We start from the raw sequence: 55,080 nt of genomic DNA, 5'->3' as shown, positions 1-55,080 counted from the left end.
GCCCAGAAATTGGGCGCGGTGGAGGACACCAACGCCGGCGTCACCATCGCGCCGAGCAGGCCGAGGCCGGCCAGGGCCTGGCCGTGGGCAAGAGCTGCGGCGATCGTCGCCACGCCGACGATGCCGAGCAGCACGAAGGCCGTGCCGGCGCCGATGAAGCCATAAAGCCCGTGCGCGGCATAGATGGTGCCAAACAGGGTGAAGGCGCCCGCCGCCGTCAGGATTGCCGGGATGTAGGCGCTGCCGCCGTTCTGGATCGGCACGCGGAAACCGGTGCGGCGGATGAACTCGCCACCGCCGACCAACACCAGCCCAAGCAGGGCCGCCATGCTCAGGCGCGCACCAGGACCGAAGAAACCGGATTCGATGGAAACTTTGATCAGGAACACCGCGCCGAATGCGAGCGCCAGGCCGCCGACCCACACCGCCCAGCGGGTGCCGAGCGTGGTCTCGATATCGGGCGCCTCGCGCGCTCCTGCTTGTGCCGACCCGGCTGCCGCAGCAGCCCAAGGCCCGGACGCGGCCGCATCCGCCTCGGCATTCGCAGCCACGGGCAACTCTTCGACGGGCGCCACCACTTCCGTCACGACTACTGGCGCCGCCTCGGCTGCCGCAACAGGTTCCGCAGTGGCTGGCTGCTCGGCCACTTCAGCGGCCAACGCCTCTTGCAAGGCCGCCTCGCTCACCGTCGCTGCCTTGACTTCTGCCGCCTTGGCGGCCGGGGCGGGCACGGCGCCCGACAGCACCAGGCTGCGCAGCGCGCCGAGTTCACGCTCGAGCAGGCCGAGCCGCGACTGCTGCTTCGAGATGATGATGAACAGCGCGACGATGGCGATCACGCCCAGAAGGCTCTCAAGCATGGCCGTTCCCCCTCAGATTGGCCGGCTCACCGCGCCGCCAGATTGGCGACGGGAAAGATCGAACATGTTTCGGTACCGAAGGCCAGCAGCTTGCCGTTGCTGTCCTTCAGCGTCGCCTCGGACACGGCGAGCGTGCGTCCCTTGTGGATCACCCCGCCCTCGCATACGACCTCGCCGGTATCGGGCGTGATCGGGCGCGTCAGGTTCACCTTGAACTCGACCGTCGTATAGGCCTCGCCCCTGGCGAGCGTGCTGTGCACGGCACAACCGAGCGCCGAATCGAGAATGGTCGCAGCCCAGCCGCCATGCACGGTACCGAGCGGGTTGAGATGGCGCCCATTGGGCACGCCGCGGAAGACCACCCGCCCCTCATCCACTTCGGTGACGGTAAAATTCATCACCCCGGCGATCGGCGGCGCCGGATAAAGGCCGTCGACAACCCGCTGGAGCAGCTCCCTTCCGGAAAAAAGATGCACGTCCTCGTGCGGGATGGTGCCCAGGCCAAGCGGCGAGACATGGCCAGGGAACAGTTCGACGTCGCTCATGCGGCGGTTTCTCCATGGGAGATGGCGCGGGCGCCATAGAATTTCCTGAGCGCCATCAGCAGGCCGCTGCGGGCATCGGGCACCTCGATGCCGCGCGGCTCGTAGACGTGGCGGGCAAAGAAGAAGCTCGACAGCCGGAACGCATCCTCGATGGCTGCGAGGTCGGCTCCTTGCCGCGCCCCGCGCCGCAGGAAAGGCGGCAGCGGGAACAGCTTGTCGCGCCATGGCTCGCCGGCGGCACGCGAGACGGCGCGGCCCGACTTCGGCGAAACATAGGTCAAGTCCTCGACGGCGCCGGTCGCGGCACATTCGGAGAGGTCGAGGCCGAAGCCGAGTTCGTCGAGCACCAGCAGTTCGAAGCGGACCACCAGTTCGCCAACGGCTTCGGCGTCGTTGAGATGCGCGATCAGGATCGCCAGCGTCTCGTAAAGTCCGGCATGCGGGTCGCGTTCGGGCAGGAGCCTGAGATGCGCGGCCAGCGTCTGCAAGGCGTAGACGGCGACGGCGCTGTCGATCAGCCTGGCAGCATTGAGCTCGATCGGCTCGGCCTGGAAGGTGCCTAGATGCTCGTCGAGCCGCGCCCGCCAGATCAGGTCGACACGGTTGCCGGCCTGCAGCACCGGCTGCTGCTTGCGCGAGCGGCCGCCGCGCACCAGCCCGAGATGGCGGCCATGCGTACGCGTCATCACCTCGAGCACGGCCGAGGTTTCGCCATGCTTGCGGGTGCCGAGGATGATTCCTTCGTCGCGCCATTCCATGGCCGGACCATCAGCCGGTTGGGCGGCGAAATCAAGAACATTGGCTAAGGCCTCCGGACGAGCCGGAGCGCCCTCATTTGTCCTTCAGCGGCGGGATCGCCGCCAGCAGCAGCAACGCAACCAGCACCAGTGCGGCGGCAACGATGGCAAGCGGCAGCAGCCCCCCCGTGATGAAGGGCGCGACGACAGCGGTGCCCGCCGCCGTGGTGCCGAGGATGGCGACCACCACAAGGGCTGCGCCACGGGCATCGTCGCCCTGCGAGGCCACCACGGCGCGATGGAAACCGGGTGGGCCACGGAAGCCAAGGCCGAAGTTGAACGGCACGAACAGCGCAGTGATCACCAGCGTGTTGGCGCCACCCAGCAGCCCATAGCCCAGCATCGCCACGCCGCCGAGTGCGGCCAGCCCGGTGCCGAACCAGATCATGCGTTCGGCACCGAAACGCCCGGCCAGCCGGCCGGTCCAGTTGGCAGCGATGATGAAGGTGACGATGCCCGTCACCTGCATGATGATGAAGTCCTTGAGCCCGGCGCCGAGGGCCGCGACGAACACCGTCGGCGCTGCAAAGACGATGACCAGCAGCGCGCCCAGCGTGAAGGCGTGGCTCACCGCATAGCGCAGGAAGGTGGCGTCGCGCAGCAGGTGGGCGTAGCCGCCCGCGCCCTTGCCCGTCGTCAGCGCCGGCAGATGCCTGCCAAGGCCGGCAACGGCGGCGGCGAGCACCAGCGCCAGCACGGCGATGACGTAGAATGACGCGGTCCAGCCGGCGAGCGACAGCAGCCACACGCCGGCCACGGGGGCGAGCGCCGGGGTCAGCGCCTCGATCGAGCCGAGCAGGCCGAGCTTGCTGACCGCGCGGTGGTCGCCGAACAGCGCCCGGATCATGCCAGGCGCGAACACCGCAGCCGCCGAACCCGCCGCGCCCTGCAGAAAGCGCAGGCCGATCAGCATGTCGAGCGACGTACTCATGCCGGCCGCAGCCGAGACCAGGCCATAGGCGACGAGCGAGGCCACCAGCAGGCGGCGCTGGTCGAAATGCGCACCCAGCGTGCCGAAGGCCAGCAGCCCGACCGCCGCGCCGGTGACGAAAGCCGCCAGCACGAACTGCGCCTGCGCATAGGTGCCGCCCAGCACCTCCGGCAGGCTCGGCACGGCCGGTAGCACGAGATCTGTGCCGGCGATGCCGAGCACCGTGCTGGTCACGATGAGTGCGAAAGCGATGCCTGCATGGCCGCCATGCTTGCCGGTGGTCATTGTCCTGCCAGTCCGTTGATGAGGGCTTTTTTTCGGGACGGCGTCAGTGCCTCATGATGGGCCACGGGTCAAGCAAAGCCGTTTGGTCCAAGGCGGCCGCCGCCGTCGGGCAGCGGCCGCATCGCGTCAGGCGAAACGTGGAGGCAGCACGCGCGTGCCGGCCCAGTCGAGCGCCAGCATCGCCAGCAGCGAGATGCCGACGAGCGGAAAGACGATGCCGCCGATGGCGAGGATGGCGATCAGCCCGCGGAACACCTTTGTGTCTTCGGGCAGAGGCGGCACGCCGAGCGACCCTGCCGGACGCCGCTTCCACCACATCACCCCCGCCGATACGGCAAGCAGCACGATGCCGAGGCAGGCGGCCAGCAGCACCATTTGGTTCACCAGGCCGAACTCCTGCCCCATATGCACAGAGATGCCCCATTCCATCCACTTGCCGCCCGGGCCGTAGTCGGCAAAACCCATGTCGATCAGCGGCTCGCCGCTGTACTGGTCGAGATGGATCACCCGCTGCCGGGCCGCGTCGTCGGGATAGACCGAACCGGTGTAGACGCCCTCCGGCTTGGCCGGGATCGCGACTGCATAGCCGCGATGCAGGCCGAGCCTGTCGAAGGTCTCGACCGCCTTATTGAGTCCGATCGGCGTGCCGGCGGCGACCGAGGATTCCGGCAGCCTGGCCTGCTCCAGCGACCACGACGTCTTGGAGACATGGTCGAGATGATCGCCCGACATCGGCACGTCGACGCGCACGCCCGAGGGATAGCCGAAGTTGCTGCCATTGGCCCATTCATTGACCTTCTCGCCCCAGACGCCCGACCAGGGCATGCCGGTGACTGCCAGGAAGACGATGAAAAAACCGACGAGCAGGCCGGTCACCGCGTGCAGGTCGCGCCAGAACATGCGGTTCCTGGGCTTGCCGCGCACGGTGAAGACACCGCCCTTCTTGCCGCGCGGCCACCACAGATAGATGCCGGTGCCGACCAAAAGGATCGACCAGCCGCCGGCAAGCTCGATCAGCAGCCGTGCTGTGTCGCCGAAATATTTCAGGCTGTGCAGGGTGCGGATGGTCCACATGATGGTGCCGCGGTCGGGCAAGGCGCCCAGCACCGCGCCGCTGTAGGGGTTCACATAGACGGCCAGCTTGCCGAAGTCGGCCGTCGCAACCGTGATCTCGGCCGGGCTCTCCGGCGTCGACGGGTCGAGGTACTTCACCGCCGTGCCGGGATAAGTGGCCAAGGCCGCATCCACCATGGCTTCCGGCGCAACGTTGCCCTGCTCGATGGCAACGCGCTTGATCTCGGGATAGACGAAACCGTCGATCTCGTCCTTGAACAGGTAGAGCGCGCCTGTCACGGCGAGCGTGACCATGAAGGGCAGCACCATCAGCCCGGCATAGAAGTGCCAGCGCCAGACGGCGCGATACAGATTGGACGCAGAGCGCGCGACGGCGTTCTCCCGTCCGGGGGTCGTTTCGGACATTGTTGTCTCCATAAGCGTGGAAGCGCGAGCCGCACGGGCCCGCAGGTTTCGACGTCAGATGGAGACGTGCGGAGGCGCCCTCGCCTCGGCGATCAGGCCACGCAGGCCCCGGGGTGCCGGCTGCCGCTTTTCGGCGACGACTGTGCCACTCGCCTCGGGCCGCTCAAGGATGAAGGCCAGTTGCTCGCCCGGCAGGCCGGGCGTTGCGGTCGCTGACAGCTGGCACAGCGTGCCGCAGGGACACTCCGCGGGGCTGCGGGCGGGCTGTGTGTCGCCGCCTGCCGGGTCCATGCCCTCCATTGTGCAGATAACGCCGAGCGGATTGGCGGCGGAGGCGGCCATGGCGCCTGTCGCGGCACCTGAAAGCAGCGCCTGAAACAGCAGCATGAAGGCGACCATGCCGGCGATGGCGCCAGCCGACAGCCTGTCCCGCAAGATGAGCCGCATCCCCTTCATGCTAGCGGAATGACACGATTCCGCGGCAACGTCACTGCGGCACGGACGTCAGGCTGCCTCAGCCGTGGCGCGGCCATTGCGGGTGCAGCGTGTCGATGACGAAGCCATGGGCGTGGCGATGGCCGAGGCGGTGCCCGCCTTCGGCCCAGTGCGGGTCGTCGTCGGCAAGTCCGTCGTGATGGTGGTCGACGACATCGGGATCGGACGACGGCCACAGGCGCAAGGCCACGGCAACCGCCGCGGCCGCGATGCCGGCCATGATGACGAAGGTCGCCGGCAGGCCGACCTTCACGCCAAGCCAGCCGGCCAGCGGATAGGTGATCAGCCAGCAGGCATGCGACAACGCGAACTGCGCGGCAAACAGCGCCGGCCTGTCCTCGGCGCGCGAAGAGCGGCGGAGCAGCCTGCCTGCCGGTGTCTGCGCCATCGAATAGCCGAGGCCGAGTATGAACCACAGCGGCAAAAGCGAAGCAAAGCCCTGCACCAGCGTGCCGGAAACGAGGCCGAGCGCCAGCAGGGAAATGCCCGCCAGCATGATCGAGCGGTCCTGCACCCGGTCGAGGATTCTCGGCAGCATCAGCGCCGCCGTCATCGAGCCTGCGCCGTAGGCGGCGAGCGCCAAGGCCGTCGCCTTCTGCGACAGGCCGTACTCGCCCTGCACGATGACGACGGTGTTGACGATCACCATGGCGCCGGAGGCTGCGACCGCCATGCTGACCGCGAGCAGGCCCTGCAGCCTGGGCGTGGCGAGATAGATGCGCACGCCGCGCGTCGTCCGCTCATAGATGCCGCGCGGCGCCGACAGCTTCGCGCTCGGCAGCGTCACCGAGACCACCAGTGCTGCCGACGCCAGGAAGCCGACGACGGTGCCGGCGAACAGTTCGTGGAAGCTGACCACCGTCAGCAAGGCGGCCGCCAGGATGGGGCTGACAAGGCTCTCGAGATCATAGGCCAGCCGGGTCAGCGACAGCGCGCGGGTATAGTCCTTCTCGTCGGGCAAAACGTCGGGGATCGTCGCCTGGAATGCCGGGGTGAAGCCGGCCGAGGCCGACTGCAGCACGAAGATCAGGACATAGACCTGCCAGACCTCGGTGACGAAGGGCAGAAGCAGCACCACCGCCGCGCGCACGAGATCGAGGCAGACGAGCATCGAACGACGCGGCAGGCGTTCGGCAAAGGCTGCCGCGACGGGTGCCACGGCGACGAAGGCGATCATCTTGATCGCCAGGGCCGTGCCGAGCACCACGCCGGCATCGGGCCCCGCCAGTTCGTAGGCCAGGAGCCCGAGCGCAACGGTGGCAAGGCCGGTGCCCAGCAGCGCGATCAGCTGCGCCGCGAAAAGGTGGCGATAGGTTCGGTTGGAAAGGATCTGCAGCATCGTCGCCCTGGCGGTGTTCGGCGGCCCGAGGGCCAGTCAGTCCTTCGGCATCCGACGTGGCCGCAGAACGGCCGCGGCGCGGCCTAGAGGTACTTGGTGATTTCCTTGAATTCGTCGATCGACTGGCGCTGCTGGCGCGGCAAGGTTCCGACCGCGTCTTCGAGGCAATGGTCGAGATGATCCTGGATCAGCGTGCGCTTGGCCTGTCCGACCGCCTTCTCGACGGCATGAAGCTGCTGGGCGATGTCGAGGCAGGGGCGGCCCGCATCGATCATGGCGATGATGCCGCGCAGATGGCCCTCGGCCCGCTTCAACCGCTTGACCGTGTCGGGATGGGAGGCGTGGTGGTGAGCATGTTCCGTCATGTCCAATTGCTATCCCCCCGGAGGGGATACGGTCAAGGCCAGATATCACCATGAATCAAGCTTCGCGACCGGACCGAGCGCCCAGGCACTGGCTCGGAGCAAAGCTCCGATCGGAAATGTCTGTGCTCAGCGATAACCCGTCGTATCCGCCGGCTTGCCCGCATCCTGCACCTCGACGACATAGGGCCATGCATTGGGCCTGGAGCCGTCGAGGTCGGTGAAGCCATAGACCTGCGCCAGTCCGCCGCTCGACAGCGACTGGCCGTTCCAGCGCGCAACGTCGGGGTCGGCGGCGAGAGCCGCCACCGCCCTGCCGACGAAGCGCGGCGTTTCGGAGATGGCGAAATGCGGAACATTTTCGAGCGCGTCGCGCCAGTTAGCTTCGGTCACGCCGAAATGCTCCAGCATCATTTCCGAGCGCAGCCAGCCCGGCGTGATCGCTACCGAGGTCGCGCCATGCGGAGCGAGATCCTTGGCATGGGCCCAGGCCATGCGCAGCACCGCCGCCTTGCACAGGTCGTAAAACGGCGACAGGCGGTAGTTCACGGCATTGTATTCGGCCGTGCCGTCGGTCACCTCGACCAGCAGCCCGCCCGACTTCTCGATCATCAGCGGCAGCGCGTGATGGGCGGTGATCAGATGCGTATCGATGGATAGCCTCAGCATACGGAGGCCGTTGTCGAGATTGTGGTCCCACACCGGCTTGTTCCACTCGAACAGCTTCTCGCCGCCCCAGATGTCGTTGACCAGGATGTCGAGCCGGCCCTGTTCCTTGCGGATTCGGGCGACGAGATCGCGCACCTCGTCCGACACCAGATGGTCGACGCGCACCGCGATGCCTCTGCCGCCCAGCGCATCGATGGCCTCCGCGGTTTCCTCGATCGTCTCGGGCCGCTGGTATTCGGATTGCCGGTCGCGGGTCGTGCGCCCGGTCACGTAGACGGTGGCGCCGGCCGCGCCCAGTTCCATGGCAATGCCCCTGCCCGCGCCGCGGCTGCCGCCGGCGACGAGCGCCACTTTCCCTTGCAGTGTCATCGATCTCTCCCGAAATTGTGTCGGTCGAAGGCTGGAAATCACCTTTAGGGCGATATATAAATGAATATTCGTTTATAAATTAACGGTCAATATGCCCCGCCCCAAGACCCTTTCCGACCATGACGTGCTCGTCGCCGCTTCCCGGCTGCTGCATGACAACGGCCCCGATGCGCTGACCTTCGAAAGCCTCGGCCGTGCCTGCGGCCTGTCGCCGGCGACGCTGGTGCAGCGCTTCAAGTCCAAGGCCAGGCTGAAGCAGGCAACGCTGCTGCATGCCTGGGACGGGCTCGACGCCAGGACGGCAGCGCTGGCCGCCTCGACGCCAAGGACGCCCGAAGGGGCGATCGAGCTGCTTGTCGGCCTGTCGGATTATGGCGGCATCGAAACCTATGCCGAAGGTCTCTTGGTGCTGCGCGAGGATCTGCGCGATCCCGTACTCCGGGCCCGCGGTGCTACCTGGAAAGTGGCGCTGTCAGCCGCCCTCGACGAGCGCTTCACTGATGTTGCCACAGCACCCCGCGGCATCGGCCTGCTGATGGCCTCGCAATGGCAAGGCTCGCTGTTGTGGTGGGGTTTCGACCCGCAGGGCAAGGTCCAGGACTTCGTCGCCGCCGGCCTGCGCGGCTTCGTTTCCGCCGTGCTGGCCGAGCCGGCAAAAGCCGGCTGATCCAGTCCGTTGCTACTTGTCGCCGGGCTTCTTCTTGCCGCTCAAAAGCGCATAGACCGCCATCGAATGGCCGTGGCCGAGGGCGAACTCGTCGCGCAGCCATTCGATGATCTGCCCGGCCTTGACGCCTGGCTTCAGCTTGCCGCCGTCGGAAAATCCCTTGCCGTCGGCGAGCGCTGCCAGTTCCTCCGGCCCCTTGCCGGTCTTGGTCTTGATGGTGTCGAGATAGGCCTGGAAAGACATGTCGTTCTCCTCGTTGACGATTGAATTGATCAGGCGCACTTGCGGTTGGCCAGCACACCGCCGGCGATGATCGCGGTAAGCCCCACGACCGACAGCATGGTCAGCACGTCGTTGAACAGCAGGGCTGCCAGCACCACGCCGAAGCCCGTGCCCCAATAGCCGAGTTGGCTGAAGAACACCGGCCCGCCGATCTCCTGCAGGCGGAAGTTGAGCAGGTAGGAGCTGGCCGACGTCGCCACCATGCAGCCGATCCAGAACAGGATGTCGCGGTCGAGGAAGATCCAGCTCGACGGCGCCTCGAAGAACGGCGCCACCAGCGCCACCATCAGGCTGGAGCTCAGCAGGATGCCGCAGGAGAAGGCGAGCGCCGACGAGCCCTTGGGCCAGTAGGCCGTGCGGATAATGTTGCCGGCGGCGGCGCAGGCCGGAATGATGATGCCGAGCAGCACCCAGACGGTCTGCGAGAAGTCGATCTCGGCGATCTGCTGCTGCACAAGCGCGGCCATGCCGGCAAGACCGATCAGGATGCCGGCGAAGCGCCTGAGATACATGCGCTCGATGCCGAGCCCGGCGGCGAAGCTCATCGTCAGCAGCGGCGACAGCGAATAGACGGTCGAGGTGTAGGCCGGCCCGACGCGGTCCACGATATAGTAGCCGAGCACGGTCGGGATGGTGAAGCTGATGATGCCGAGCACCAGGTAGAGCACGAGATGGCGCCGCTCGCGCGGGATGCCCTGCCCCGACGCGGCCAGCAGCGGCAGCAGGATCATGCCGGCGCCGACATTGGCGACCAGCGCCAGCTGGAACGGCTGCATGCCGGCATTCAGCGCCGCCTTGGAGATCATGATGCGGGTGGCGAAGACGAGGCCGCACAGCGCTAGCAGCAGCAGAGGCGAGCGCGCGGCATAGGCCACCGGGGTGCGGAGAACTTCCTGTTGCGTCATGGTCGACCTCGAGATATCTTAGTACTAAGATAAATGACGGAACTATCTTAGTGTCAAGACATCTCGACGAAAATATCGGGGAACCGGCCAGCGACGGCCTGCAGGACGGCATCGACGCGCGCCGGGCACAGTGGGCGCGGGAACTGCCCCATCTCGACACCCGCGGCATGGCGATCCTGGGTCGCGCCCGCTGGATCACGCTCGCCGCCCGCCCCGAGATCGAGGCGATCTTCGCCTCCCATGGGCTCGACAGCGGCGAGGCCGACGTGCTGTTCACGCTGCTGCGCTCGGGCCCGCCCTACCGGCTGCGCCCGACCGAGCTCTACAAGTCGATGATGATCTCGTCGGGCGGCGTCACCAACCGCATCGCCAAGCTGGTCAAGGCTGGCCTGGTCAGGCAGGTGGCCTCCGACGGCGACGGCCGCAGCCTGCCGGTGGAGTTGACGGAGGAAGGCATTTCCCGCGCCCGCGAGGCCTTCGAGGCCGACATGGCGGTGGAAACGCTGATGCTGGAAAGCTTGAGCTGGGATGAACAGGCCCAACTCGCCCGGCTGCTGCGCAAGCTGGCGCTGTCGCTCGGCAGTGCGCCGGCGCTGGAGTGAACCTGGCCAAGCACCTGCCCCGGCTGGCGCTACCGGTCACCGAGATCGGCACGCCACAGTGCGCCCGGAATCACCGACCGCATCACGGGAAACGAGAATGAACCGCGACGATCTTGCCACAATGCTGAGCCAGCAACCGACCGCGAAGGCGCTCGATAAGCCCTGGGGTCTTGTAGCTGCCGGCCGGCCGCTTTCGGTCAAAACGCCCCTGCGGGCGGCCAGCAACACCAAGACGTTCGTCGCGGCCTGTTATTCGCCAGCCTCCGGCATCGCCGTCGCCGACTTCGCCACCAATCGCGAGGCCCGCGGCGCACTGGTGTCGATCGTCGAGCAGGTGCTGGCCGAAGCATGATGACAGCTTCCGAAATCGAAGACCTCGCCCGCTTGTTTGCACCGCACGAGACGCTGCTCGCCGGCCTGCTGGCGCGCTGGGACGGCGCCATGGCCGAGGGCGACGGCTCGCATGACCGCTCGCACCTGATGCGGGTGTGGGCCCTCGTCTGCCGGATCGCGGCGACGGAACCGGGCGCGGACATGGAGGTGCTTGCGGTGGCGACGCTGTTCCACGACTGCGTTGCCGTGGAGAAGAACTCGCCGCAGCGCGCCATGGCCTCGCGCCTGTCGGCCGATGTGGCGCGCGGGCTCTTGCGCCAGGCCGGCTGGCGTGCGGAGCGTAGCGAGGCGGTCGCCCATGCCATCGAGGCGCACAGCTTCTCGGCCAACATCGAGCCGCGCAGCCCCGAAGCGGCCATCCTGCGCGATGCCGACCGGCTCGACGCGCTGGGCGCGCTCGGCATTGCCCGGGTGTTCTACGTCGCCGGACGGCTGGGATTGCCGCTCTACGACGCGAATGACCCGTTCTCGCAACGCCGCCCGCTCGACGACAGGCGCTTCGCGCTCGACCATTTCGAGACCAAGCTGTTCCAACTGTCGTCAGGCCTGCTCACCGCCGCCGGCCGCAAGATCGGCCGCCAGCGCACGGACCTGATGAGGGAGTTCGTCGCGGACCTCGGCCGGGAAATTGCGGGCGCCTAGGCCCGCTCTTCCCAGACCCTGGCCAGTTCGACGATGGTCTTCACCGCCTTTTCCATGTCCTGGCGGCTGACCCATTCGAGCGGCGAGTGGAAGGCATGGCCGCCGGCGAAGATGTTGGGGCATGGCAGGCCCATGAACGACAGGCGCGAACCGTCAGTGCCGCCACGGATGCTGCCGCGCACCGGTTCCATGCCGGCGCGGCGAATGGCCTCGACGGCGTTCTCGACGATCTCGGGGTGGCGGTCGAGCACCACCTTCATGTTGCGGTACTGCTCCTTGACGGTGAAGCTGTAGGTCGAGCCGGGATAGGCCGAGACAACGTCGCTGACGATCTGTTCGAGCATGGCCTCCTTTTCGGCCAGCCCTTCGTCGCGAAAATCGCGGACGATCAGGCTGATCGTCGCCTTTTCCATCGAGCCGCTGACGCTGGTCGGGTGGACGAAGCCCTGCCGGCCTTCGGTCGTCTCGGGCGCCATGTCCCTTGGCAGCCGGTCGATGATGGCACCGGCGATCTTGATGGCGTTCTCCATGCGACCCTTGGCAAGACCGGGATGCATGGCGACGCCCGAGATCGATATCTCGACGCCGTCGGCGGAGAACGTCTCGTCCTCTATGGTGCCAGCCGTCTCGCCATCCATGGTGTAGGCGAAGGCTGCGCCGAGCTTGGCGAAGTCGACCTTGTCGACGCCGCGGCCGATCTCCTCGTCGGTGGTGAACAGGATCTTGACCGTGCCGTGCCTGATGTCGGGATTGTCGACCAGAACCTTGGCCGCCGCCACGATCTCGGCGACGCCGGCCTTGTCGTCGGCGCCCAGCAAGGTCGTGCCGTCGGTGGTGACGATGTCGTTGCCGATCTGGTTGTTCAGTTCGAGATGCTCGCTCACCCGGATGACGCGGGAGGGATCGCCCGGCAGCACGATGTCGCCGCCGGCATAGTTCCGGATCACCTGCGGCTTGACATTGGTGCCGGTGAAATCAGGGGCGGTGTCCATGTGCGAGCAGAAGCAGATCACCGGCACCTGCTTGTCGCTGTTCGACGGGATCGTGGCGTAGACGTAGCCATGCTCGTCGAGATGCGCATCGCCAAGGCCGATCGCCTGCAGTTCCTCGACCAGCAGGCGGCCGAGGTTCTTCTGCTTTTCGGTCGACGGCTGGGAGGTCGAGCTTCCGTCGGCTTGGGTGTCGATGACGACGTAGCGCAGGAAACGGTTGAGAACGGTATCGGTCATGGCAAGGTCCAGTGCAATCGGTCGGGCCTGTATAACCGCCCGCGCCGCCGGGGTGAATGCGTTTCTCCGTGCCAGCCCTTGTGCCAGCAGCCCGACGCATGCCGCTTCCGGTTCCGAGGGGCGACGAGTTCCTCGGTGTGAAACCATCCCAAAGCCAGCCGACGAATTCGGACGGCCGATGAAACCTTCGCCAACGTTGCGCGTGCAGGTTGTCGTGCCTTCCCAAACAGCGAGCCATCCCCTATCCGCAGCTTGACCCACACTGGATAGAATGGACCGAACGTGATCAGACCGGCCAGACTGACGGATGCCTCCAGCCTCGCCGCGCTCGGCCTGGAAGTCTGGCTGAACACCTACATTCGCAACGGCGTCAGTGCGTTCTTCGCCGACTACGCCCTGGATCATTTCACCGCCGCCCGCTTCGAAGGGATCCTGACGCAGGCTGGCCAGACCATCCTGGTCTCGCAAAACACCGTCGGCATCGACGGATTCGTCCACGTCTCGTTGGGTTCGCCGGCGCCTGTAGCGGGATGCTCCGACCTCGAAATCTCGACGCTCTACGTCCAACCCCGCCACCAGGGCTCCGGCGCCGGCGCAAGACTGCTCGCGGAAGCCCTGCGATATTGCGCTGCTGCCAGCCGGCCGGATGTCTGGCTCACGGTCAATGCGGAAAACACCCGCGCCACGGACTTCTACCTGAGAAAGGGCTTTGAGAAGGTCGGGGAAACGCGTTTCCAGATCGCCGACCAGTCCTACCCGAACCATGTTCTCCGATACGGGTTTCGTCCAGCCGACAGCATCTCCAGCCAAACCATTGATGGCTAGATCATGCGTCCGGCCACGTCGCCATCGACGCCGGGGCTCCCGCGACAAGCAGCTTTCCTCGTCCCGAACTGCTAAGCAAATGGTGTCGTCAGAATCAATCGAACACGAGGCCCTTTGCCTCGCAACGAGATCATGCCAAGCACTCCGGAAGACCACACAGCCCTCCCCGGCCGCCTCGCCGCAGGCCAGAAATCGTTCAGCGGCCTCGACCTGCTCGGCACTTCGCTTGCGCGCCTCGATCTCAGCGGCTGCGAATTCGTCGACTGCAACATGCCGGAATGCAACTTCGCGGCGACAAATCTGGCGGACAGCCGATGGATCAACTGCCGCATGTCGCGGGCGAAGCTTACGTCCATCGATGCGGTCGACGCACAATTCGAGGGCTGTGACCTGTCGAACACCGACTGGACGCGCTCGCGGCTCAACACCACCGCTTTCCGTCGCTGCAAGCTGACCGGCGCGACCTTCGCCGACTGCTCGATGAACGGCATCGACTTTCAGGAGTGCCGGCTTGTCAGCGTGTTCCTGTCAGGCGTTTCGTTTCGCCGCAAGACGCTTGAAAGCCTCGATTTCAGCGACGCCGACCTCAGGAACTGCGACTTCCGCGAAGCCGTTTTCGATGGCTGCAGCCTGCGCGGTGCTGCCCTGCGTCTGTGCCGCTTCGAAAGCGCCGACCTGCGCGGCTGCGACCTCGGGCCGCTCAAGCTCAACGATGCGGCATTCCTGAAAGGTGCCGCCATCTCGAAAAGCCAGGCGACGGATCTCTTGCGCAACCTCGGGCTTCAAGTGCTGTGAGGCATGGCCGCCGACGCGGACATGCGGCCTCGGCTCATGCTGACAGGCCCGAAGACTTTGGGCGACCAGGAGACTGGTTGCAGCTTAGTGCGGGAAATCCAGTCCCATTTCGCGGTAGCGCTCGGGATCGTCGCCCCAGTTCTCGCGCACCTTGACGAACAGGAACAGGTGCACCTTCTGCTCGAGTATGCCGGCGATCTCCATGCGCGACGCCTGGCCGATGGCGCGGATCGTCTCGCCCTTGTGGCCGAGCACGATCTTCTTCTGGCTGTCGCGCTCGACAAAGATCACCTGTTCGATGCGGACCGAGCCGTTCGGCAGCTCTTCCCACTTTTCGGTCTCCACGTGAGACGAATACGGCAATTCCTGATGCAGCCTGAGATAGAGCTTCTCGCGGGTGATCTCGGCCGCCAGCTGGCGCATCGGCAGGTCGGAGATCTGGTCCTCGGGATAATACCACGGACCCTCTGGCAGGCGCTTGGCCAGGAAGTCGAGCAAATCCTTGCAGCCGGAGCCGGTCAGCGCCGAAACCATGAAGGTGCGCTCGAACTCGACAGCCTCGTTGGCGGTCGCCGTCAGCTTCAGCAGCTTTTCGGGATCGACCCGGTCGACCTTGTTGAGGATCAGCACCTTGGGCTGGCGCACGTCCTTGAGGCGTTCGAGGATGGCTGCCGCGTCGCCCTTGATGCCGCGCTCGGCGTCGATCAGCACCAGAATGACGTCTGCGTCCCTGGCCCCGCCCCAGGCGGTGGTGACCATCGCCGTGTCGAGGCGACGCTTCGGCTTGAAGATTCCCGGCGTGTCGATGAACACGATCTGGGCGTTGTCGTGGGTGGCGATGCCGCGCACGATGGCGCGCGTGGTCTGCACCTTGTGGGTGACGATCGACACCTTGGCGCCGACGAGCCGGTTGACCAGCGTCGACTTGCCGGCATTGGGCGCGCCCAGAAGGGCGACGAAGCCCGAGCGGGTGGCACCCGTCGCGGGCGTGGCGGTCTCAGGGGCATCGGTCACGATGCGATCTCCTCGTTCTTCCATACGCCCTCGCGCACCAAGAGGGCGGCGGCGGCGTTCTGCTCGGCCTCGCGCTTGGAGCGGCCGGTGCCTGTGGCGGGCAACAATTGGCCGACCCGCACGCTCACCGAAAAGACGGGGTCGTGATCCGGGCCGGTGCGGCTTTCGATCTGGTAGGCAGGCACTGAAGTCGACGCCTGGTGCGCCCACTCCTGCAATTCGGTCTTGGGGTCGCGGCGGGCCGCGCCTGCGGCTTCGGCACGCGGCTTCCAGAATTTGTGGATGAAGCGCTTGGCGGCGTCCATCCCACCATCGAGATAGACGACGGCAAGCAGCGATTCCAGCGCATCCGCACGCAGGTTGACGCGCTTGCGCTCGGCGAGGTTGCGCACCTCGCTGCCGGCGCGGATCAGCTCGGCGAGGCCGATCTCGTCGGCGATCTGGGCCAGGGCCTCGGCATTGACCAGCGCGTTGAGCCTGACCGAAAGCTCGCCTTCGGGCGCGTTCGGGAAGTCGGCCAGCAGCATGTCGGCAACAGCCAGCCCGAGCACCCGGTCACCCAGGAACTCGAAACGCTCATAGTCGACGCCGGCATGGGCGCTGCGCGCACTGCCATGCGTCAGCGCCCGTTGCAGGCGCTGGTGGTCGCGGAAGATGTGGCCGGTGCGGAGTTGCAGCGCGTCGGCGAGTTCCGTTGCGGTGAGCCGCTTGCCAGCCATGCCTATCGGACGAAGTTGAACAGGCGCGAGGCGCGCATCTCGGTCGGCCACTTCCAGATTTCCAGCGGGCTTGCTCCGTTGGCGATCGAGAAGAAGATGATGTTGGCGCGGCCGACGAGGTTTTCACCCGGCACGAAGCCGACATTGAAGCGGCTGTCGGTCGAGTTGTCGCGGTTGTCGCCCATCATGAAGAAATGACCTTCGGGCACGACGAACTCGCGGGTGTCGTCGCCGATCGCGTTCGGCGTCAGGTCGAGCGTGTCGTAGGAAACGCCGTTCGGCAGCGTCTCGCGATAGACGTCGACCGGGCGGTTGACCTCGGTGATGTCGGGATTGTCGATCTGGCCGACCTTCTCGCGCGCAACGGCGGTACCGTTGATGTAGAGCTGGCCTTCCTTCATCTGGATGCGGTCGCCCGGCAGGCCGACGACGCGCTTGATGTAGTCGAGCGAAGGGTTGGGCGGGAACTTGAAGACGACGACGTCGCCGCGCTCGGGATCCGAGCCGAAGATGCGGCCGTCAAACAGGTTGGGCGACAGCGGCAGCGAATAGCGCGAGTAACCGTAGGCCCACTTGGTGACGAACAGATAATCGCCCTCGAGCAGCGTCGGCCGCATCGAACCCGATGGGATCGAGAACGGCTGGAACAGCAACGTCCGGATCACCAGGGCGAGCAGCAGCGCCTGGACAATGACGCTTACGGTCTCGCCCAGCCCGCCGGACTTCTTCTGTTTTTCAGCCACGCTCATGTCGTCCTCGATTGTAGGTCGCGATGGGTATAAGGGCTCGCCGTCGCCGGGGCAATGTCCCAGCCGCCGCCAAAACCTTAAGATAGTGGCCGTTATTCGACCGACAGCGCCTCGATGATCACAAAGGCTTGCGCGAGGGGAAAATCGTCGGTGATGGTCAGGTGGACCACGGCGCGATGGCCGTCCGGCAGCATCGCTGCCAGCCGCTTCGCCGCGCCGCCGGTCAGTTGCATCGTCGGCCGCCCGCCCGGCAGGTTGACCACGCCCATGTCGCGCCAGAACACGCCCTCGGCAATGCCGCAGCCGAGCGCCTTGGAGCACGCCTCCTTGGCGGCGAAACGCTTGGCATAGGAGGCGATCCGGCCGCGGCGGCTCTCGGCGCGCTCCTGTTCGACGTCGGTGAAGATGCGCTGGACAAAACGCTCGCCATGCCTGGCGATCGATTTTTCGATCCGCCTGATGTCGACGAGGTCGCTGCCGATGCCGAGGATCATGGTGTTGCCCTGCCACCCTCCCCCCTGTGGGGAGGGTCGGCGCGCAGCGCCGGGGTGGGGGTAGACAGGGCGGAGCCAATCGAACCCCCACCCCGCTCCGCTTCGCGGATCGACCCTCCCCACAAAGGGGAGGGTAAGATCGCGGCCACGACAGGCCAGAGGTAGGCGAGCGCGCTCAACATCCGCCTCAGATATTCCGGCTGCCTGGCTTTACCGCCGGGATCGCCGCCAGTTCCGGCGGCAGCTGATCGGCCGGATAGGCCGGAACCTCGTATTCGGCAAGCGCGATCAGCGGCACGCCGACATCGGTCTTTCCCGCCGAGCGGTCGATGATGCAGGCGGCGGCCACGACCTCGGCGCCGAGCTCGGCCAGGCAGGCAATGGTCTCGCGGATCGACAGGCCGGTGGTGACGATGTCCTCGACGATGACGACGCGGGCGCCCTTCTCTATTTCAAAGCGGCGCAGGCGGAAGGTGCCCTGCTCTCGCTCGACCCAGATCGCCGGAACCTTCAGGTGGCGTGAGGTCTCATAGGCCGGGATCAGCCCGCCGATCGCCGGTCCGACGACATAATCGATGTCGCCGGCGACATCGGCACGGATCTTGTCGGCCAGCGCCTTGCACAGCACCTCCGTCTTGTCGGCGTGCATGAAGACGCGCGCCTTCTGCAGGAAGGTCGGGCTGCGCAGGCCCGAGGTCAGGATGAAATGGCCTTCCAGAACGGCACCGGCCGAGCGGAAGATGTCGAGGACGTCGCTTGTCTGCATCGGTTTCGTCTTTCCTGTCGCGCGGCCCCGCCGTCAGCCATTGACGCGGCGGGCGTCGCTGACGCTGGTGTTTTCCTTGAGCTGGGAGATCAGCCGGTTCAAGTGCTTGAGGTCCCAGACCTCGAGATCGAGCAGCATTTCGGTGAAGTCGGGCGCCGTGCGCACCATCGACAGCGTGTGGATGTTGGCGTCGTTGGCTGCCACCACCTGGGCGATGTCGGCGAGCGAGCCCGGCGCGTTGATCGCCGTCACCGTCAGGCGTGCCGGAAAGCGCTCCTTGGAGTCCTCGTCAAGATCCCAGCGCACGTCGATCCAGCGCTCGGGCTGGTCGTCGAAGGCCATCAGCGACGGCGACTGGATCGGATAGATGGTGATGCCGGAGCCGGGCTGCATGATGCCGACGATGCGGTCGCCCGGCACCGCGCCTTCCGGCGCAAAGCGCACCGGCAGGTCGCCGCTGACGCCGCGGATCGGCACCGCCGGTCCCCAGCGCTTGCTTTCCTTGCGCGGCGGCGTCGACGAGCGTCCCGGGATCTGGAACAGCATGCCGGCGGCGTTGCGGATCTTCGACCAGCCTTCCTCGCGCGGCTTCGCCGACTGGGTGACGCGCTCTTCCTTGTAGTCGGGGAAGACGGCGCGGACGACGTCGTTGGACGACAGCTCGCCGCGGCCGACCGAGGCCAGAACGTCCTCGATGTCCTTGCGCGCCAGCCGGTGCAGAACCGGCTTCAGCCCGTCCTTGGTGAACTTCTTGCCGGCGCGCTCGAAGGCGCGTTCGAGGATGCGGGTGCCGAGCCCGGAATATTGCTTGCGGATGGCGTTCTTGGTCGCCCGCCGGATCGCCGAGCGGGCCTTGCCGGTGACCACGATCGATTCCCACGCCGCCGGCGGCACCTGCGCCTTGGAGCGGATGATCTCGACCTCGTCGCCGTTCTTGAGCTCGGTCATCAGCGGCATCACCCGGCCGTTGACCTTGGCGCCGACGCAGGTGTCGCCGACATCGGTGTGCACGGCATAGGCAAAGTCGATCGGCGTCGCGCCCCGGGGCAGCGCGATCAGCATGCCCTTGGGCGTGAAGCAGAAGACCTGGTCCTGGAACAGTTCGAGCTTGGTGTTTTCGAGGAAATCCTCGGGATTGTCGCCGTCGGCGAGCTGCTCGATCGTCCGCCGGAGCCAGCCATAGGCGTTGGTTTCCTTGGAGATCTGGTGCTCGGCGCCGTTGGTCTTGGGCACGTTGTCCTTGTAGATCGAGTGCGCCGCGACGCCGTACTCGGCGACCTTGTTCATCTCGCGGGTGCGGATCTGCAACTCGATGCGCTGGCGCGACGGACCGACGATGGTCGTGTGGATCGAACGGTAGTCGTTCTGCTTCGGCGTCGAGATGTAGTCCTTGAACCGCCCCGGCACCATCGACCACGTGGTGTGGATCGCGCCGAGCGCGCGGTAGCAGTCCTCGACGCCGTCGACGACGACGCGGAAACCGAAGATGTCGGACAGTTGCTCGAAGGACAGCGCCTTGGTCTCCATCTTGCGGAACACCGACCACGGCTTCTTCTGCCGGCTCTTCACCGTCGACTTGATGCTGTATTTCTCGAACTGCGCCGACAGCGCCTTTTCGATGTCGGCGAGCACGCCCTTGTTACGCTCGGAGAGGTCGGCCAGCCGCTCGGTGACGGTGCGGTACGCCTCCGGATTGATGTAGCGGAAGGCCAGCTCTTCCAGCTCCTCGCGCATGCCCTGCATACCCATGCGGCCGGCCAGCGGCGCATAGATGTCCATCGTCTCCTCGGCGATGCGCAGGCGCTTGCTTTCCGGCACGTGATGCAGCGTGCGCATGTTGTGCAGCCGGTCGGCGAGCTTGACCAGCAGCACGCGCACGTCCTCGGAGATCGCCAGCAGCAGCTTGCGCAGATTCTCCGCCTGCTCGGCCTTCTTGGAGACGAGGTCGAGTTTCTTCAGCTTGGTCAGGCCCTCGACCAGCCTGCCGATGTCGGGGCCGAACAGCTCGTCGATCTCGGCGCGCGTCGCACTGGTGTCCTCGATGGTGTCATGCAACAGGGCGACCGCGATCGTCGCCTCGTCGAGATGCATGTCGGTCAGGATCGCCGCCACTTCGAGCGGGTGCGAAAAATAGGGATCGCCCGAGGCGCGGCGCTGATGGCCATGCTTCTGCATGGCATAGACATAGGCCTTGTTGAGAAGTGCCTCGTTGACGTCAGGCTTGTAGCGCTGGACGCGCTCGACAAGCTCATACTGACGCATCATGGGCGGCTTCCCGTAACTCGAAATGAATCATGCGCCGCAAGGGCTTGCGACGCATGTCATAGATAAACACTGATGTGGCGGCGCGGAAGTGCCGATTGGCCGGTTTGGCGCGCGTTTTGGCGCGACACGAGACCTTTTTGAGAATTCGCCCCGCCGTCTCAGGTGGCCGGCAGGGTAGAATTCTCGACAGGTCTCAGTAGTCGTCGCTCTTTTCCGGTGCCACCAGGCTCTCGATGCCGGCGAGCAGGTCTTCTTCCGACATGCGGTCGAAGTTGATGTTCTCTTCCGGCTCGTCGCTGTCGACGGCGGAGGCCGTGGTCTGGTCGGCAGGCTCGGGCGCCTCCGGCTCGGGCTCGTCGACCTCGACGTGCTTCTGCAGCGAGTGGATCAGGTCTTCCTTGAGATCGTCGGGCGAAAGCGTCTCGTCGGCGATTTCGCGCAGCGCCACGACCGGGTTCTTGTCGTTGTCGCGGGGAAGCGTGATCTGCGCGCCCTGCGAGATCTGGCGGGCGCGATGGCCGGCGAGCAGCACCAGCTCAAAGCGGTTGTCGACCTTGTCAATGCAGTCTTCAACGGTTACGCGGGCCATGAAGTGCCCCTTTCATGCATGGATTTGACGGAAAGCTGGCGCGTGCATTAACCTGAAAGGCCGCGCAATTCAAGCGTGAAGCCTGCTTTGCCTTCCAAGCGACAGCGTCGCGCCACCGGCCCACCCACAATTATTTTACCGCTTCACAACCCTGCCCCTCTTGGAATGATGCACCACGGGCGATATTTGCCGCATTGGGGCAAGTCATTGATTTGGGGAGAAACCGGGCGCTCGATATTGACGTATTTGGCGACAGCCTATTTCAACGAGGAAATTTTCCTATGTTTGATCCGCGCGAGAAAATCGCACTCTTTATCGACGGAGCCAACCTGTACGCGACCTCCCGCGCGCTGGGCTTCGACATCGACTATCGCAAACTGCTTTCCAGCTTCCAGAAGCGCGGCTACCTGCTGCGGGCCTATTATTACACCGCCCTGGTCGAGGACCAGGAATACTCCTCGATCCGCCCGCTGATCGACTGGCTCGACTACAATGGCTTCAAGGTCGTCACCAAGCCGGCGAAGGAATTCACCGACGCCACCGGGCGACGCAAGATCAAGGGCAACATGGACATCGAACTGACCGTCGATGCCCTGGAACTCGCCGATGTCGTCGACCACTATGTCATCTTCTCCGGCGACGGCGATTTCCGCACGCTGGTCGAGGCCCTGCAGCGCCGCGGCCGCAAGGTCTCGGTGATCTCGACCATGGCTTCGCAGCCGCCGATGATCTCGGACGACCTGCGCCGCCAGGCCGACCACTTCATCGACCTGATGACGCTGAAGGGCGACATCGGCCGCGAGCCTTCGGAGCGCCCGGTCCGCAAGGTCGACCCCGTTGATCCGGCGACCGACGACATTTGATGCTGTCGTCGCCTGCCCTGCCCGTCGATCCCGACCGGGATTGCCCGCTCTGCCCGCGCCTGCATGATTTCATTGCCGGCTGGCGGCAGCGCGAGCCGGGCTGGTACAACGCGCCCGTCCGCAGCTTTCTTCCGCCCGAAGGCGAAGACAGCGTGCGCTTCCTCATCGTCGGTCTCGCGCCGGGCGTACGCGGCGCCAACCGCACCGGGCGGCCGTTCACCGGCGACTATGCCGGCGACCTGCTCTACGCCACGCTGAAGCGCTTCGGCATGGCCCGCGGCGAATTCGAGGCGCGGCCCGACGACAGCCTCGAACTGATCGGCACGGCGATCACCAATGCAGTGCGCTGCGTGCCACCCGACAACAAGCCGGTGGGCGCCGAGATCAACACCTGCCGCACCTTCCTGGTGCCGACGATCGCACGATTCCGCAACCTGAAGGCCATCCTGACGCTCGGCTCGATCGGCCACCAGTCGACCGTTAGGGCGCTCGGCGCACGTGTCGCCGCCGTTCCGTTCAAGCATGGCGCACGCTCCGACGTCGGCGGCATCGCGGTTTTCTCGAGCTATCACTGCTCGCGCTACAACACCAATACGGGCGTTCTGACGGAAGAAATGTTCGTCAATGTTTTCCGCGACGTAGCCAAATTCCTGCAGGAATAGAGTCAGCCCTGCGACGTCCGAGCACGGTTTTCCGGCGGATAAGTCACTGATATTTCCTTACTTTTTAGCTTCCCTGCCAACCTTCTCACGGTCGGAACCGACATTTTCCCACTGCACCCTGTCAGCAACTCTGTCAGCATGCCGCGTGGATAGCCGCCCGCCTTTTTCCACCCCCTCTCAACCTCCCGTATCATTCACCTCGCGATCTTCCACGGGACTCCGGTGCGCACCGGGCAACGGGGGGAAGCGCCGGTGCCGGGCTGGCAGGAGGTCGGATCTTCTGCTGGGTGATGAGCCCCCAAGCCTGGGCCTTGCTGTATCGGAAGGCACGGCCTCGCGCCCCGCTTCCCGAACTTCCTCATCCTGAGCTTGTCGAAGGATGACAATGGCCAGGCGCGAAAGCGAGCGTGGCGGTGAGCAAGCTTGGCTTCTTCTCCCCGTGAACGGGGGGAGGTCCAGGCAAGAGGATGAGGGGTAGCGCAAATCTCTGATGCGGCACGCGCCCAGCGCAACCCTCATCCTGAGCCCAAGCGCAGCCCTCATCCTGAGCCTGTCGAAGGATGGGATGACGAGGCGCCTGCCTTCTCCCACGTGGGAGAAGGCAATACCCGACCTACCCGCGCTCCTTGAGCAGACGTCCCTTCTCGCGGTTCCAGTCGCGCTGCTTTTGGGTCTCGCGCTTGTCGTGCAGCTTCTTGCCGCGCGCGACGGCGAGCAGCATCTTGGCCATGCCGCGATCGTTGAAGTAGATCTTGAGCGGCACGAGCGTCATGCCTTCGCGCTCGATGTTCTGGGCCAGCTTGGCCATCTCGCGCTTGTTGACGAGCAGTTTGCGGCGGCGCCGCGTCTCGTGGTTGAAGCGGTTGGCCTGGAGATACTCCGGCACATAGGAGTTGATCAGCCAGAGTTCGCCGCCCTCGAACGAGGCGTAGGACTCCTGGATGTTGGCCTGGCCGAGGCGCAGCGACTTGATCTCGGTGCCGGTCAGGACCATGCCGGCCTCGAGCGTGTCGAGCACCTCATAATTGAAGCGCGCCTTGCGGTTTTCCGCGGCGATCTTGTTGTTGGGGTCGGACTTCTTGCCCTGGCTCATGGCATCGCAATCTGTTTGGTGCGTCCTTCGGGGCTCCCCCTCGACAAGCCGGGGTGCACTTCAGGGCGAGGAGGTTGCCGCAACAGCCCGAGCCAGGCGCGAGAATCGCGAACTGGTGGACGAAGCGGAACGGCTTGCCTCATTCTGAGGCGCGGAGCCTCGGGAACGCACGATCCAAAGAGCCCTACATGGCTGCGGGGAAGCTATTCCGCAACCCTTGTGGGTTCAGTTGATGAGGCCGGCGTGCTTCATCGCCGTGTCGATCTTCTCGGCGGTGGACGCCTCGACGGTCATCAGCGGCGAGCGCAGCACGTTCTGGATCTTGCCGAGGCGCGACAGGGCATATTTCGCACCCGATGCGCCGGGCTCGATGAAGATCGCCTTGTGCAGCGGCATCAGGCGGTCCTGCAACTCGAGCGCCTTGTCCTTGTCGTTGGCAAGGCTCGCCTGCTGGAACTCGGCGCAAAGACGCGGCGCGACGTTCGAGGTCACGGAAATCGCGCCGACGCCGCCATGGGCGTTGAAGCCGAGCGCCGAGGCATCCTCGCCCGACATCTGGATGAAATCCTTGCCGCAGGTGATGCGCTGTTCGGAGACGCGCTCGACCTTGCCGGTCGCGTCCTTGACGCCCTTGATGTTCTTGAAGTCGTGCGCCAGCCGTCCCATCGTCTCGGGCGTCATGTCGATGACCGAGCGCGGCGGGATGTTGTAGATGATGATCGGCAGCTTCGTCGCCTCGGCACAGGCGGCGAAATGCGCATAAAGCCCGCGCTGGGTCGGCTTGTTGTAATAGGGCGTGACGACCAGTGCGGCGTCGGCACCAACGCTTTCGGCGAACTTCACCAGGCCGACGGCCTCTTCGGTGTTGTTCGAGCCGGCACCGGCAATGACCGGCACGCGGCCGCGGGCGACCTCGACGCAGATCTTCACCACCTGGCGATGCTCGTCATGACTCAGCGTCGGCGACTCGCCGGTGGTACCGACCGGCACCAGGCCGTTTGTGCCTTCGGCGATCTGCCATTCGACGAACTCGCGAAAGGCTTTCTCGTCGAGACGGCCATTCGTGTCGAATGGTGTCACGAGCGCGGTGAATGAGCCTCTCAGCATATCGTCCAACTCCAGGAACCCTACGGTTTCACGGTCTGTTTGATGTCGCCGGCTTTCTAGCCGAAAGCGGGGCCGCGCACCATAGTCTCGACACCAATTTGCGGCAAGTGTGAGCGCCACTTATATGAGTTCGAATCGAACGACCGCGCTAACCTTTCATTAACCGGCTCTTCACCAGATAAACCTAGTCTCGAACGATCCGCTCCCGACCACACCCCGCAAGGATAGGGAATGACCAAGATCATTCCGGCAGCCAGGCCGCATCATCTCGCGCTTTTGAGCGCTCTTTTGACCCTGGTGCCCCTGCCCGCCGGGAGTTCCAGCATCGACCCGCAGGCGACATCGGCCCTGCCGTTCGCGTCGATCGGCAAGCCGGATGCGGTGCGCGCGGCCTTCGGCACGATCGATCAGCTCAAGAACGGGCTCGACGCCCTGTCCAGCGGCGATTTCACGCAGGCCCGTGCGGTGCGCGACAGCCTGCCGGCGACCGCGCTCGACCGCCACATCCTGATGTGGGCGATCGCCATCAATGGCGGCGACAAGGTTCCCAGCGCCGACATCGCGGCTGCCGCCCAGGCGCTGCCATCGTGGCCGGGCCTCGCCACGCTGCGCCGCAACAGCGAACGCGCCATGGCGCGCGAGGCGCCGGCCCCGCGCGTCGTCGTGCGGGCCTTCGCCGGCAGCGAGCCGCAGACCGTCCAGGGTGCGATGCTGCTCGCCCGCGCCCAGGTGGAGCTCGGCGACGCCAAGGCGGCGCGCGCAACCATCGCCCCGTTCTGGCGCACCGAAAAGCTCGAGGCCAAGCAGGAAGTCGCGGTCCTCGCCGAATTCGCAGCACTAATCCCGGCGGCCGACCACCGCATCCGCATGGAAAGAATGCTCTATGCGGACCGGGTCAACTCGGCGGCCCGCGTCGCCGAACTGGCCGGCGCCAAGCCGCTGGCCGACGCCTGGTCGGCGGTCATCAAGGGCGACAAGAAGGCGGCGGCGCTGCTCGAAGCCGTACCGGCAAGCCAACGTTCGGCCGGCTATTTCTTCGCCAAGTCGCGCTACCTGCGCAAGCAGGACAAGTTCACCGACGCAGCCGCCGCCATGCTCAAGGCGCCGAAGGACAGGGCCAGCCTGGTCGATCCCGACGCCTGGTGGATCGAACGGCGCGTGCTGTCGCGCGAATTGCTCGATGCCGGCGACATCAAGACCGCCTACCGGATCGCTGCGGCGCATTCGGCCGAAAGCCCGACCAATGCCGTCGAAGCCGAGTTCCATGCCGGCTGGTATGCGCTGCGCGGCCTGAACGATGCCAAGACTGCGTCGGTCCATTTCGAACGCATCGCCAAGATTGCCGGAAGCCCGATCTCGCTGTCGCGCGCCTATTACTGGCTCGGCCGGGCGGCCGAGGCCGGCGGCCCGGGCAACGCGAAGGACTATTTCGCGCGGGCCGCCACCTACGGCACCACCTTCTACGGCCAGCTCGCCGCCGAAAGGATCGGCCGCAAGGCGCTCAACGTCGCCTATCCCGCACCAACCGCCGCCGACCGCCAGACCTTCGCCCAGCGCGAGGCCATCAGCGCGATCACGCGGCTCGAAGGCGCAGGCTACCCCGCCTATGCCGAGATGCTCTATCGCGATCTCGCCGCGCAGTTGAACAGCCCGGGCGAATTGGCGCTTCTCGCCAACATGGCCGAGAGGCAGGACAACCACTATCTCGCCCTGCGCGTCGGCAAGATTGCCGCCCAGCGCGGTCTCGACGTCGGAGCATTGTCGCATCCGGTCGGCGTCATCCCGACTTCGGCAAACATCTCCGGCTCGGGCAAGGCTCTTGCCTATGCGATCGCGCGGCAGGAAAGCGAGTTCAAGGTCTCGGCGGTTTCCAAAGCCGGAGCGCGCGGGCTGCTGCAGCTGATGCCGGGCACGGCAAAGGACCTGGCGAAGAAGGCCGGCCTGGCCTATTCGCAGGATCGCCTCACCTCCGACGCGGGCTACAACGCAACCCTGGGCGCGAATTTCCTCGGCGAGCAGCTTGGCCGCTTCGACGGCTCCTACGTGCTGACCTTCGCCGGCTACAACGCCGGCCCGCGCCGCGCCGACCAGTGGATCGCGCGCTATGGCGACCCCCGCGGCAAGGACATCGACACGGTCGTCGACTGGATCGAACGCATCCCGTTCTCGGAGACCCGCAGCTACGTCCAGCGCGTCATGGAGAACTATCAGGTCTACAAGATGCGGCTGTCGGGCAGCTACGACATCAATGGCGACCTGATGAACGGCCGTTGAGGCGCAGTTGTGCCTGCCTCCATGCCGATTTGACCTCGCCCCGGGGCTTCGCTAGCTAGTTCGGGCAAGCGCGGCGGCGCTCTGGGTGCGGGAGAAGCGGCGCGATGGTCAACGGGAACGGCTTTTCAGATTTCTTCTACGCGTCGCAAGACGGCCTGAAGCTTCATGCACGGATATATGGCGATAGCACTCGAGGCGGCTTGCCGGTCGTCTGCCTGCCGGGACTGACGCGCAACGCACGCGATTTTCACGAGCTGGCGCTTCGCCTTGCCAACGATCCGGAAAATCCCTGTCGAATCATATGCTTCGACTATCGTGGCCGCGGACTGTCGGCCTACGATCCGAACTGGCAGAACTACAATGTCGGGGTCGAGACGGCGGACGTCATCGCCGGTCTCGACGCACTGGGCATCGATGAAGCTGCCTTCATCGGCACGTCGCGCGGCGGCCTGACCATCCATGTGCTCGGCGCGATGCGCCCTGCCCTGATCAAGGCGGCGGTGCTGAACGACATCGGCCCGGTGATCGAAGCGGCTGGACTTGCGCACATCCGTTCGTACCTGGAAAACGCCCCTCGCCCGGCCGATTTCGCCGGTGCGATCGAACTGCAAAAATCCATCCACGGCGCGGCGTTTCCGGCGCTGGCCGAGGCCGACTGGCAGCGATTCGTCCGCGCCATCTATCGCGACGAAGACGGCAGGCCGGTCGCCGACTACGACCCGGCCTTGATCAATACGGTTACGGCCATGGATCTGACCCAACCGCTGCCGGATCTATGGCCGCAGTTCGAGGCGCTGGCATCGGTCCCAATGCTCGCGATCCGGGGCGAGAATTCACGACTGCTGTCATCAGCAACGCTGGACGAGATGGGGCGGCGACATCCGCAATTCGAAGCGATGACGGTTGGCGACCAGGGTCACGCGCCATTGCTGGAGAGCGGAGATCTACCTGACAGGATCGCCGGGTTCCTGAGCAAAAGCTCAGCTTAGCCCATCTATACCTGCTATCGCCACATGCCGGCTGAGCACACCGCCGGGTGCAGGCGGCCGGGTCCACGGCACATTTCACAACGAAAAAACCCGGCGGTTGCCCGCCGGGTTTTCCTCAGATCAGCAGATAAGCTGATTAGAACGAAGCGTCGAGACGCAGGAAGCCCGAGAACACGCCGTCGGTAGCAACATAGCTGTCGCCGTCGTTGTAGTTGAGCGCGAGCTTGGCACTCAGATTTTCGACGACCTTGTAGTCGATGACCGCGCCAATTGCCCAATCATCGGCGTTGCTCGACATCGTCTGGCCGGTCACGAAATTACCGAAGTGGCGTTCCGAGAAGTACTGACCACCAGCGCCGATCGACAGCTTGTCGTTGACGGCATACTTCAGGTAGCCACCGAGCGACCACTCGTAGCCGGAGTAGTGATCGAGCACACCAAACCAGGTTGCACCGGATTCATAGGTTGCAATGGCCTGAATGGTCAGCGCATCAGTCGCCTTGACGTTCGCCACGCCCTTGAGGGCGAACTCTTCGAAGCGGTCGTCATAGGCAGCGAACAGGTCGACCGAGCCCCAGCCCTGCGACACCGAAACCTTGCCAACGACGAGCGGCATGTAGTCGAAGTTGCGGTCTTCTTCTTCCAGGCTGAGCGACACCGCGATGCCGTTGCCGGCGTCGAAGGTGTAGCGGATCTGGTTGATGAAGTCGCCGCCGCCCTTGTCGAACTCGCCGGCGAGGGCACCATCCCACAGGGTGTCGTTACGACCAACCATCAGGCCGCCGAGTTCGAAGAAGGCGTAGCGGAGACCCACGCTCGAGTCATCCGAGTACGTGCGGTAGCCGATTGGGGCAACGGTGCTTGGCACGCCGAACGAGCCACCGTCGTTGGCAAACTCAACTTCGATGAAGCGGCGGAACGTGCCGTATTCGGTTTCCGAACGGGCGTCGAGGTTGACGCGGGCCTTGGTGGTCTTCTTCCAACCGTCGTCGTCTTCAGCGAAGCCGATCTCGTAGCGAACGAGGCCGCCGATCTTGAGGCAGGTCTCGGTGCCGGGGATGTAGTAGAAGCCCGCGCCGTAGACGTCGCAGATGCGGACGTATTCCAGACGACAGCGTCGGCCGCACGAGCGCCGGAGACTGCGAGCAGAGCCGCAGCGGAGCCGAGAAGAAGGCTCTTAATGTTCATTTTCTGACCTCCAGTCAGAATCGCGATCGCAAGCCGAAAAACGGACGAACAAGCGAGCACGATAGCGCCGCAATCGCTGGCCGTTTCGACGCAAGCGATTGAAATAGCGATTGTTTCTGGGATTCTTGAGATTTGGCGGCTTGAAGCTGGCGGAGAGGATGGGATTCGAACCCACGAGAAGCTTTTGACCTCTACTCCCTTAGCAGGGGAGCGCCTTCGACCACTCGGCCACCTCTCCGTTGCGCGCTGGATAAAGAAAAGGTGCGGCACAATCAATAAGGCTTTGCGTCAATCGACGGGAAAAAGCGCTGTCTGCCTGGCGAATTACGAATCGGCCGCGCAGCTGCTGTCGCCGAATGCCTTGGAAAAGGCCTACGATTCGAAGCTTGGCACTGTCCCGCATTGCCTGGATGCCCAGAAATGCGGTGTCGAAACGGCGCCATTTCTTAATGAGTTCTTTATGGAGGGTATCAAATCGTGTCATTTGTGCAACATCGCCATGCGATAGAGCGCCGGGACGCCCTTGCCGGTTGCGTTGGTTGTTGAACCGCGGCGGCTCATGGGTAATGTCGGGGTCGAAGAGGGAGCGCGGTGCGCATCTTTTTCAAACGGGGATGGGGCAGGGAACGCTGTCCTTCAGCAAAAAATACCCAGACCCTCTTTTGAAACTTTTGACTGGAGGTCAGAAAATGAACATTAAGAGCCTTCTTCTCGGCTCCGCTGCGGTCGTCGTCGCTGAGCCGGAACCCATGGAATACGTCCGCATCTGCGACGTCTACGGCGCGGGCTTCTACTACATCCCCGGCACCGAGACCTGCCTCAAGGTCGGCGGCCTCGTTCGTTACGAGATCGGCTTCGACGACAACGACGACGGCTGGAAGAAGACCACCAAGGCCCGCGTCAACCTCGACGCCCGTTCGGAAACCGAATACGGCACGTTCCGTCGCTTCATCGAACTCGAATTTGCCAACGATGGCGGCGAGACGCTCCGCAACCTCGCTGGCGATCCGATCGGCTATGACGGCGACGACTCGACCTCGAAGATCCGTTATGCCTTCTTCGAACTCGGCGGCCTGATGGTCGGTCGTAACGACACCCTGTTCGACGGCGACCTCGGCGGCGAGTTCGACTCCGGCGGCGGCGACTTCATCAACCAGATCCGCTACACCTTCGACGCCGGCAACGGCATCGCAGTGTCGCTCGGCCTGGAAGAAGAAGACCGCGATTTCGACTACATCCCGCTCATCACCGGCAAGGTTTCGGTGTCGCAGGGCTGGGGCTCGGTCGACCTGTTCGCCGGCTATGACGACCGCTTCGAAGAGTTCGCCCTCAAGGGTATCGCTCGCATCAAGGCGACCGAGGCTCTGACCGTCGAGCTGCTCGCAGCCTACGAGTCGGGCGCCACCTGGTTCGGCCTGAACGACTTCTACTCTGGCTACGACTACTCGCTCGGCGGCTACCTGAAGTACCAGGTCAACGAGAAGCTGCGCGTCGGCTTCGGCGGCCAGTACTTCGCTGACGCTCACGTTGGTGACTTCATCAACAACACGACCATCGATTCGGACCTCGACGACTGGCAGATCGGCGCAGTCATCGACTACACGATCGTCGAGAACCTGAACGCCAAGCTCGCTCTCAACTACGGCGATGGCGACACCGGTCGCTTCAACGATGTCAACGGCGACGGCTCGTTCAACGGCTTCCTCCGTCTCGACGCCTCGTTCTAATCGACTGACGTCGTAAGCAATAAGGCGGCCCGGGCTTCGCAAGAATCCCGGGCCGTTTTTCTACCAGCGGAAAGTGCTGGGAACCTGTCAAAGCGGAGGAGGAGATCGACGCTGTAAGGCACGGTTCACGACAGGGGGAACGAAATCGTGATGTTCCCACAGGCTTGTCGTCAGCCGCCGTCATCTTGTAGGCCGCCACTCACTGGAGTACCCATTGCCTCCAGTCACGGGACGGTTGCCGACACTCATTATGAAGAAGTCAACTTCACGGAACGATATTATGAGCGGCCATCATTCAGCCGCCCTGATGACTAATTGCAAAGTCACATACAATTTCAGCACTATCAAAGAAGTAAAGTCATTCAGGGTTTTAGAACTTTTTTCTCAGTACAAAGATATTTTATGGGATGACGGAAAGCACAAGTACAATGTCAGCTCCTTTATCGGCGAGATCGACGAGGTTCTTCTAGGCGAACGCTTCAGTGCATTCTCCCAGGAAACGCTCGACGGCCTGATAGGCTCCCTGCGCCAACGCGGTAACAGCAACGCGACCATCAATAGAAAGATGGCCGCTTTGAGCAAACTACTGCGCAAGGCCTATAAAATGGGTGACATCCACAGCCTGCCGGAGTTCCGCCGCCAGAAGGAACGGGCGGGACGAATCCGCTTTCTCGAGCTCGAGGAAGAGGACAGGCTTTTTGCTGCCATCAAGGCCAAGAGCGAGGACGCCTATCGGCTTTCCGTGTTCCTGGTCGATTCGGGCTGCCGCCTCGGCGAGGCGATCGGCCTCATCTGGAACGACATCCAGGACACCCGCGTCAGCTTCTGGATCACCAAATCCGGACGCAGCCGCACCATCCCGCTGACCGCACGCGCCCGAGAAACGACCAAATGGCCGGCCGATCGCGGACCCCGGCCGAAGGGCCCGTTCGCGATGCTGACGCAGCCGCAGTACCGGGCGATCTGGAACGAGGCCAAGGCGGAAGTGGGCCTGGGTGCCGACGACCAGGTGGTGCCGCACATATTGCGCCACACCTGCGCCTCGCGCCTGGTGCAGGGCGGCATCGATATCCGTCGCGTGCAGATGTGGCTCGGCCATCAGACCTTGTCGATGACCATGCGCTATGCCCACCTGGCGACGAACGATCTCGACCGCTGCGTGGTGGTGCTGGAACGGCACTGAGGCTGGTGGACCCGCCGGGACCTGCGGCGGGCCGAAACGGCCCGTCATCAATATCGTCTTCGGCCCACGCCTCCAGGGGCGTGGCCGTCATATCCTGGTGTCGTCGGTTATCGGGCACACCGATCCACCGCAGCAACAAAGCGCTGCACGTCGCGGCTTTTGTGTCGTATAGGCAGGTGACTTCGTCGGCGCAGGCGCCGGCGTTCCGTTCGTTTCATCAAGAGTTGCCTCATGTCCATGCGCCCGCCGCTCACGCCCGTCATCCGTGCTCTTCCCTCGACCGTGCCCTTCGTCGGGCCGGAAGCGCAGGAGCGCGACCGCGGCAAGCCGTTCCGCGCCCGGATCGGCGCGAACGAGAGCGGGTTCGGCCCCTCCCCGCGCGTCGTCGCGCGCATGGCGAAGGCTGCGGCCGAGATGTGGAAATATTGCGACCCTGACAACCATGACCTCAAGGTCGCGCTGGCGCGCCATCTCGGCGTCGCCGTCGAGAACGTGGTCGTCGGCGAAGGCATCGACGGCCTGCTGAACCTGGTGGTTCGCATGTACGCGACGGAAGGTACGCCCGTCGTCACCTCGCTCGGCGCCTATCCGACCTTCAATTTCCATGTCGCCAGCGTCGGCGGACGCCTGGTGCCGGTGCCATTCCGCGACGACAAGGAAGACCTCGAAGGGCTGCTCGCTGCGGTTAGGCGCGAGAACGCACCGGTCGTCTATCTGTCCAATCCCGACAATCCGATGGGCAGCTGGTGGGAAGCGGGCGACATCCTGCGCTTCATCGAGGCGCTGCCTGAGACCACGACGCTGATCCTGGACGAGGCATATGGCGAGACCGCGCCCGCCTCGGCGCTGCCGCCGGTCGACATCTCGCGCCCCAATGTCGTGCGCATGCGGACCTTCTCCAAGGCCTATGGCCTTGCCGGCATACGCTGCGGCTATGCCTTCGGCGACGCCGAGGTGATCGCCAGCTTCGAGAAGGTGCGCAACCACTACGGCGTCAGCCGGATGGCGCAGATCGCCGGCGAGGAAGCGCTTGCCGACCAGGCCTATCTGGCCGAGGTGGTCGCCAAGGTGGCCGCCGGACGCGAGCGCATCTCGGCGATCGCCAGCGACAACGGGCTGAAGCCCCTGCCCTCGGCGACGAATTTCGTGACCATCGACTGCGGCCGGGATGCCGCCTTTGCACTCGAGGTGATGCGCAACCTGCTGGCGCGCGACGTCTTCATCCGCAAGCCGATGGCGCCGGTGCTCGACCGCTGCATCCGGGTCAGCGTCGGCCTCGAGCACGAACTCGATATCTTCGCCGAAGAGCTTCCGAAGGCAATCGCGACCGCCCGCGGCGCCTGAGCGCAAAAAGACGATTTCAACCGTCGATAGACGCAGCGCCAGCCGCAGCATACGGCTGCGCGAAGATATATGCGCATATCCTAATTTATTCATTCGAGCGCCGCATCATCAACACAGTTCCTGCCTAGGCCGGTTTTCGGGCGGAACGGGACATTTTGGGGGTCCAACAGCAATCTAGAACCAACCGGGGAGACCCTATGCCTCAGCACAGCGCCAACGAGCAGTACTTGCTCGAGCTCATCAACGCGGAGCGCGCCAAGACAGGCGCCCAGCCTCTGGCATTCGACAACGACCTAAGCGAAGCCGCTGAAAATCACGACAGATGGATGCTTTCGGCGGACGTATTTTCGCACACCGGTTCCGGCGGCACCTCGCCGACGACGCGCATGAAGGCGGCCGGCTACACGCTCAGCGGCTCGTGGGCGACCGGCGAGAACATCGCCTGGGCGACCACCCGCGCACCGACCGGCTATACCGACGAAGTGAAGCTGCTCCACACCAACCTGATGAATTCCTCCGGACACCGGGCGAACATCCTCAACCCGAATTTCCGTGAGGTCGGCCTTGGCTTCGAGGTCGGCGACTACAAGGGCCGTTCGAGCGCCTTCGTGACGGAAGATTTCGCCAAGACCGGCTCGGACTTGTTCCTGACCGGCGTTGCCTTCGACGACAAGGACGGCGACCGTTTCTACGATCCGGGCGAAGGATTGGGTGCGATCACCGTGACGGCCAAGAACGCCGCCGGCCAGACCTTCAAGACCACGACATCGGCCGCCGGCGGCTATGACCTGGTGCTGAAGCCCGGCACCTACACGGTGACCTTCTCGGGCGCCAACATCGCGACGTCGACGCAGACGGCGACGATCGGCACCAAGAACGTCAAGAAGGACCTGATCGACCCGGTGATGAAGTCGGGCACGCTGGCTGCCACCGAGACCGCAGACGACGCAGGCACGGCTGCACCGACCGCGCCGACAAAGCCGGTCGACGTTGCCGACACCACCGATACGGGCAACGCCGGCGGCAACAGTGCCGGCGGCAGCCCCGCCAGCACCTGGCTCGCCGACTTCTTCAAGAAGATGGACCATTTCGGCCAGGACCAGGGTACGCGTGGCGAACGCGAGGTTGCCGGCTCCGCCGACGCTTCGGCCAAGAAGACTGTGGCGCTCGACGGCGACCACTTCAACTTCAGCTCGAAGGTGGCCGCGCACGTCAATGCCGACCAGGTCAACGATACTGCCGACGGCGGCCATGTCCAACAGGCTGTCGATCATGCGATCGCGGCGCTGCAGGCGCACCTGCCTTCGGACGGCCACGGTGTGGCCGATGCGGGCGATGCCGCCCAGGCGGCAGTCGCCAAGATCCTGGCGCAGATGGCCGCACATTCGGGCCACCAGAACGCCGACGTCGCCGCCTGACCTTTCTTGCGACCTAAGAGGCGGGCCTCGTTTCGGCGAGGCCCGCCGCATTGCAGCCGAGCGGCTGCCATGGGGGATAAGTCCTGACCCACCCGCTTGCGAATGACCCGAACCGCCGCTCCGAGCTGCGCGATGCGCTCGGCTCCTTCCGCGGCACGTTCGTCGCCGTTGCCGGCTTCAGCGGCCTGATCAACATCCTGATGCTCTCCGGCTCGCTGTTCATGCTGCAGGTCTACGACCGCGTGCTGCCGAGCCGCAGCGTGCCGACGCTGGTGGCGCTGATCATCCTCGTGGCCGTGCTCTACGCCTTCCAGGGCGTGCTCGAAGCGGTGCGCGCCCGCGTGCTGACGCGGATCGGCGCCGGAATCGACGAAATCATCAGCGGCCGCGTGTTCAATTGCATAGTGCGGCTGCCGCTGCGCACGCGCGACCGTGGCGAAGGGCTGCAGGCCATGCGCGACCTCGACCAGGTCAGCGGCTTTCTCTCCGGCGCTGGCCCCGCCGCTTTGTTCGACCTGCCGTGGATGCCGCTTTATGTCGGCATCTGTTTTCTCTTTCATCCGTGGATCGGCGTCGCGGCAATGATCGGTGCGCTGCTGCTCGTGGCCCTGACGGTGCTGACCGACCGCCTGGTACGCGGGCCGACCAAGGCGATGTCCGGCTTCAGCACCCGGCGAAGCGCCATCGCCCAAGCAGGCGCCCGCAATGCCGAGGTTCTCGTCGCGATGGGCATGAGCGACCGGCTGGCAACGCGCTGGAGCAAGGCAAACGGCGATTTTCGCGAGGCGCAGGAGCGCGCCAGCGACCTGACCAGCGGCTTCGGCTCGGTGTCGCGCATCCTGCGCATGATGCTGCAGTCGATGGTGCTGGCGCTGGGCGCCTACCTCGTCATCTACCAGCAGGCGACGCCGGGCATCATCATCGCCAGCTCGATCCTGACTTCGCGTGCACTGGCACCGATCGAACTCGCCATCGCGCACTGGAAAAGCTTCCTCAACGCGCGCCAGAGCTGGCGCCGCCTCGACGACCTGTTCGCGGCCATGCCGGCCAGCGAAGGCGGCATGTACCTTCCGGCACCGACCGCCGAACTGGCCGTAGAAGGCGTCAGCGTCGTCGCGCCGGGCGACCGGCGGCTGGTGGTGCAGGATGCAGAATTCACGCTCCAGGCAGGATCCGGCATGGGCGTCATCGGCCCCAGCGGCTCGGGAAAATCCTCGCTGGCGCGTGCGCTGGTCGGGGTGTGGCCGCTGATGCGCGGCAAGATCAGGCTGGACGGCGCTGCACTGGAGCAATGGCCGGCACAATCGCTTGGACGCCATATCGGCTACCTGCCGCAGGACGTCGAGCTGTTTGCCGGAACCGTGGGCCAGAATATTTCGCGTTTCGAGGACGAGGCGCCATCCGAGACGATCATCGCGGCGGCGAAGGCAGCCGGCGTGCATGACATGATCCTGCGTCTGCCCGAGGGCTACCAGACCGAGATCGGCGAAAGCGGGGCTGCACTCTCCGCCGGCCAGCGCCAGCGCGTGGCCCTGGCACGCGCGCTCTATCGCGATCCGTTCCTCGTCGTGCTCGACGAGCCCAATTCCAATCTCGATGCAGCCGGCGACCAGGCCCTGACGCAGGCCATCGAGCGCATCAAGGCGCGCGGCGGTATCGTCATCGTGGTCGCGCACCGGCCGAGCGCGCTCGCGGCCCTGGACCACCTGCTGGTCCTCGGCGGCGGCAGGCAGCAGGCATTCGGCCTGAAGAGCGACATCGCAAGGCAGGCACTGCAACCCGTGCCGGTGCCGCTCCATGCAGTGGGAACGGCGGGCTGACAATGACATTGGTAACGACCCATTCCGCGGCAGACCGGCTGAAGGCAGCGCGGGATCTTGCAGCGTCGGTGAAAACACAGGAGCTTGCGCTGCTCGACAGGGGCGCCAAGCCGATCGAAGGCGCATCGCCGCAACAGCAGCGGCTGCGCCATGCCATAAGACGAAACGTGCGGCTGGGCGGCGTTGCCGCGCTGGCGCTGGTCGGCGGGCTCGGCCTGTGGGCAGCGACAAGCAGCCTGTCGGGCGCTGTCGTGGCTGCCGGCCATCTGGTGGTCGATTCGAACGTCAAGGCAGTCCAGCATCCGCAGGGCGGCGTGGTCGGCGCACTGAACGTGCACAATGGCAGCGTGGTTTCGGCCGGCGAGGTGCTGGTGCGGCTGGACGATACCGTCGCCAAGGCCAATCTTGCCATCGTCGACAACGGCCTGGACGAGCTGATTGCGCGGCGGGCCCGCCTGACCGCCGAGCGCGACGGGGCTGGCGAGGTTACCTATCCCGAGGAACTGACAGCACGTGCCTCCGATCCCGGCATCGCCCAGCTGATTGAGGGCGAAAACAAGCTGTTTGCACTCCGACGGCAGGCGCGGGATGGCCAGGTATCGCAGTTGCGCGAGCGCATTGCCCAGTTTCGCCAGGAAATCTCCGGCATCGAAGCCCAGCAGAAGAGCAAGCAGCAGGAGATCGCCCTGATCAAGGTCGAGCTCGACGGCATGGAGGAACTGTGGAAGAAGAAGCTGGTGCCCATTTCACGGCTGGCGGATCGCCAGCGGGCGCAAGCGCAACTCGACGGCGAGGACGGCCAGTTGACGGCAGCGGCAGCGCAGACGCGCGGCCGGATCAGCGAGACGGAACTCGCCATCATCCAGATCGACCAGGACATGCGCAGCCAGGTGGCGAGCGACCTGCGCGAGATCGACGCCAAGGCGGGCGAATTGCGGGAACGACAGGTCGCCGCCGAACAGTCGCTGAAGCAGATCGACATCCGTGCACCGCAGGCCGGCCGCGTGCACCAGCTGGCCATCCACACGGTCGGCGGCGTCGTCACCCCCGGCGAAGCGATCATGCAGATCGTGCCGACGGCGGACGCGCTGGTGGTGGAAGCCCGGGTCGCGCCGCAAGACATCGACCAGGTGCGCATCGGCCAGCCGGCGACGCTCCGGCTGTCGGCCTTCAACCAGCAGACCACACCCGAGGTGGACGGCACGGTCGACCGGGTTTCGCCCGACATGATCGAAGACCAGAAGGCCGGGCTCTCCTATTATGCCGTGCGCATTGCCCTGTCGGCCAGGAGCCTGGAACAGGCCGGGAGCCCCGACCTCAAGCCCGGCATGCCGGCCGAGGTGTTCCTCAAGACCACCGACCGGACGGTGCTTTCCTATCTGTTCAAGCCACTGACCGACCAGGCCAGCCGCGCATTCCGCAGCGACTGAGGCACACCAGCCCCGATCCAGGGCGCGCCCAACGATGCCTCTTGAATTAATTTAACGTTCGTTTTATTAATTGGCCCATCCGGGAGGAATGGCTCAATGGCGCGGACGGCGGGTTCGGACGGCGGCAGGACGGAAGCGGCAATCCGCGACGCAGCGGTGCTGCTGATCGCGCGCCATGGCTACGAGGCCGTGACGATGCGCCAGTTGGCCGCCGAAGTGGGCGTGCAGGCGGCGGCGCTCTACCGCTATTTCCCCACCAAGGAAGACCTGCTCCGCACGCTAATGCGCGAGCATATGGAAGCGCTGCTCGGCACCTGGGAAAGCGCGCGCCCCGACAATGACGACCCGGTGGCGCGCCTGACCGCCTTTGTCGCCAACCATATCCGTTTCCATGTCGAACGCCGGCACTCCACGCATGTCTCCAACATGGAACTGCGCAGCCTTTCGCGCGATAATCTGACCGGCATCCTCAAGCTCCGCACCGCCTACGAGAAGGAGCTCAGGACGATCCTGCGCGACGGCGCGGAAGCTGGCGTGCTGGAGGTCGACGATACCGGCCTGACCGCGATGGCCATCATTCAAATGATCACCGGCGTCATCGTCTGGTTTCGTCCCGATGAGAGGCTGTCGGTCGACGAAGTGACGGCGACCTATCTTGCAATGACCATGCGCCTGACCGGCGCCAAGACCAACACGGAGCACAGTCATGTACGACAAGACGCTGAACTTCGGGCTCGGTGAGGACATAGACAGCCTGCGCGAGATGGTGCGGCGCTTCGCCCAGGAGCGCATCGCGCCGATTGCCGCCGACATCGATCGTTCGAACGAGTTCCCCGCGCATCTGTGGCAGGAACTCGGCGCGCTCGGCCTGCTGGGCATCACCGCCGAAGGCGAATATGGCGGCTCGGAAATGGGCTATGTCGCTCATGTCGTCGCCGTGGAGGAGATCTCCCGCGCCTCGGCTTCGGTCGGCCTGTCCTATGGCGCGCATTCGAACCTGTGCGTGAACCAGATCAAGCGCTGGGGCACGCCGGAGCAGAAAGCCAAGTACCTGCCCAAGCTGTGCTCCGGCGAGAATGTCGGCGCACTCGCCATGTCGGAAAGCGGCTCGGGTTCCGACGTCGTGTCGCTGCGCCTCAAGGCCGAGAAGCGCAACGACTGCTATGTGCTCAACGGCTCCAAGATGTGGATCACCAACGGTCCCGACGCCGACACGCTGGTGGTCTATGCCAAGACCGATCCGGAGCGGAAATCGCGCGGTATCACCGCCTTCATCATCGAAAAGACGACGAAGGGTTTTTCGGTGGCGCAGAAGCTCGACAAGCTCGGCATGCGCGGTTCCAACACCGGCGAGCTGGTGTTCGAAAATGTCGAGGTGCCGTTCGAAAACGTGCTGCACGAGGAAGGCCGCGGCGTCGAAGTGCTGATGTCGGGCCTCGACTACGAACGCGTGGTGCTGGCCGGCGGGCCGATCGGCATCATGGCCGCCTGCCTGGACGTGGCGGTGCCCTACGTCCATGACCGCAAGCAATTCGGCCAGCCGATCGGCGAATTCCAGCTCGTGCAGGGCAAGCTCGCCGACATGTATTCGACGATGAATGCCGCGCGCGCCTATGTCTATGCGGTGGCGGCAGCCTGCGACCGCGGCCAGACGACGCGCAAGGACGCTGCCGGCTGCGTGCTGTTTGCGGCGGAGAAGGCAACGCAGATGGCGCTCGATGCGCTGCAACTGCTCGGCGGCAACGGCTACATCAACGACTATCCCACGGGGCGCCTGCTGCGCGACGCCAAGCTCTACGAGATCGGCGCCGGCACCAGCGAGATCCGGCGTTGGCTGATCGGGCGCGAGATCATGGCGGAAGGGGCATGACAGCGCACGTTTGTCGCTTTTTGCCATTCATGGCATAATCTCGCTTTCTGCCACAGATCGGGATTCATGCCATGACTGAGCCAGAGATACCGGAGGGTTTCGCCGAAGAGCCGCAGAAGCCCTACAGCTCCAGGATCCGGGATGAACTGCTGCGCAAGCCGCCGCGTTTCGAACGCCTGCGCGTGGGCGATGGTGGTCGCCTCGTCATCCCAGCAGCGATGCGCGAGGAAATGGGCATCAAGCCCGGCGACGATCTCGTTGCGCACGTCGAGGATGGAGAACTGAGGCTGATCTCGCACCAGATGGCCCTCACCCGGGTCCAGCAAGAAATGGCAAAGTACAAGAAGCCGGGCGAGAGCGTGGTCGACGAGTTCCTCGCGGAACGTCGGGCCATGTGGGGCGAAGAATGATCGTTCTGGACACCTCTGCAGTCCTGGCGGCCATGCTGCAAGAATCGGGAGCAGAACGGGTGCATGCCATCGTCGACGAGAGCATCGTCTGCACCGTCAATGTCACGGAGATCATCTCCAAGCTTGCCGACAAGGGCTACGACGAGATCGAGGTCCGGCAACAATACGAGAATTTGCGCCTTCAGGTGGCCCCTTTCGACCACCACCTTGCACTGATCGCCGGGCACCTTCGGCCAATGACCCGCCACAAGGGCCTGTCGCTGGGCGACCGGGCGTGCCTGGCGCTCGCCATCCGGGAGGGCGCGACAGCCTTTACCGCCGACCGCAAATGGGCCGACCTCGACGTCGGCTGCAGGATAGAGATCATACGCTAGAGCACCGACGATGCTGGACTTCGCCGAAATTACGAGGCTAGTGCGTTAGATTCGCCACCCCACCATGACTGCTACGCGCCCTGGGCGCAGCAGCGCATGGGTATCACTCCAAGAGGACAAATGCCGACGCTCCACTCCCTGCTCTCCCCCTCCTCCGAAAGCTTCAAGGCCAATGCCGCGCGCCTGCGATCGCTGGTGGCCGACATCGGCGAAAAGGCGACGACGGTAGAGCGCGGCGGCTCGGAAGACGCGCGCAAGCGGCACGCCTCGCGCGGCAAGCTCCTGCCCAGGGAGAGGCTGGCGCAGTTGCTCGACGCCGGTTCGCCGTTCCTCGAGGTCGGCCAGTTCGCCGCCTGGGGCCTCTATGGCGGCGACATCGCCTCGGCGGGACTGATCGCCGGCGTCGGCCGCGTCGAGGGCACCGAATGCATGATCGTGGTCAACGATGCCACGGTGAAGGGCGGTACCTACTACCCGATGACGGTGAAGAAGCACCTGCGAGCGCAGGAGATCGCGCTGCAGAACAACCTGCCCTGCATCTACCTAGTCGATTCCGGCGGGGCCAACCTGCCCAACCAGGACGAGGTGTTTCCCGATCGCGACCACTTCGGCCGCATCTTCTTCAACCAGGCCAACATGTCGGCAGCGGGTATTCCGCAGATCGCCTGCGTCATGGGTTCGTGCACGGCAGGCGGCGCCTATGTGCCGGCGATGTCGGACGAAACGATCATGGTACGCAACCAGGCGACGATCTTCCTCGCCGGTCCGCCGCTGGTGAAGGCGGCGACGGGCGAGGACGTGAGCGCCGAGGAACTGGGCGGCGCCGACCTGCACACGCGCGTCTCGGGCGTCGCCGACCACTATGCCGTCGACGACGAACACGCGCTGGCGATCGTCCGGCGCATCGTCAAAAACCTGAATCGGAAGAAGGACATCGGGCTGGTCCTGAAGAAAGCGATTCCGCCGCTTCATGCGCCGGAAGAGGTCTATGGCGTCATTCCCGCCGACCTGCGCCAGCCCTATGACGTGCGCGAGGTGATCGCGCGCATCGTCGACGGCTCCGAGTTCGACGAATTCAAGCAGAACTACGGCACCACGCTGGTGACGGGCTTCGCCCACATCCACGGCATGCCGGTGGGCATCATCGCCAACAACGGCGTGCTGTTTTCCGAGAGCGCGCTGAAGGGCGCGCATTTCATCGAGCTGTGCTGCCAGAGGAAGATCCCGCTGGTGTTCCTGCAGAACATCACCGGCTTCATGGTCGGCGCAAAATACGAGGCCGGCGGCATCGCCAAGGACGGCGCCAAGCTGGTGACGGCGGTGGCAACCGCTCAGGTGCCAAAGGTGACCATCATCATCGGCGGCTCGTTCGGCGCCGGCAATTACGGCATGTGCGGCCGGGCCTATTCGCCGCGCTTCCTGTGGATGTGGCCTAACGCCCGCATCTCGGTGATGGGCGGCGAACAGGCGGCGACCGTGCTCGCCATGGTCAAGCGCGACGGCATCGAGCGCAAGGGTGGCAGCTGGTCGAAGGAGGAGGAAGCCGAGTTCCGCGCGCCGATCCTGGAAAAATACGAGCGCGAGGGACACCCGCTCTATTCGTCGGCCAGGCTGTGGGACGACGGCATCATCGACCCGGCAAGGACGCGCGAGGTGCTGGCGCTCAGCCTGTCGGCAGCACTCAACGCGCCGATAGCCGACACCAAGTTCGGCGTCTTCAGGATGTGACGGCAGGGCCGCGCCCCACGAGGGCATGGCACCATCCGGGGAAGGATTCAGAAGCCTTGAGCGATCGCCCGCAACATGACGGCCTAGGCAGCAGCCTGCGGCAGGTAGCGCAGGATGACGCCGCCGTTCTTGAGCGGCGCGGTCTGGGTCAGCTTCATCGCAAGCTCGCGGCCGGGCTTGAACAGCCGGTTGCCGGCGCCGAGCAACACCGGGGCGATGCACAGCCTGTATTCGTCGACGAGGCCGTTGGCGAGCAAGGTGTCGAGCAGGTCGGCGCTGCCGAACACGAAGATGTCCTTGCCCGGCTCGCGCTTGAGACGCTCGACGGCGGCAACGAGGTCGCCCTCGAGCAGGCGGCTGTTGTTCCAGGTCACCTGCTCGAGCGTGCGGGAGGCAACCGCCTTCTCGCTGTTGTTCATCATGTCGGCGATGGCGCCGGTCTCCTGGGTCCAGTAGCTGGCCATGCCCTCGTAGGTCTTGCGGCCGAAGAGCAGCGTGCCGAGCTCCTCGCCCTGGGCCAGCGAGAAGGCCTCGAGCTCTTCGCCCCAGACGAGGTTGTGGAAGCTCAAATCCCAGGGGCTCTTGCCCTCGAAGTAACCATCGAGGGTCATGACGTTCCAGGCGACGATCCTGCGCATTTCGGCTCCTCCTCCATGCTTTCGTTCTGCAACCGGTCATTGGATCGCATAACTGATTTCGATGTGCAATCAGTTTTGCCTTTGACGACGACCGGCCTCGGCAAGGCGGTGGCGGCATGAGAGCGCGCATCTCGGTCATCGTCGCCGACATCACGACGCTCGAGGTCGACGCCATCGTCAACGCGGCCAACTCGTCCTTGCTGGGCGGCGGCGGGGTGGACGGCGCGATCCATCGTGCCGCGGGGCCAGAGTTGCTGGCCGAATGCCGGCAACTGGCCGGTTGCGACACGGGCGACGCGAAGATGACGGGCGGCTACCGACTGAAGGCGCCGCACGTGATCCACGCCGTCGGCCCGGTCTGGCACGGCGGCGGTGCCGGAGAGGCCGACCTGCTGGCATCCTGCTACACGCGCGCCTTGCAACTCGCCACTGAGCACAGCCTGACAAGCATCGCCTTTCCGGCGATCTCGACCGGCATCTACGGCTATCCCAAGGATGAGGCGGCAGGCGTGGCCGTTGCCGCCGTATTGCGCCACCTCGGCGCCAGGCAGTCGCCGGAGACAGTGGTGTTCTGCTGCTTCGACGAAGCCGCCGCCGCTTTCCATCGCGCCGCGCTCGACCTCTCGGGGGCGACGATGAATAGCGCGCCGCTTCCAATGACCCACTTCGTATCGGGGGAATGATGTTCTCGAAAATCCTCATCGCCAATCGCGGCGAAATCGCCTGCCGCGTCATCCGCACCGCCCGCAAGATAGGCGTGAAGACGGTTGCAGTCTATTCCGACGCCGATGCGCGGTCGCTGCATGTGGCGATGGCCGACGAGGCCGTGCATATCGGCGGCTCGCCTGTCGCCGAAAGCTACCTGCGCGGCGACGTCATCATCGCGGCGGCCAAGGCGACCGGCGCCGAAGCGATCCATCCCGGCTACGGCTTCCTCTCCGAAAACCCCGACTTCGTCGACCAGGTGACGGCGGCCGGCCTCGTCTTCATCGGCCCGTCGGCGGCCTCGATCCGTGCCATGGGGCTGAAGGATGCAGCCAAGCGGCTGATGGAAAAGGCCGGCGTGCCGGTGGTGCCGGGCTATCACGGCGAGGCGCAGGAGATCGTCATCCTCGCCAGCAAGGCACGCGAGATCGGCTATCCCGTGCTGATCAAGGCGCGCGCCGGCGGCGGCGGCAAGGGCATGCGCCGGGTCGACCATCCCGACGACTTCTCCGACGCGCTGTCGGGCGCGCGGCGCGAGGCCAAGGCCGCCTTCGGCGACGACCGCGTGCTGGTCGAGAAATATGTCGACAAGCCGCGCCACATCGAGGTGCAGGTGTTCGGCGACAACCATGGCAATGCGGTACATCTGTTCGAACGCGACTGCTCGGCACAGCGCCGGCACCAGAAGGTGATCGAGGAAGCCCCTGCCCCCGGCATGACGCCGGAACTGCGCGCGGCGATGACCGACGCCGCGGTGAAAGCCGCCAAGGCGATCGGATATTCGGGCGCCGGCACGATCGAGTTCATCGTCGACGCCTCGGACGGGCTGAAGCCGGACCGGTTCTGGTTCATGGAGATGAACACGCGCCTGCAGGTCGAGCATCCGGTGACGGAAATGGTGACGGGCGTCGACCTGGTCGAGTGGCAGTTGCGCGTGGCCGCGGGCGAGGAACTTCCCGTCGGGCAGGACGGCATCGGGCTTGATGGTCATGCCTTCGAGGCGCGGCTCTATGCCGAAGACCCGGCCAAGGGTTTCCTGCCGGCGATCGGGACGCTGCACCACCTCCGCTTTCCGTCCGAAAGTGCGGCCGGCACCGATATCCGCATCGAAACCGGTGTGCGCCAGGGCGATGCCATCTCGCCATTCTACGATCCGATGATCGCCAAGGTGGTGACGCATGGCGCCGACCGCACAACTGCACTCGACGCGCTGGCCGATGCCGTCTCGCGCACGGAGGTGGCGGGGTCGACCACCAATGCGGCGTTCCTGGCAGCCCTTGCCCGCGACCCTGACTTCGCGTCGGGCGATGTCGACACCGGCCTGATCGGGCGCAAGCAGGACGAACTCACCACGTCCGCCGCGCCGGGCAGCCGCGCGATGGCGCTTGCCGCATTGGCGGCGACCGGAGCAACCACACCAGCCGACTCGGACGATCCCTGGTCGGGCCTTGCCGGCTACGCCCACTTCAATCCGCTGGTGCGGCGGACGGCGCTGTCGTTTGGCGGCACCGAGATCGTCGCCCACATTTCGGCCAGGCCGGACGGACGCTTCGACGTCAGGCCCGAGGGCGGCGAAGCCTTCGTGCTTGCCGCCGAAACAACGGACGCCGACGCCACCGTCGCCGGCTGGCCGGGCCACGTCACAGTGTTCGAGAACGGCCGTTCCTTCGACTTCGCGATCAGCGATCCGTTTGCGCGGGCCGCCGAGATCGGCGAAGGCACGTCGAGCATGCGGGCGCCGATGCCGGGGCTGGTCAAGCTGGTGCGCGCGGCCAAGGGCGACAAGGTCACCAAGGGACAGGCACTGCTGGTGCTCGAGGCGATGAAGATGGAACACACCATCACCGCCACCCATGACGGGGTGATCCAGGAGATCGCCGCGGAAGGCGCGCAGGTGACGGACGGAACGGTGCTGGTGCGCTTCGAGGAATAGTGCCGCCGTTTGCGAAAGCGCAACTCCAGCCCAAAAATGGGTTTCGATCTTCGGGCCGACGCCTTAGGGCTGCAGGGCAGCGACCAACGACAGGCGACCCCGTGACCGAAACCAGCAGCGAAGCCATCCCGCATGGGCTCTACGAGGACTTGCTGGCGCTGCTGACCGGCACGATGCTGGTCGCGCTGGGACTGGTGCTCTACACCCATGCCGGGCTGATCACCGGCAGCTCGGCCGGGCTGGCGCTGCTCATCCAGTATGTCACCGGCTACGGTTTCGGTGCGGTCTTCTTCGTCATCAACCTGCCGTTCTATTATCTCGCGGTGAAACGCATGGGCTGGCCGTTCGCGCTACGCACCTTTGCCGCGGTGGCGCTGATCTCGGCCTTGTCGCGGCTGACGCCGGAATGGATCGGCATCGCGCATGTCGAACCGCTCTATGCGGCGGTCGCCGGCGGCGGGCTGATGGGCATGGGACTGCTGATCCTGTTCCGCCACCGCGCCGGGCTCGGCGGCTTCAACATCCTGGCGCTCTACCTGCAGGACAATTACGGCATCCGCGCCGGCTATTTCCAGCTTGCCGTCGACCTCAGCATCCTGGTCGTATCACTGTTCTACCTCGACTGGACGAAGGTGGCGCTGTCGGTGGCGGGCGCGGCGGTGCTCAACCTGATCATCGCCATCAACCACCGTCCCGGCCGCTATGTCGGCATGAGCTGACGCAGCAAACAAAAAAGCCGCGCCAAGGGCGCGGCTTTCGCTGCAATCCGTTGCGGATCAGTGCGTGGTCGGCTGCTTGGTCTTCCTGAGATAGGGCAGCACGCGCTCGAACGAGCCGAAGCGCTTGATGGCATCCTCGTCGGACACGGCGGCGGTGACGATGACGTCGTCGCCCTGCTTCCACTGCACCGGCGTTGCCACCTGATACTTGGCGGTCAGCTGGATCGAATCGAGCGCGCGCAAGATCTCGTCGAAGTTGCGGCCGGTCGACATCGGATAGGTCAGCGTCAGCTTGACCTTCTTGTCGGGCCCGATGACGAACACCGAGCGCACGGTGGCATTGTCTGCCGGGGTGCGGCCTTCCGAGCTGTCGCCGGCACCGGCCGGCAGCATGTCATAGAGCTTGGCGACGGCAAGCGTCGGATCGCCGATCATCGGGTAGTCGACCTTGTTGCCGGACAGTTGCTCGATATCGGCCTTCCACTTGTGGTGGTTTTCGACCGGATCGACCGAGATGCCGATCATCTTGGCGTTGCGCTGGGCGAAATCCGCCTTGAGCCCGGCCATGTAGCCCAGTTCGGTCGTGCAGACCGGGGTGAAATCCTTGGGGTGCGAAAACAGCACGGCATAGCCGTCGCCGATCCAGTCGTGAAAGCTGATCGGGCCTTCCGTGGTGTCGGCTTTGAAATCCGGGGCGGTGTCGTTGATACGAAGGCTCATGGCTCGGTTCCTCCTGAAATCGACGCACGAAGCGACGTCGCAGCCAAAACGGCGCGCATATGACGTCCGAGTGCGAATGCGCCATCTTGCGCCAAGCCCACGAAAACGACAATGGCCGGGACAAGCCCGGCCATTGGAACAATTCGGACTTTCCAGGAAAACCTACTGCTGGATCGGCGCGTACTTGCCGTCATGCCACTGGTTGATGTCGTAGCTGGCGTTCTTCAGGTCGCCCTTCTCGTCGAAGACCACGTCGCCGACGACGGTGCTGATCGGCTTGCCATCCTTGAGCGCCTCGGCGACCTTCATCGGATCGTCGGTGCCGGCGCGTTCGATGCCCTGCGCGAAAGCCTGGATGGTGGCGTAGGAGAACAGGGTGAAACCTTCCGGCACGAAACCGCCGGCCTTGATCTTCTCGACCGCTTCCTTGGCTTCGGGCTTGGCCTGCGGATCGGACGGGAAGACGAACATCGTGCCTTCGCCGGCCGGACCGGCGATCTGCCAGAATTCAGGCGAGGCGATCGAGTCCGGCATGATCAGCTGATACTTGAAGTTCTGCTCCGCCGACTGGCGCAGGATGAGGCCGGCCTCGGGGTGGTAGCCACCGAAATAGACGACATCGGCCTTGAGATCCTTGAGCTTGGTGACGAGCGCCGAATAGTCCTTCTCGCCGGCATTGATGCCTTCGTACAGAAGCTCGGTGAGGCCCGCGGCATTCATCGTCGTCTTGACGGCATCGGCCACGCCCTGGCCGTAGGCGCTCTTGTCGTGCAGCACGACGACGTTCTTGCCCTTGTACTTCTCGGCGATCCACGGCCCGATGAAGGCCCCCTGCGCGTCGTCGCGGGTGTAGAGACGCATGATCGTCGACCAGCCCTTGGCGGCCGCATCGTCGGTCATGATCGGGTTCGACGACGCCGGCGACATCATCAGCGCGCCGCTCTCGGCATAGACGGCGGAGGCCGGAATGCTCGAGCCCGAGCAGGCGTGGCCGTCGATGAACTTGATGCCGTTGGCAACGATGCGGTTGGCGACCGAAACCGCCTGCTTGGGATCGCAGACGTCGTCCTCGACCGAAAGCTTGAGCTGGCGACCCAGGACGCCGCCCTTTTCGTTGATCGCCTTGACCGCAGCCTCGGCGCCCTGGCGGAACTGGTCGCCGATATTGGCGAGCTGGCCGGTCATCGGCCCGACGACGGCGACGGTGATGTCTTCGGCAAATGCCACGCCGGCACTGAGCGACAGCGCGAGCAATGCGCCAACTGAACGTTTGAAATGCATTCTTCCCTCCCCCTGAGCGCGCCGGCGATGCCGCGCGCCATTAAATGCACTGGAAACCTCCCACCCAGCTTGTGCCTTGTCTTGGCGCATGGGCGTCGGAGCATTGTGCCTGCAAGCGGCACTGGCGGCAATGATGCCGGCAGCCGGGTCGCCGACTGGCCAAAACAAAAAGGCCGCGCCGATCTTGTTTCGATCGGTCGCGGCCTTTTTCGTGGAGGACGTCGCGGAGCGTCTTTGGCCCCGTCGCAGTCCGCCTGCCCTGTTATGCGTCGCGCCTCGCCCGTCCTTCAGACCGTCGCGTTGTTGTTGTTGGAAGCCGCCATGCCGGCGACCTCGATCTTCCCCCCGGAAGCGGTGTTCAGTGCGTGGTCATCCATTCGCGGGCTTCGCGCAGCGCCTTGACGATGTCGAGCTTGGACATCGAGCCGGACAGTTCCGAGCGCAGTTCCGCGGCGCGGGCAGAGCCCTTGATCGCGGCGATGTTGAACCATTTGTGGGCGGCAATGACGTCGACCTCGCAGTCGCGGCCGGTCGCATACATCATGCCCAATTCCAGAAGAATGTCGGCCTGAGCGGTGGAACCCATCGCGCCGAAGCCAGCATCAAAGATTTCGAAACGTGCCATTTTCTTATCCCCTGTCTGTCTCCCGAGAGCGGGCTCGCTGGTGTCCCCGGAGCTGCTCTTTCGATGCTTCCGAAGATGCCGCCCAGCCTTGAATCCGTCGTTAAATGGCGTGCTTAATTCCAGGAAAACAAACCTCAAACAAAGGGTAAACCTCGGAATTCATTAAGGATAGGAACCGTTGCGCCGGTTGGGATTTGGAGAAAATGCGATGAAAATTTGCGCGCGGACGCGAAAGTCTTTGATAACCACGCCCAGCTTTCATCCGTCGCCATCGGTGAATTTCGGGGTCTCATTCCGGCGTTTTCGGGCCGCAAAAATGCGCCCAGCTTCCGCAGCGGCACCGCTTTTGTTTTCGCCAGAGCTGCATTACGCTTACGTTTGCGTAAACCTCAGGCGGGGGAGATGCCTGTGAGCAAGACACCAACCGGGAGGACTTCAATGTTTCGCAAGATGAGCGTGGCCGTGGCGGCCACGATGATGCTGGCCGGCGCGGCCCATGCCGATCCGATCGAAGGCAACTGGAAGACCGAAGCCGGCTCGACCGCCGCGATCGCGTCCTGCGGCGGCAGCTTCTGCATCACGCTGAAGGACGGCAAGCATGCCGGCAAGAAGATCGGCACCTTCAACGCCGATGGCGACAGCGCCTATTCGGGCAAGATCACCGATCCGGCCAACGACAAGACCTATACCGGCAAGGCCAGCCTTGCCGGATCGAGCCTGAAGATGAAGGGCTGCGTGCTTGGCGGCCTGATCTGCAAGACCCAGAACTGGTCGAAACTGTAAGAGCGAACGAGTGAGTAGTGAGTAGTGAGTAGTGAGTAGTGAGTAGTGAGTAGTGAGTAGTGGTCCGGCCCAGGCCGAAGCTACAACCCTCAAGGACCCACTATTTCACTATTCACTATTCACTACTCACTACTCACTATTCACTATTCACTATTCACTATTCACTATTCCCCAAACGCTTCCCTCACGCCCTCGCCCGCTGGCCGAACAGCACCTTCTGGGCTTCCTTGTCGTCGGCAAGGTTGCGGCGGTGGTCTTCGCCGATGGAGATGCCCTTGATCACCGCGGGGCGCGCCATCAGCGTTTCGAACCAGCGCTTGAGGTGCGGGAAGTCGTCGATTTCCTGGCCCTGGTTCTTGTAGGGCTTGACCCAGCCGAGCGAGGCGATGTCGGCGATCGAATAGTCGCCGGCGAGGAACTCGCGGTCGGCGAGGCGCTTGTTCATCACCCCATAGAGGCGATTGACCTCGTTGGTGTAGCGGTCGATGCCATAGGCGATCTTCTCCGGCGCATATTGCCGGAAGTGATGTGCCTGGCCGGCCATCGGCCCGAGGCCGCCGACCTGCCAGAACAGCCACTGATCGACCTCGGCGCGACCGCGCTCGTCCGACGGATACAGCTTGCCGAACTTGCGGCCGAGATACTGCAGGATCGCACCCGACTCGAAGATCGAGATCGGCTCGTGGCCCCACTTGCCGTCGGCGCTCGGACCCTCGGGGTCGACGATCGCCGGCATGCGGTTGTTGGGCGCGATCTTGAGGAATGACGGCTCGAACTGCTCGCCCTTGCCGATGTTGATGTATTTGACCGTGTAGGGAACGCCGAGTTCCTCCAGCATGATCGAGATCTTCCAGCCGTTGGGCGTGGGCCAATAATAGAGCTCGATCGGCAGTGTCTGGGTGGTCATCCCGCAGTCTCCGTTGATGGTCGATGGACTGGAGATATGCGCGGGCCGCTGAAACGCAACCCTGCGAACGTCTTAAGCACCGTCAATAAATTTGAACCGAAGATGAACGGAGGTCTCAGAACCCGTTCAGTCGCGGCCGGGCATATTCCCTCGCATTGAAGGGAAAGACACCAATGCTCGCTCGCCGGTTCACCATCGTCTGTCTGCTCAGCGCCCTGTTCGGCATCGCATTCGCCACCATCGTCGCCGAGACCAGCCGGCCCGCCCGCTCCTGGGACATCGGCAGTGTGGTGCCTTGTGTCTTCGAAGAGGGCCTGACCTGCAAACCGCCGCACAGCAAATAATCGAACCAACTGTCCGAGACGAAAGAAACGCCAATGACCCGCACCGCAACCCAGATCAGAAAGACGCTCCGGCTCCTGCCGCGGGCCGCGCTGATCCTGATGGTTCTCGCCGCCCCGGTGCTGGCCGTGCCGCAGCTGCGCGCCGACAACGGTTCGACGATCGAGGCGCCCGCAGCACGCAAGGGCGGCGTCGGCTTCGTGCTGCTGGTCAGCCTGCAGCGGAGCTGAGCGTGGTTTTGACGGGAGCCGCCATCGGCCCCCTCCCCACTGTCATGATTGGTCTCTATAATGGGTCATGGAAAAGCGAATCTATCCTGAGCCCATCGAATCCATCTCCTCGCCGCTGCCGTTTCCCAAGCAGAGCTTCAGCGATGCCGGCAAGGCGGTGGCCGCCCTGCAGCAGCTTTACGAACGCAACACCGCCTTCCTGCGCGAGGCCTTCGCTTCGCTTGCCGCGGGCGCCGACACCAATGTGCGCTTCCGCGCCTTCTACCCCGAGGTCGGGGTCACCACGACGTCCTACTCGCAGGTCGATTCCCGGCAGGCCTATGGCCATATGCCGACGCCAGGCCATTTCTCGACGACGATCACCCGGCCCGACCTGTTCCAGAACTACCTGACCGAGCAGCTGAAGCTGATCATGCGCAACCACGGCGGACCGGTCACCGTGTCGGAATCGTCGACGCCGATCCCGCTGCATTTCGCCTTCCTCGAAGGCACCCATGTCGACGGCGCCGCCGCCGACCGCATCCAGCGGCCGATCCGCGACCTGTTCGATGTGCCGGACCTCGACGGCACCGACGACCACATCGCCAACGGCACGTTCGAGATCATGCCCGGCGAAGCGCGGCCGCTGGCCGTCTTCACCGCCCAGCGCATCGACTATTCGCTGCACCGGCTGGCGCACTACACCGCGACCACGCCGCATCACTTCCAGAACTTCGTGCTGTTCACCAACTACCAGTTCTACATCGACGAGTTCGTCCTGCTGGCCCGCGAGCTGATGGCCAAGGGCGGCGGCGGCTACACCGAGTTCGTCGAACCGGGCGGCGTGGTGACCAAGGCAGGCGCCAGCGCACCGTCCGAAGGCACGCCGCTTGGCCGGCTGCCGCAGATGCCGGCCTATCACCTGAAGAAGCCCGGCCATGGCGGCATCACCATGGTCAATATCGGCGTCGGCCCGTCCAACGCCAAGACCATCACCGACCACATCGCCGTGCTGAGGCCGCATGCCTGGCTGATGCTCGGCCACTGCGCCGGCCTGCGCAACACCCAGGCGCTGGGCGACTACGTGCTGGCGCATGCCTATGTCCGCGAGGACCACGTGCTCGACGACGATTTGCCGGTATGGGTGCCGATCCCGCCGCTGGCCGAGGTGCAGGTGGCGCTGCAGGAGGCGGTGGCCGAGGTGACCGGGCTTTCCGGCTACGACCTCAAGCGCATCATGCGCACCGGCACTGTCGCCACCATCGACAACCGCAACTGGGAGCTGCGCGACCAGCGCGGGCCGGTGCAGCGGCTGTCGCAGTCGCGGGCGATTGCACTCGACATGGAATCGGCGACGATCGCCGCCAACGGCTTCCGCTTCCGGGTGCCCTATGGCACGCTCCTGTGCGTTTCCGACAAGCCGCTGCATGGCGAGCTCAAGCTGCCCGGCATGGCGACGGAATTCTACAAGCGGCAGGTGGCGCAGCACCTGACCATCGGCATCCGCGCCATGGAAAAGCTGGCCGAGATGCCCAACGAGCGGCTGCACTCGCGCAAGCTGCGCAGCTTTGCCGAGACGGCTTTCCAGTAGCCCAGCCTTGTCGCGCCCGTGAATTTGCGGGCGCGAATGCCCTGGCGCGCCGGCTATTGGCCGTTGACGAAGGTCAGGATCAGGCGGTGGACGTTGCCGCCATCGCCGAGTTCGACGCGGTCGAAGTCGCTGCTTTGCCGGCGCTGGGCGAGCGAAGCTTCGGACAGCGGCCTGATGATCTCCTGCCTGATCTTCTTGCAGCCGGGATCGCCCGGCACCGAGAGGCCGATGGTGGTCTTTTCGATGGTCGCCACCATCTGCTTGATCATCTCGCCATGCACCAGCTCGTGGCGCCTGACGCCTTCGTAGAACACGTCCCAGCGCTGCTGCAGCGCTGCCGGCAAGCGGCCGGCCGGCTTGGGCAAGGTGTAGGTGATGATGAGCTTGGGCCTGGCCGCGACCAGGGTGCAGGCATCGCCCTGCGGCTCGTACTTGCGCTGCCAGGTGAGCTTGAAATTGGTGTGGGCGATGGCGCGGCCGACGCTGGCCTTGGGGCCGCGCTCGCCGATCGAGGCATAGAGCTCGGGCGCCGTGCTCCCCGAGATGGCGTAGGTCTTCGTCTGCTCGACGACCTGACCGTTGGCGCGGGCGTCGGCCGTCGTCGCCAGAAGCAGGACCGCACAAGCCCGCAGCCAGTGATGGGCGGCTGTTTTCATTCCATTCTCCGCAAGGCAGTTGCAGCGTCGAGCAAAACCGCCACGAAGGCCGGCGGGTGCGGTCCATCGGTCTCACGGTTCGCCACGGATTTCAACCGGGGCGGGCGATTGCGACCGATACAAGAGGCTTGTCAACGAAGCCTTGCGGCAAGATACAGGAGGCCCATAATCGATCATCAATGGGCCGCATTTGTCGCGACATGAAGCGGACATGACGACCATGGCTTTTTACAAATTCGGCAGGATCGCCTGCTTCCTGGCGATGATGCTGCTTTCGGTGCCGCTGGTAGCCGGGTTCTTCGGCGCCTGGCACCCGGCGCTCGATTCCTTCGCCCATTTCAGGGTGCATCTGGCGGTGCTGATGATGCTGGCGGCGTTGCCGCTGCTGTTCGGCTCGCTGCGCTGGCAGGCGATTGCCGCGCTGGCCCTTGGCGCCGCGGCACTGTCCACCACGTCGAGCGCGCTGCCGCTGCCGGGCCTGGGACCGGTGCATGCCGCAATCCAGCCGCGCGCCAGCGACCGTCCCGTCTACAAGATGCTGCAGCTGAACCTGCGCTTCAACAGCACCGAACCGGGCAAGGCGCTGTCGCTGATCGGCCGGACCCAGCCTGACGTCATCACGCTCGAGGAAGTGTCGGCGCAGTGGAACAAGAGCCTCGAGCCGCTGCTTGCCCGCTACCCCCACCGCATCCTGTGCCCCTACCCCAACCACATCTTCGGCGTGGCGATCCTGTCGCGCCGGCCGTTTGCCGAAGGCAGCGAGCCGCAGTGCTTCGGCGGCGGCGCGCTGGCCATCGCCAAGGTCGATTTCGGCGGCCGGACGGGCGACGTGGCCGTCCTGCATCTCGGCTGGCCATGGCCGTTCGAGCAATCGCAACAGATCGGCGAGTTGAGCAGCGACCTCGCCTCGCTCGGCGACAGTGCAATCCTGGGCGGCGACTTCAACGCGACGCCATGGAGCGCTGCGGTCAGGCGCGTCGCCGAGGCCGGCGGCCTGACGCTGATGCCCTCGGCCGGGCGGACCTGGCTGACCTTCATGCTGCCCGACTTCATGCGCTTTGCCGGCCTGACCATCGACCATGTCATGGCCAAGGGCGACGTGACCGTGCATTCGGTGACCATGGGCGAGGACGCCGGGTCCGATCATCGGCCGCTGCTGGTGGAATTCTCGTTCAAGGACAGCGCCACCCAGCCCGAAGACAGCGAGTCGCAGACGGTGGTGCTCGAAGCGCCCCCGGCGCCACGCGGCAGCTGAAACCATTCGCCCCAAGGAAACGGCCCGGAAGTCGCGAGGACTTCCGGGCCGTTTTATTCTCTGAATGCGTTGCGATGCTCGTCACATGTTCGGATAGACGGGCCCCTCGCCGCCCTGGGGCGGGACCCAGTTGATGTTCTGGTTGGGGTCCTTGATGTCGCAGGTCTTG

58 protein-coding genes and 1 tRNA gene (1 of these 59 only partly in view) are annotated in these 55,080 nt (G+C 64.8%); 29 read left to right on the top strand and 30 right to left on the bottom strand.

Annotated elements, in window-relative coordinates; all coding sequences use genetic code 11:
* The 9 genes from ASC75_RS18745 to ASC75_RS18705 all read right to left on the bottom strand — a co-directional run.
* Positions 1-860 carry the start of a DUF2339 domain-containing protein gene (locus tag ASC75_RS18745; RefSeq protein ID WP_055978556.1) on the bottom strand. It extends 1,888 nt beyond the left edge of the window, so 860 of the gene's 2,748 nt are visible here — the first part of the coding sequence; the start codon lies at positions 858-860; the stop codon falls past the left edge of the window.
* A 26-nt stretch (positions 861-886) separates the two neighbouring features.
* A complete protein-coding gene (locus ASC75_RS18740) occupies positions 887-1,405 on the bottom strand; it encodes a PaaI family thioesterase (protein WP_055978554.1) in 519 nt (172 codons plus the stop codon).
* Positions 1,402-2,163 carry a DNA repair protein RecO gene (recO, locus tag ASC75_RS18735; RefSeq protein WP_055978552.1) on the bottom strand — a complete coding sequence of 254 codons (762 nt, stop codon included), beginning with the start codon at positions 2,161-2,163 and terminating at the stop codon, positions 1,402-1,404. The genes ASC75_RS18740 and recO overlap by 4 nt, the downstream gene beginning before the upstream one ends.
* 73 nt (positions 2,164-2,236) lie before the next feature.
* Positions 2,237-3,418, bottom strand: coding sequence for an MFS transporter (locus ASC75_RS18730; RefSeq protein ID WP_055978550.1), 1,182 nt, complete (start codon positions 3,416-3,418; stop codon positions 2,237-2,239).
* A gap of 126 nt (positions 3,419-3,544) precedes the next feature.
* Complete coding sequence (locus ASC75_RS18725) at positions 3,545-4,897, bottom strand: PepSY domain-containing protein (protein WP_055978548.1); 1,353 nt, start codon at positions 4,895-4,897, stop codon at positions 3,545-3,547.
* 54 nt (positions 4,898-4,951) lie between these two features.
* Positions 4,952-5,344, bottom strand: coding sequence for a DUF2946 family protein (locus ASC75_RS18720; protein WP_055978546.1), 393 nt, complete (start codon positions 5,342-5,344; stop codon positions 4,952-4,954).
* A 67-nt stretch (positions 5,345-5,411) separates the two neighbouring features.
* Positions 5,412-6,731 (bottom strand): MFS transporter, encoded by a 1,320-nt coding sequence (locus ASC75_RS18715; RefSeq protein ID WP_055978544.1) that lies wholly within the window; start codon positions 6,729-6,731, stop codon positions 5,412-5,414.
* Between the two features lie 83 nt (positions 6,732-6,814).
* Positions 6,815-7,096, bottom strand: coding sequence for a metal-sensing transcriptional repressor (locus ASC75_RS18710; protein WP_055978542.1), 282 nt, complete (start codon positions 7,094-7,096; stop codon positions 6,815-6,817).
* Between the two features lie 126 nt (positions 7,097-7,222).
* Entirely contained in the window at positions 7,223-8,131 is a 909-nt protein-coding gene (locus ASC75_RS18705) for an SDR family oxidoreductase (protein ID WP_055978540.1), read from the bottom strand.
* 91 nt (positions 8,132-8,222) lie between these two features.
* On the opposite strand from ASC75_RS18705, the gene ASC75_RS18700 reads away from it, so the two are divergent.
* Positions 8,223-8,798 (top strand): TetR family transcriptional regulator, encoded by a 576-nt coding sequence (locus ASC75_RS18700; RefSeq protein ID WP_055978537.1) that lies wholly within the window; start codon positions 8,223-8,225, stop codon positions 8,796-8,798.
* A gap of 12 nt (positions 8,799-8,810) precedes the next feature.
* Here ASC75_RS18700 and ASC75_RS18695 read toward each other — a convergent pair whose 3' ends face one another.
* Both ASC75_RS18695 and ASC75_RS18690 read right to left on the bottom strand, forming a co-directional pair.
* Entirely contained in the window at positions 8,811-9,041 is a 231-nt protein-coding gene (locus ASC75_RS18695) for a DUF4287 domain-containing protein (protein WP_055979223.1), read from the bottom strand.
* A gap of 29 nt (positions 9,042-9,070) precedes the next feature.
* Entirely contained in the window at positions 9,071-9,985 is a 915-nt protein-coding gene (locus ASC75_RS18690) for a DMT family transporter (RefSeq protein WP_055978534.1), read from the bottom strand.
* A gap of 50 nt (positions 9,986-10,035) precedes the next feature.
* Here ASC75_RS18690 and ASC75_RS18685 point away from each other — a divergent pair, with 50 nt between their 5' ends.
* The 3 genes from ASC75_RS18685 (at position 10,036) to ASC75_RS18675 (ending at position 11,622) form a co-directional block, all read left to right on the top strand.
* Complete coding sequence (locus tag ASC75_RS18685; RefSeq protein ID WP_055978532.1) at positions 10,036-10,587, top strand: MarR family transcriptional regulator; 552 nt, start codon at positions 10,036-10,038, stop codon at positions 10,585-10,587.
* A gap of 97 nt (positions 10,588-10,684) precedes the next feature.
* Positions 10,685-10,939 (top strand): hypothetical protein, encoded by a 255-nt coding sequence (locus ASC75_RS18680; protein WP_055978530.1) that lies wholly within the window; start codon positions 10,685-10,687, stop codon positions 10,937-10,939.
* Entirely contained in the window at positions 10,939-11,622 is a 684-nt protein-coding gene (locus ASC75_RS18675) for an HD domain-containing protein (protein ID WP_055979220.1), read from the top strand. The genes ASC75_RS18680 and ASC75_RS18675 overlap by 1 nt, the downstream gene beginning before the upstream one ends.
* On the opposite strand, the gene pepT is transcribed toward ASC75_RS18675, so the two are convergent.
* A complete protein-coding gene (pepT, locus tag ASC75_RS18670) occupies positions 11,619-12,851 on the bottom strand; it encodes a peptidase T (RefSeq protein WP_055978528.1) in 1,233 nt (410 codons plus the stop codon). The two genes, ASC75_RS18675 and pepT, sit on opposite strands and share 4 nt — an antisense overlap.
* A gap of 282 nt (positions 12,852-13,133) precedes the next feature.
* Here pepT and ASC75_RS18665 point away from each other — a divergent pair, with 282 nt between their 5' ends.
* Complete coding sequence (locus ASC75_RS18665; RefSeq protein WP_055978526.1) at positions 13,134-13,676, top strand: N-acetyltransferase; 543 nt, start codon at positions 13,134-13,136, stop codon at positions 13,674-13,676.
* Between the two features lie 132 nt (positions 13,677-13,808).
* Positions 13,809-14,471: a pentapeptide repeat-containing protein gene (locus ASC75_RS18660; protein WP_156381318.1), complete on the top strand. Its 663-nt coding sequence runs from the start codon at positions 13,809-13,811 to the stop codon at positions 14,469-14,471.
* Between the two features lie 84 nt (positions 14,472-14,555).
* Here ASC75_RS18660 and era read toward each other — a convergent pair whose 3' ends face one another.
* From era to rpoZ, 7 genes are all read right to left on the bottom strand, one after another.
* On the bottom strand, positions 14,556-15,485 hold the full coding sequence (gene era / locus ASC75_RS18655) for a GTPase Era (protein ID WP_156381317.1): 930 nt from the start codon (positions 15,483-15,485) through the stop codon (positions 14,556-14,558).
* A complete protein-coding gene (rnc, locus tag ASC75_RS18650) occupies positions 15,482-16,204 on the bottom strand; it encodes a ribonuclease III (protein WP_055978521.1) in 723 nt (240 codons plus the stop codon). Before rnc ends, era begins: the two co-directional genes overlap by 4 nt.
* Positions 16,205-16,206: 2 nt before the next feature.
* Positions 16,207-16,953, bottom strand: a complete 747-nt coding sequence (lepB, locus tag ASC75_RS18645; RefSeq protein ID WP_055978518.1) for a signal peptidase I — start codon at positions 16,951-16,953, stop codon at positions 16,207-16,209.
* Positions 16,954-17,045: 92 nt separating this feature from the next.
* On the bottom strand, positions 17,046-17,447 hold the full coding sequence (gene acpS, locus ASC75_RS18640) for a holo-ACP synthase (RefSeq protein WP_055978515.1): 402 nt from the start codon (positions 17,445-17,447) through the stop codon (positions 17,046-17,048).
* Between the two features lie 187 nt (positions 17,448-17,634).
* A complete protein-coding gene (pyrE, locus tag ASC75_RS18635; RefSeq protein WP_055978513.1) occupies positions 17,635-18,213 on the bottom strand; it encodes an orotate phosphoribosyltransferase in 579 nt (192 codons plus the stop codon).
* Between the two features lie 33 nt (positions 18,214-18,246).
* Positions 18,247-20,478 carry a bifunctional (p)ppGpp synthetase/guanosine-3',5'-bis(diphosphate) 3'-pyrophosphohydrolase gene (locus tag ASC75_RS18630; protein WP_055978511.1) on the bottom strand — a complete coding sequence of 744 codons (2,232 nt, stop codon included), beginning with the start codon at positions 20,476-20,478 and terminating at the stop codon, positions 18,247-18,249.
* Positions 20,479-20,671: 193 nt separating this feature from the next.
* Entirely contained in the window at positions 20,672-21,067 is a 396-nt protein-coding gene (rpoZ, locus tag ASC75_RS18625) for a DNA-directed RNA polymerase subunit omega (RefSeq protein WP_055978509.1), read from the bottom strand.
* Between the two features lie 281 nt (positions 21,068-21,348).
* Between rpoZ and ASC75_RS18620 the strand changes: the two genes are divergently transcribed.
* Together ASC75_RS18620 and ASC75_RS18615 are read left to right on the top strand one after the other, a co-directional pair.
* The gene (locus ASC75_RS18620; RefSeq protein WP_055978508.1) at positions 21,349-21,930 is read left to right on the top strand and encodes an NYN domain-containing protein; all 582 of its coding nucleotides are present in this window, start codon (positions 21,349-21,351) and stop codon (positions 21,928-21,930) included.
* Positions 21,930-22,592, top strand: coding sequence for a uracil-DNA glycosylase (locus tag ASC75_RS18615; protein ID WP_055978506.1), 663 nt, complete (start codon positions 21,930-21,932; stop codon positions 22,590-22,592). The genes ASC75_RS18620 and ASC75_RS18615 overlap by 1 nt, the downstream gene beginning before the upstream one ends.
* Positions 22,593-23,205: 613 nt before the next feature.
* Here the strand turns inward: ASC75_RS18615 and smpB are convergent.
* Together smpB and dapA are read right to left on the bottom strand one after the other, a co-directional pair.
* Entirely contained in the window at positions 23,206-23,685 is a 480-nt protein-coding gene (gene smpB, locus ASC75_RS18610) for an SsrA-binding protein SmpB (RefSeq protein ID WP_055978504.1), read from the bottom strand.
* Between the two features lie 225 nt (positions 23,686-23,910).
* Positions 23,911-24,792 carry a 4-hydroxy-tetrahydrodipicolinate synthase gene (dapA, locus tag ASC75_RS18605; RefSeq protein WP_055979217.1) on the bottom strand — a complete coding sequence of 294 codons (882 nt, stop codon included), beginning with the start codon at positions 24,790-24,792 and terminating at the stop codon, positions 23,911-23,913.
* A gap of 231 nt (positions 24,793-25,023) precedes the next feature.
* Between dapA and ASC75_RS18600 the strand changes: the two genes are divergently transcribed.
* Both ASC75_RS18600 and ASC75_RS18595 read left to right on the top strand, forming a co-directional pair.
* On the top strand, positions 25,024-27,066 hold the full coding sequence (locus ASC75_RS18600) for a lytic transglycosylase domain-containing protein (protein WP_210309371.1): 2,043 nt from the start codon (positions 25,024-25,026) through the stop codon (positions 27,064-27,066).
* Positions 27,067-27,170: 104 nt separating this feature from the next.
* Positions 27,171-28,055: an alpha/beta hydrolase gene (locus tag ASC75_RS18595; RefSeq protein WP_055978502.1), complete on the top strand. Its 885-nt coding sequence runs from the start codon at positions 27,171-27,173 to the stop codon at positions 28,053-28,055.
* A 136-nt stretch (positions 28,056-28,191) separates the two neighbouring features.
* Here ASC75_RS18595 and ASC75_RS18590 read toward each other — a convergent pair whose 3' ends face one another.
* Together ASC75_RS18590 and ASC75_RS18585 are read right to left on the bottom strand one after the other, a co-directional pair.
* Positions 28,192-29,115, bottom strand: a complete 924-nt coding sequence (locus ASC75_RS18590; protein WP_244487888.1) for a porin — start codon at positions 29,113-29,115, stop codon at positions 28,192-28,194.
* Positions 29,116-29,390: 275 nt separating this feature from the next.
* A tRNA-Ser gene (locus tag ASC75_RS18585) sits at positions 29,391-29,481 on the bottom strand.
* Positions 29,482-29,932: 451 nt separating this feature from the next.
* Here ASC75_RS18585 and ASC75_RS18580 point away from each other — a divergent pair.
* The 11 genes from ASC75_RS18580 (at position 29,933) to ASC75_RS18530 (ending at position 42,547) form a co-directional block, all read left to right on the top strand.
* A complete protein-coding gene (locus tag ASC75_RS18580; RefSeq protein ID WP_055978500.1) occupies positions 29,933-30,970 on the top strand; it encodes a porin in 1,038 nt (345 codons plus the stop codon).
* A 307-nt stretch (positions 30,971-31,277) separates the two neighbouring features.
* The gene (locus ASC75_RS18575; RefSeq protein ID WP_244487887.1) at positions 31,278-32,153 is read left to right on the top strand and encodes a site-specific integrase; all 876 of its coding nucleotides are present in this window, start codon (positions 31,278-31,280) and stop codon (positions 32,151-32,153) included.
* Between the two features lie 231 nt (positions 32,154-32,384).
* A complete protein-coding gene (locus tag ASC75_RS18570) occupies positions 32,385-33,497 on the top strand; it encodes a pyridoxal phosphate-dependent aminotransferase (RefSeq protein WP_055978496.1) in 1,113 nt (370 codons plus the stop codon).
* Between the two features lie 197 nt (positions 33,498-33,694).
* Entirely contained in the window at positions 33,695-34,915 is a 1,221-nt protein-coding gene (locus ASC75_RS18565) for a CAP domain-containing protein (protein ID WP_055978494.1), read from the top strand.
* 83 nt (positions 34,916-34,998) lie between these two features.
* Positions 34,999-36,735, top strand: coding sequence for a type I secretion system permease/ATPase (locus tag ASC75_RS18560; protein ID WP_055978490.1), 1,737 nt, complete (start codon positions 34,999-35,001; stop codon positions 36,733-36,735).
* 2 nt (positions 36,736-36,737) lie between these two features.
* Positions 36,738-38,165 carry an HlyD family type I secretion periplasmic adaptor subunit gene (locus ASC75_RS18555; protein ID WP_082496660.1) on the top strand — a complete coding sequence of 476 codons (1,428 nt, stop codon included), beginning with the start codon at positions 36,738-36,740 and terminating at the stop codon, positions 38,163-38,165.
* A 96-nt stretch (positions 38,166-38,261) separates the two neighbouring features.
* Positions 38,262-38,906, top strand: coding sequence for a TetR/AcrR family transcriptional regulator (locus ASC75_RS18550; RefSeq protein ID WP_055978489.1), 645 nt, complete (start codon positions 38,262-38,264; stop codon positions 38,904-38,906).
* Positions 38,872-40,035, top strand: coding sequence for an isovaleryl-CoA dehydrogenase (locus ASC75_RS18545; protein ID WP_055978488.1), 1,164 nt, complete (start codon positions 38,872-38,874; stop codon positions 40,033-40,035). The genes ASC75_RS18550 and ASC75_RS18545 overlap by 35 nt, the downstream gene beginning before the upstream one ends.
* A gap of 71 nt (positions 40,036-40,106) precedes the next feature.
* Positions 40,107-40,445 carry an AbrB/MazE/SpoVT family DNA-binding domain-containing protein gene (locus ASC75_RS18540; protein WP_055978487.1) on the top strand — a complete coding sequence of 113 codons (339 nt, stop codon included), beginning with the start codon at positions 40,107-40,109 and terminating at the stop codon, positions 40,443-40,445.
* Positions 40,442-40,819, top strand: a complete 378-nt coding sequence (locus ASC75_RS18535) for a type II toxin-antitoxin system VapC family toxin (RefSeq protein WP_055978486.1) — start codon at positions 40,442-40,444, stop codon at positions 40,817-40,819. Before ASC75_RS18540 ends, ASC75_RS18535 begins: the two co-directional genes overlap by 4 nt.
* A gap of 120 nt (positions 40,820-40,939) precedes the next feature.
* Positions 40,940-42,547 (top strand): carboxyl transferase domain-containing protein, encoded by a 1,608-nt coding sequence (locus ASC75_RS18530; RefSeq protein ID WP_055978485.1) that lies wholly within the window; start codon positions 40,940-40,942, stop codon positions 42,545-42,547.
* Between the two features lie 83 nt (positions 42,548-42,630).
* Here ASC75_RS18530 and ASC75_RS18525 read toward each other — a convergent pair whose 3' ends face one another.
* On the bottom strand, positions 42,631-43,185 hold the full coding sequence (locus ASC75_RS18525) for a dihydrofolate reductase family protein (RefSeq protein ID WP_055978484.1): 555 nt from the start codon (positions 43,183-43,185) through the stop codon (positions 42,631-42,633).
* A 116-nt stretch (positions 43,186-43,301) separates the two neighbouring features.
* Between ASC75_RS18525 and ASC75_RS18520 the strand changes: the two genes are divergently transcribed.
* The 3 genes from ASC75_RS18520 to ASC75_RS18510 all read left to right on the top strand — a co-directional run bounded on the left by ASC75_RS18520 (position 43,302) and on the right by ASC75_RS18510 (position 46,542).
* Positions 43,302-43,868, top strand: coding sequence for an O-acetyl-ADP-ribose deacetylase (locus ASC75_RS18520; RefSeq protein WP_055978483.1), 567 nt, complete (start codon positions 43,302-43,304; stop codon positions 43,866-43,868).
* Positions 43,868-45,823 carry an acetyl/propionyl/methylcrotonyl-CoA carboxylase subunit alpha gene (locus ASC75_RS18515; RefSeq protein ID WP_055979208.1) on the top strand — a complete coding sequence of 652 codons (1,956 nt, stop codon included), beginning with the start codon at positions 43,868-43,870 and terminating at the stop codon, positions 45,821-45,823. Before ASC75_RS18520 ends, ASC75_RS18515 begins: the two co-directional genes overlap by 1 nt.
* Before the next feature lie 101 nt (positions 45,824-45,924).
* The gene (locus ASC75_RS18510) at positions 45,925-46,542 is read left to right on the top strand and encodes a YitT family protein (protein ID WP_055978482.1); all 618 of its coding nucleotides are present in this window, start codon (positions 45,925-45,927) and stop codon (positions 46,540-46,542) included.
* A gap of 57 nt (positions 46,543-46,599) precedes the next feature.
* Here the strand turns inward: ASC75_RS18510 and ASC75_RS18505 are convergent, their stop codons facing one another.
* From ASC75_RS18505 to ASC75_RS18495, 3 genes are all read right to left on the bottom strand, one after another.
* Positions 46,600-47,262, bottom strand: a complete 663-nt coding sequence (locus ASC75_RS18505; protein WP_055978481.1) for a peroxiredoxin — start codon at positions 47,260-47,262, stop codon at positions 46,600-46,602.
* Between the two features lie 162 nt (positions 47,263-47,424).
* Complete coding sequence (locus ASC75_RS18500) at positions 47,425-48,543, bottom strand: ABC transporter substrate-binding protein (RefSeq protein ID WP_055978480.1); 1,119 nt, start codon at positions 48,541-48,543, stop codon at positions 47,425-47,427.
* A 358-nt stretch (positions 48,544-48,901) separates the two neighbouring features.
* Positions 48,902-49,168, bottom strand: coding sequence for a sel1 repeat family protein (locus ASC75_RS18495; RefSeq protein WP_055978479.1), 267 nt, complete (start codon positions 49,166-49,168; stop codon positions 48,902-48,904).
* Positions 49,169-49,606: 438 nt separating this feature from the next.
* On the opposite strand from ASC75_RS18495, the gene ASC75_RS18490 reads away from it, so the two are divergent.
* Positions 49,607-49,951: a DUF2147 domain-containing protein gene (locus ASC75_RS18490; protein WP_055978478.1), complete on the top strand. Its 345-nt coding sequence runs from the start codon at positions 49,607-49,609 to the stop codon at positions 49,949-49,951.
* Positions 49,952-50,135: 184 nt separating this feature from the next.
* Here the strand turns inward: ASC75_RS18490 and ASC75_RS18485 are convergent, their stop codons facing one another.
* A complete protein-coding gene (locus ASC75_RS18485) occupies positions 50,136-50,858 on the bottom strand; it encodes a glutathione S-transferase family protein (RefSeq protein ID WP_055978477.1) in 723 nt (240 codons plus the stop codon).
* Positions 50,859-51,031: 173 nt separating this feature from the next.
* Between ASC75_RS18485 and ASC75_RS26490 the strand changes: the two genes are divergently transcribed.
* The 3 genes from ASC75_RS26490 (at position 51,032) to ASC75_RS18475 (ending at position 53,000) form a co-directional block, all read left to right on the top strand.
* Positions 51,032-51,202, top strand: a complete 171-nt coding sequence (locus tag ASC75_RS26490; protein ID WP_184117343.1) for a hypothetical protein — start codon at positions 51,032-51,034, stop codon at positions 51,200-51,202.
* A 33-nt stretch (positions 51,203-51,235) separates the two neighbouring features.
* Entirely contained in the window at positions 51,236-51,430 is a 195-nt protein-coding gene (locus tag ASC75_RS18480; protein WP_055978476.1) for a hypothetical protein, read from the top strand.
* A 67-nt stretch (positions 51,431-51,497) separates the two neighbouring features.
* Entirely contained in the window at positions 51,498-53,000 is a 1,503-nt protein-coding gene (locus ASC75_RS18475) for an AMP nucleosidase (protein WP_055978475.1), read from the top strand.
* 53 nt (positions 53,001-53,053) lie between these two features.
* Here ASC75_RS18475 and ASC75_RS18470 read toward each other — a convergent pair whose 3' ends face one another.
* Positions 53,054-53,656 carry a DUF922 domain-containing protein gene (locus tag ASC75_RS18470; protein WP_055978474.1) on the bottom strand — a complete coding sequence of 201 codons (603 nt, stop codon included), beginning with the start codon at positions 53,654-53,656 and terminating at the stop codon, positions 53,054-53,056.
* Between the two features lie 220 nt (positions 53,657-53,876).
* Between ASC75_RS18470 and ASC75_RS18465 the strand changes: the two genes are divergently transcribed.
* Complete coding sequence (locus ASC75_RS18465; protein WP_244487875.1) at positions 53,877-54,911, top strand: endonuclease/exonuclease/phosphatase family protein; 1,035 nt, start codon at positions 53,877-53,879, stop codon at positions 54,909-54,911.
* An 81-nt stretch (positions 54,912-54,992) separates the two neighbouring features.
* On the opposite strand, the gene ASC75_RS25665 is transcribed toward ASC75_RS18465, so the two are convergent.
* The coding region (locus ASC75_RS25665) for a 4Fe-4S dicluster domain-containing protein (protein ID WP_156133942.1) at positions 54,993-55,080 on the bottom strand (88 nt) is incomplete at its 5' end.

The organism is Aminobacter sp. DSM 101952, assembly GCF_001424795.1.
In the GTDB taxonomy this organism is placed as follows: Bacteria; Pseudomonadota; Alphaproteobacteria; order Rhizobiales; family Rhizobiaceae; genus Aminobacter; species Aminobacter aganoensis.
Note: the sequence above shows the minus strand (reverse complement) of the source record. Positions and strands in the feature narration are given on the sequence as shown.

What these genes read in the sequence shown, in the direction of transcription:
- ASC75_RS18705 (WP_055978540.1), bottom strand. Translation starts at nt 8,131, where the DNA reads ATGACACTGCAAGGGAAAGTGGCGCTCGTCGCCGGCGGCAGCCGCGGC.
- ASC75_RS18485 (WP_055978477.1), bottom strand. Translation starts at nt 50,858, where the DNA reads ATGACCACCCAGACACTGCCGATCGAGCTCTATTATTGGCCCACGCCC.
- ASC75_RS18470 (WP_055978474.1), bottom strand. Translation starts at nt 53,656, where the DNA reads ATGAAAACAGCCGCCCATCACTGGCTGCGGGCTTGTGCGGTCCTGCTT.
- ASC75_RS18730 (WP_055978550.1), bottom strand. Translation starts at nt 3,418, where the DNA reads ATGACCACCGGCAAGCATGGCGGCCATGCAGGCATCGCTTTCGCACTC.
- ASC75_RS18530 (WP_055978485.1), top strand. Translation starts at nt 40,940, where the DNA reads ATGCCGACGCTCCACTCCCTGCTCTCCCCCTCCTCCGAAAGCTTCAAG.
- ASC75_RS18525 (WP_055978484.1), bottom strand. Translation starts at nt 43,185, where the DNA reads ATGCGCAGGATCGTCGCCTGGAACGTCATGACCCTCGATGGTTACTTC.
- recO (WP_055978552.1), bottom strand. Translation starts at nt 2,163, where the DNA reads ATGGAATGGCGCGACGAAGGAATCATCCTCGGCACCCGCAAGCATGGC.
- ASC75_RS18715 (WP_055978544.1), bottom strand. Translation starts at nt 6,731, where the DNA reads ATGCTGCAGATCCTTTCCAACCGAACCTATCGCCACCTTTTCGCGGCG.
- pyrE (WP_055978513.1), bottom strand. Translation starts at nt 18,213, where the DNA reads ATGCAGACAAGCGACGTCCTCGACATCTTCCGCTCGGCCGGTGCCGTT.
- ASC75_RS18615 (WP_055978506.1), top strand. Translation starts at nt 21,930, where the DNA reads ATGCTGTCGTCGCCTGCCCTGCCCGTCGATCCCGACCGGGATTGCCCG.
- ASC75_RS18675 (WP_055979220.1), top strand. Translation starts at nt 10,939, where the DNA reads ATGACAGCTTCCGAAATCGAAGACCTCGCCCGCTTGTTTGCACCGCAC.
- ASC75_RS18475 (WP_055978475.1), top strand. Translation starts at nt 51,498, where the DNA reads ATGGAAAAGCGAATCTATCCTGAGCCCATCGAATCCATCTCCTCGCCG.
- ASC75_RS18555 (WP_082496660.1), top strand. Translation starts at nt 36,738, where the DNA reads ATGACATTGGTAACGACCCATTCCGCGGCAGACCGGCTGAAGGCAGCG.
- ASC75_RS18535 (WP_055978486.1), top strand. Translation starts at nt 40,442, where the DNA reads ATGATCGTTCTGGACACCTCTGCAGTCCTGGCGGCCATGCTGCAAGAA.
- acpS (WP_055978515.1), bottom strand. Translation starts at nt 17,447, where the DNA reads ATGATCCTCGGCATCGGCAGCGACCTCGTCGACATCAGGCGGATCGAA.
- rnc (WP_055978521.1), bottom strand. Translation starts at nt 16,204, where the DNA reads ATGGCTGGCAAGCGGCTCACCGCAACGGAACTCGCCGACGCGCTGCAA.
- ASC75_RS18700 (WP_055978537.1), top strand. Translation starts at nt 8,223, where the DNA reads ATGCCCCGCCCCAAGACCCTTTCCGACCATGACGTGCTCGTCGCCGCT.
- ASC75_RS18680 (WP_055978530.1), top strand. Translation starts at nt 10,685, where the DNA reads ATGAACCGCGACGATCTTGCCACAATGCTGAGCCAGCAACCGACCGCG.
- ASC75_RS18495 (WP_055978479.1), bottom strand. Translation starts at nt 49,168, where the DNA reads ATGGCACGTTTCGAAATCTTTGATGCTGGCTTCGGCGCGATGGGTTCC.
- ASC75_RS18575 (WP_244487887.1), top strand. Translation starts at nt 31,278, where the DNA reads ATGACTAATTGCAAAGTCACATACAATTTCAGCACTATCAAAGAAGTA.
- ASC75_RS18570 (WP_055978496.1), top strand. Translation starts at nt 32,385, where the DNA reads ATGTCCATGCGCCCGCCGCTCACGCCCGTCATCCGTGCTCTTCCCTCG.
- ASC75_RS18595 (WP_055978502.1), top strand. Translation starts at nt 27,171, where the DNA reads ATGGTCAACGGGAACGGCTTTTCAGATTTCTTCTACGCGTCGCAAGAC.
- ASC75_RS18500 (WP_055978480.1), bottom strand. Translation starts at nt 48,543, where the DNA reads ATGCATTTCAAACGTTCAGTTGGCGCATTGCTCGCGCTGTCGCTCAGT.
- ASC75_RS26490 (WP_184117343.1), top strand. Translation starts at nt 51,032, where the DNA reads ATGCTCGCTCGCCGGTTCACCATCGTCTGTCTGCTCAGCGCCCTGTTC.
- ASC75_RS18695 (WP_055979223.1), bottom strand. Translation starts at nt 9,041, where the DNA reads ATGTCTTTCCAGGCCTATCTCGACACCATCAAGACCAAGACCGGCAAG.
- ASC75_RS18630 (WP_055978511.1), bottom strand. Translation starts at nt 20,478, where the DNA reads ATGATGCGTCAGTATGAGCTTGTCGAGCGCGTCCAGCGCTACAAGCCT.
- ASC75_RS18505 (WP_055978481.1), bottom strand. Translation starts at nt 47,262, where the DNA reads ATGAGCCTTCGTATCAACGACACCGCCCCGGATTTCAAAGCCGACACC.
- ASC75_RS18490 (WP_055978478.1), top strand. Translation starts at nt 49,607, where the DNA reads ATGTTTCGCAAGATGAGCGTGGCCGTGGCGGCCACGATGATGCTGGCC.
- lepB (WP_055978518.1), bottom strand. Translation starts at nt 16,953, where the DNA reads ATGAGCGTGGCTGAAAAACAGAAGAAGTCCGGCGGGCTGGGCGAGACC.
- rpoZ (WP_055978509.1), bottom strand. Translation starts at nt 21,067, where the DNA reads ATGGCCCGCGTAACCGTTGAAGACTGCATTGACAAGGTCGACAACCGC.
- ASC75_RS18580 (WP_055978500.1), top strand. Translation starts at nt 29,933, where the DNA reads ATGAACATTAAGAGCCTTCTTCTCGGCTCCGCTGCGGTCGTCGTCGCT.
- ASC75_RS18545 (WP_055978488.1), top strand. Translation starts at nt 38,872, where the DNA reads ATGTACGACAAGACGCTGAACTTCGGGCTCGGTGAGGACATAGACAGC.
- smpB (WP_055978504.1), bottom strand. Translation starts at nt 23,685, where the DNA reads ATGAGCCAGGGCAAGAAGTCCGACCCCAACAACAAGATCGCCGCGGAA.
- ASC75_RS18540 (WP_055978487.1), top strand. Translation starts at nt 40,107, where the DNA reads ATGACTGAGCCAGAGATACCGGAGGGTTTCGCCGAAGAGCCGCAGAAG.
- ASC75_RS18660 (WP_156381318.1), top strand. Translation starts at nt 13,809, where the DNA reads ATGCCAAGCACTCCGGAAGACCACACAGCCCTCCCCGGCCGCCTCGCC.
- ASC75_RS18600 (WP_210309371.1), top strand. Translation starts at nt 25,024, where the DNA reads ATGACCAAGATCATTCCGGCAGCCAGGCCGCATCATCTCGCGCTTTTG.
- ASC75_RS18520 (WP_055978483.1), top strand. Translation starts at nt 43,302, where the DNA reads ATGAGAGCGCGCATCTCGGTCATCGTCGCCGACATCACGACGCTCGAG.
- pepT (WP_055978528.1), bottom strand. Translation starts at nt 12,851, where the DNA reads ATGACCGATACCGTTCTCAACCGTTTCCTGCGCTACGTCGTCATCGAC.
- ASC75_RS18515 (WP_055979208.1), top strand. Translation starts at nt 43,868, where the DNA reads ATGTTCTCGAAAATCCTCATCGCCAATCGCGGCGAAATCGCCTGCCGC.
- ASC75_RS18740 (WP_055978554.1), bottom strand. Translation starts at nt 1,405, where the DNA reads ATGAGCGACGTCGAACTGTTCCCTGGCCATGTCTCGCCGCTTGGCCTG.
- ASC75_RS18690 (WP_055978534.1), bottom strand. Translation starts at nt 9,985, where the DNA reads ATGACGCAACAGGAAGTTCTCCGCACCCCGGTGGCCTATGCCGCGCGC.
- ASC75_RS18465 (WP_244487875.1), top strand. Translation starts at nt 53,877, where the DNA reads ATGGCTTTTTACAAATTCGGCAGGATCGCCTGCTTCCTGGCGATGATG.
- ASC75_RS18725 (WP_055978548.1), bottom strand. Translation starts at nt 4,897, where the DNA reads ATGTCCGAAACGACCCCCGGACGGGAGAACGCCGTCGCGCGCTCTGCG.
- ASC75_RS18710 (WP_055978542.1), bottom strand. Translation starts at nt 7,096, where the DNA reads ATGACGGAACATGCTCACCACCACGCCTCCCATCCCGACACGGTCAAG.
- ASC75_RS18480 (WP_055978476.1), top strand. Translation starts at nt 51,236, where the DNA reads ATGACCCGCACCGCAACCCAGATCAGAAAGACGCTCCGGCTCCTGCCG.
- ASC75_RS18620 (WP_055978508.1), top strand. Translation starts at nt 21,349, where the DNA reads ATGTTTGATCCGCGCGAGAAAATCGCACTCTTTATCGACGGAGCCAAC.
- ASC75_RS18550 (WP_055978489.1), top strand. Translation starts at nt 38,262, where the DNA reads ATGGCGCGGACGGCGGGTTCGGACGGCGGCAGGACGGAAGCGGCAATC.
- dapA (WP_055979217.1), bottom strand. Translation starts at nt 24,792, where the DNA reads ATGCTGAGAGGCTCATTCACCGCGCTCGTGACACCATTCGACACGAAT.
- ASC75_RS18720 (WP_055978546.1), bottom strand. Translation starts at nt 5,344, where the DNA reads ATGCGGCTCATCTTGCGGGACAGGCTGTCGGCTGGCGCCATCGCCGGC.
- ASC75_RS18565 (WP_055978494.1), top strand. Translation starts at nt 33,695, where the DNA reads ATGCCTCAGCACAGCGCCAACGAGCAGTACTTGCTCGAGCTCATCAAC.